The organism is Bacillus sp. 7705b, assembly GCF_002289525.1.
In the GTDB taxonomy this organism is placed as follows: domain Bacteria; phylum Bacillota; class Bacilli; order Bacillales; family Bacillaceae; genus Bacillus; species Bacillus halotolerans.
Genome location: NZ_NSDH01000045.1, coordinates 115,343 through 170,815 on the forward strand (window position 1 = coordinate 115,343; position 55,473 = coordinate 170,815).

Annotated in this window: 54 protein-coding genes, 3 pseudogenes and 1 other annotated feature (1 of these 58 running past the window's edge); of the genes and pseudogenes, 16 read left to right on the plus strand and 41 right to left on the minus strand. The window is 45.7% G+C overall.

The features are described 5' to 3' along the window. Positions 1 to 638 carry the 5' portion of a sodium ABC transporter ATP-binding protein NatA gene (gene natA / locus CJU60_RS17675; protein WP_059292022.1) on the minus strand. It extends 103 nt beyond the left edge of the window, so 638 of the gene's 741 nt are visible here — the first part of the coding sequence; the start codon lies at positions 636 to 638; its stop codon lies off the left edge, out of view. Positions 639 to 781: 143 nt separating this feature from the next. Between natA and natR the strand changes: the two genes are divergently transcribed. Both natR and natK read left to right on the plus strand, forming a co-directional pair. After that, positions 782 to 1,483, plus strand: a complete 702-nt coding sequence (gene natR, locus CJU60_RS17680; RefSeq protein ID WP_024120110.1) for a two-component system response regulator NatR — start codon at positions 782 to 784, stop codon at positions 1,481 to 1,483. Positions 1,484 to 1,495: 12 nt separating this feature from the next. Next, positions 1,496 to 2,452, plus strand: a complete 957-nt coding sequence (gene natK, locus CJU60_RS17685) for a two-component system sensor histidine kinase NatK (RefSeq protein ID WP_095714481.1) — start codon at positions 1,496 to 1,498, stop codon at positions 2,450 to 2,452. Between the two features lie 43 nt (positions 2,453 to 2,495). On the opposite strand, the gene CJU60_RS17690 is transcribed toward natK, so the two are convergent. Continuing rightward, the gene (locus CJU60_RS17690; protein WP_095714482.1) at positions 2,496 to 3,575 is read right to left on the minus strand and encodes a helix-turn-helix domain-containing protein; all 1,080 of its coding nucleotides are present in this window, start codon (positions 3,573 to 3,575) and stop codon (positions 2,496 to 2,498) included. A 236-nt stretch (positions 3,576 to 3,811) separates the two neighbouring features. On the opposite strand from CJU60_RS17690, the gene CJU60_RS17695 reads away from it, so the two are divergent. Continuing rightward, positions 3,812 to 4,195, plus strand: a complete 384-nt coding sequence (locus CJU60_RS17695) for an RDD family protein (RefSeq protein WP_095714510.1) — start codon at positions 3,812 to 3,814, stop codon at positions 4,193 to 4,195. 37 nt (positions 4,196 to 4,232) lie between these two features. Here CJU60_RS17695 and estA read toward each other — a convergent pair whose 3' ends face one another. Next, entirely contained in the window at positions 4,233 to 4,871 is a 639-nt protein-coding gene (estA, locus tag CJU60_RS17700; protein WP_095714483.1) for a lipase EstA, read from the minus strand. Positions 4,872 to 5,040: 169 nt separating this feature from the next. Next, positions 5,041 to 6,174: a type II asparaginase gene (locus CJU60_RS17705; protein WP_095714484.1), complete on the minus strand. Its 1,134-nt coding sequence runs from the start codon at positions 6,172 to 6,174 to the stop codon at positions 5,041 to 5,043. Between the two features lie 216 nt (positions 6,175 to 6,390). On the opposite strand from CJU60_RS17705, the gene lmrA reads away from it, so the two are divergent. Both lmrA and lmr(B) read left to right on the plus strand, forming a co-directional pair. Continuing rightward, the gene (gene lmrA, locus CJU60_RS17710; RefSeq protein ID WP_024120104.1) at positions 6,391 to 6,957 is read left to right on the plus strand and encodes a transcriptional regulator LmrA; all 567 of its coding nucleotides are present in this window, start codon (positions 6,391 to 6,393) and stop codon (positions 6,955 to 6,957) included. Between the two features lie 57 nt (positions 6,958 to 7,014). Beyond that, positions 7,015 to 8,457: a lincomycin efflux MFS transporter Lmr(B) gene (gene lmr(B), locus CJU60_RS17715; RefSeq protein ID WP_063623076.1), complete on the plus strand. Its 1,443-nt coding sequence runs from the start codon at positions 7,015 to 7,017 to the stop codon at positions 8,455 to 8,457. 115 nt (positions 8,458 to 8,572) lie between these two features. Here lmr(B) and CJU60_RS17720 read toward each other — a convergent pair whose 3' ends face one another. After that, the gene (locus CJU60_RS17720; protein ID WP_095714485.1) at positions 8,573 to 9,688 is read right to left on the minus strand and encodes an aminotransferase class V-fold PLP-dependent enzyme; all 1,116 of its coding nucleotides are present in this window, start codon (positions 9,686 to 9,688) and stop codon (positions 8,573 to 8,575) included. Between the two features lie 80 nt (positions 9,689 to 9,768). Between CJU60_RS17720 and pcp the strand changes: the two genes are divergently transcribed. Continuing rightward, a complete protein-coding gene (gene pcp / locus CJU60_RS17725) occupies positions 9,769 to 10,416 on the plus strand; it encodes a pyroglutamyl-peptidase I (RefSeq protein ID WP_044162069.1) in 648 nt (215 codons plus the stop codon). Here pcp and tatC read toward each other — a convergent pair. The 6 genes from tatC to CJU60_RS17755 form a co-directional block, all read right to left on the minus strand. Beyond that, entirely contained in the window at positions 10,413 to 11,138 is a 726-nt protein-coding gene (tatC, locus tag CJU60_RS17730; protein ID WP_024120100.1) for a twin-arginine translocase subunit TatC, read from the minus strand. The two genes, pcp and tatC, sit on opposite strands and share 4 nt — an antisense overlap. A gap of 61 nt (positions 11,139 to 11,199) precedes the next feature. After that, a complete protein-coding gene (tatAD, locus tag CJU60_RS17735; RefSeq protein WP_010332899.1) occupies positions 11,200 to 11,412 on the minus strand; it encodes a sec-independent protein translocase protein TatAD in 213 nt (70 codons plus the stop codon). Between the two features lie 13 nt (positions 11,413 to 11,425). Further along, entirely contained in the window at positions 11,426 to 13,177 is a 1,752-nt protein-coding gene (phoD, locus tag CJU60_RS17740) for an alkaline phosphatase PhoD (protein WP_024120099.1), read from the minus strand. A 54-nt stretch (positions 13,178 to 13,231) separates the two neighbouring features. Beyond that, on the minus strand, positions 13,232 to 13,381 hold the full coding sequence (locus CJU60_RS17745) for a hypothetical protein (RefSeq protein ID WP_049809871.1): 150 nt from the start codon (positions 13,379 to 13,381) through the stop codon (positions 13,232 to 13,234). A gap of 78 nt (positions 13,382 to 13,459) precedes the next feature. Further along, the gene (locus tag CJU60_RS17750) at positions 13,460 to 14,191 is read right to left on the minus strand and encodes a vWA domain-containing protein (RefSeq protein WP_095714486.1); all 732 of its coding nucleotides are present in this window, start codon (positions 14,189 to 14,191) and stop codon (positions 13,460 to 13,462) included. Positions 14,192 to 14,298: 107 nt separating this feature from the next. Then, positions 14,299 to 14,727, minus strand: coding sequence for a cell wall hydrolase (locus CJU60_RS17755; RefSeq protein ID WP_024120097.1), 429 nt, complete (start codon positions 14,725 to 14,727; stop codon positions 14,299 to 14,301). 347 nt (positions 14,728 to 15,074) lie between these two features. On the opposite strand from CJU60_RS17755, the gene CJU60_RS17760 reads away from it, so the two are divergent. Then, complete coding sequence (locus tag CJU60_RS17760; RefSeq protein WP_010332895.1) at positions 15,075 to 15,461, plus strand: YndM family protein; 387 nt, start codon at positions 15,075 to 15,077, stop codon at positions 15,459 to 15,461. Beyond that, positions 15,433 to 15,495 (plus strand): annotated as a pseudogene (locus CJU60_RS21960) (hypothetical protein); the annotation flags it as partial. The gene CJU60_RS17760 and the pseudogene CJU60_RS21960, both read left to right, overlap by 29 nt. Here the strand turns inward: CJU60_RS21960 and CJU60_RS17765 are convergent. The 15 genes from CJU60_RS17765 to glnK all read right to left on the minus strand — a co-directional run bounded on the left by CJU60_RS17765 (position 15,496) and on the right by glnK (position 31,547). Further along, on the minus strand, positions 15,496 to 16,191 hold the full coding sequence (locus CJU60_RS17765) for an ABC transporter permease (protein ID WP_095714487.1): 696 nt from the start codon (positions 16,189 to 16,191) through the stop codon (positions 15,496 to 15,498). It lies immediately after the preceding pseudogene. 18 nt (positions 16,192 to 16,209) lie between these two features. Further along, positions 16,210 to 16,896: an ABC transporter permease gene (locus CJU60_RS17770; RefSeq protein ID WP_095714511.1), complete on the minus strand. Its 687-nt coding sequence runs from the start codon at positions 16,894 to 16,896 to the stop codon at positions 16,210 to 16,212. A 17-nt stretch (positions 16,897 to 16,913) separates the two neighbouring features. After that, positions 16,914 to 17,837 carry an ABC transporter ATP-binding protein gene (locus CJU60_RS17775; protein WP_095714488.1) on the minus strand — a complete coding sequence of 308 codons (924 nt, stop codon included), beginning with the start codon at positions 17,835 to 17,837 and terminating at the stop codon, positions 16,914 to 16,916. A gap of 93 nt (positions 17,838 to 17,930) precedes the next feature. After that, entirely contained in the window at positions 17,931 to 18,866 is a 936-nt protein-coding gene (locus CJU60_RS17780) for a HAMP domain-containing histidine kinase (RefSeq protein WP_024120095.1), read from the minus strand. A 1-nt stretch (position 18,867) separates the two neighbouring features. After that, on the minus strand, positions 18,868 to 19,548 hold the full coding sequence (locus CJU60_RS17785) for a response regulator transcription factor (protein ID WP_081638226.1): 681 nt from the start codon (positions 19,546 to 19,548) through the stop codon (positions 18,868 to 18,870). A 158-nt stretch (positions 19,549 to 19,706) separates the two neighbouring features. After that, positions 19,707 to 19,868, minus strand: coding sequence for a tryptophan RNA-binding attenuator protein inhibitory protein (locus tag CJU60_RS17790; protein ID WP_024120093.1), 162 nt, complete (start codon positions 19,866 to 19,868; stop codon positions 19,707 to 19,709). 94 nt (positions 19,869 to 19,962) lie between these two features. Continuing rightward, positions 19,963 to 20,210, minus strand: a binding site (T-box leader). A gap of 56 nt (positions 20,211 to 20,266) precedes the next feature. After that, on the minus strand, positions 20,267 to 21,190 hold the full coding sequence (mphK, locus tag CJU60_RS17795; RefSeq protein WP_024120092.1) for a macrolide 2'-phosphotransferase MphK: 924 nt from the start codon (positions 21,188 to 21,190) through the stop codon (positions 20,267 to 20,269). 278 nt (positions 21,191 to 21,468) lie between these two features. Further along, entirely contained in the window at positions 21,469 to 23,001 is a 1,533-nt protein-coding gene (gene garD / locus CJU60_RS17800) for a galactarate dehydratase (protein WP_095714489.1), read from the minus strand. 92 nt (positions 23,002 to 23,093) lie between these two features. After that, positions 23,094 to 23,795 carry a FadR/GntR family transcriptional regulator gene (locus tag CJU60_RS17805; protein ID WP_095714490.1) on the minus strand — a complete coding sequence of 234 codons (702 nt, stop codon included), beginning with the start codon at positions 23,793 to 23,795 and terminating at the stop codon, positions 23,094 to 23,096. Between the two features lie 69 nt (positions 23,796 to 23,864). After that, positions 23,865 to 25,232, minus strand: a complete 1,368-nt coding sequence (gene gudD / locus CJU60_RS17810) for a glucarate dehydratase (protein WP_095714491.1) — start codon at positions 25,230 to 25,232, stop codon at positions 23,865 to 23,867. Positions 25,233 to 25,268: 36 nt separating this feature from the next. Next, positions 25,269 to 26,636, minus strand: coding sequence for a glucarate transporter GudP (gudP, locus tag CJU60_RS17815; RefSeq protein WP_024120087.1), 1,368 nt, complete (start codon positions 26,634 to 26,636; stop codon positions 25,269 to 25,271). An 85-nt stretch (positions 26,637 to 26,721) separates the two neighbouring features. Beyond that, positions 26,722 to 28,188 carry an alpha-ketoglutaric semialdehyde dehydrogenase GucD gene (gucD, locus tag CJU60_RS17820; protein WP_095714512.1) on the minus strand — a complete coding sequence of 489 codons (1,467 nt, stop codon included), beginning with the start codon at positions 28,186 to 28,188 and terminating at the stop codon, positions 26,722 to 26,724. Between the two features lie 32 nt (positions 28,189 to 28,220). Further along, positions 28,221 to 29,147: a 5-dehydro-4-deoxyglucarate dehydratase gene (kdgD, locus tag CJU60_RS17825; RefSeq protein WP_095714492.1), complete on the minus strand. Its 927-nt coding sequence runs from the start codon at positions 29,145 to 29,147 to the stop codon at positions 28,221 to 28,223. 213 nt (positions 29,148 to 29,360) lie between these two features. Then, a complete protein-coding gene (glnL, locus tag CJU60_RS17835; RefSeq protein WP_024120083.1) occupies positions 29,361 to 30,305 on the minus strand; it encodes a glutamine utilization two-component system response regulator GlnL in 945 nt (314 codons plus the stop codon). A gap of 9 nt (positions 30,306 to 30,314) precedes the next feature. After that, positions 30,315 to 31,547 carry a two-component system sensor histidine kinase GlnK gene (glnK, locus tag CJU60_RS17840; protein WP_095714513.1) on the minus strand — a complete coding sequence of 411 codons (1,233 nt, stop codon included), beginning with the start codon at positions 31,545 to 31,547 and terminating at the stop codon, positions 30,315 to 30,317. Between the two features lie 302 nt (positions 31,548 to 31,849). Between glnK and CJU60_RS17845 the strand changes: the two genes are divergently transcribed. From CJU60_RS17845 to mmuP, 4 genes are all read left to right on the plus strand, one after another. Next, complete coding sequence (locus CJU60_RS17845) at positions 31,850 to 32,833, plus strand: glutaminase (RefSeq protein WP_024120081.1); 984 nt, start codon at positions 31,850 to 31,852, stop codon at positions 32,831 to 32,833. A gap of 21 nt (positions 32,834 to 32,854) precedes the next feature. After that, on the plus strand, positions 32,855 to 34,291 hold the full coding sequence (locus CJU60_RS17850) for an alanine/glycine:cation symporter family protein (RefSeq protein ID WP_044162103.1): 1,437 nt from the start codon (positions 32,855 to 32,857) through the stop codon (positions 34,289 to 34,291). Between the two features lie 127 nt (positions 34,292 to 34,418). After that, on the plus strand, positions 34,419 to 35,366 hold the full coding sequence (gene mmuM, locus CJU60_RS17855; RefSeq protein ID WP_095714514.1) for a homocysteine S-methyltransferase: 948 nt from the start codon (positions 34,419 to 34,421) through the stop codon (positions 35,364 to 35,366). A 122-nt stretch (positions 35,367 to 35,488) separates the two neighbouring features. Next, entirely contained in the window at positions 35,489 to 36,901 is a 1,413-nt protein-coding gene (gene mmuP / locus CJU60_RS17860; protein ID WP_095714493.1) for an S-methylmethionine permease, read from the plus strand. A gap of 35 nt (positions 36,902 to 36,936) precedes the next feature. On the opposite strand, the gene CJU60_RS17865 is transcribed toward mmuP, so the two are convergent. The 3 genes from CJU60_RS17865 to gamR all read right to left on the minus strand — a co-directional run bounded on the left by CJU60_RS17865 (position 36,937) and on the right by gamR (position 39,283). Continuing rightward, on the minus strand, positions 36,937 to 38,004 hold the full coding sequence (locus CJU60_RS17865; RefSeq protein WP_024120077.1) for a branched-chain amino acid aminotransferase: 1,068 nt from the start codon (positions 38,002 to 38,004) through the stop codon (positions 36,937 to 36,939). A 234-nt stretch (positions 38,005 to 38,238) separates the two neighbouring features. Beyond that, positions 38,239 to 38,514 carry a DUF1648 domain-containing protein gene (locus CJU60_RS17870; protein WP_024120076.1) on the minus strand — a complete coding sequence of 92 codons (276 nt, stop codon included), beginning with the start codon at positions 38,512 to 38,514 and terminating at the stop codon, positions 38,239 to 38,241. 61 nt (positions 38,515 to 38,575) lie between these two features. Beyond that, a complete protein-coding gene (gene gamR / locus CJU60_RS17875; protein ID WP_024120075.1) occupies positions 38,576 to 39,283 on the minus strand; it encodes a transcriptional regulator GamR in 708 nt (235 codons plus the stop codon). Positions 39,284 to 39,500: 217 nt separating this feature from the next. On the opposite strand from gamR, the gene nagB reads away from it, so the two are divergent. From nagB to gltP, 3 genes are all read left to right on the plus strand, one after another. Continuing rightward, positions 39,501 to 40,241, plus strand: coding sequence for a glucosamine-6-phosphate deaminase (gene nagB, locus CJU60_RS17880; protein ID WP_095714494.1), 741 nt, complete (start codon positions 39,501 to 39,503; stop codon positions 40,239 to 40,241). 21 nt (positions 40,242 to 40,262) lie between these two features. Then, positions 40,263 to 42,158, plus strand: coding sequence for a glucose-specific PTS transporter subunit IIBC (ptsG, locus tag CJU60_RS17885; protein WP_095714495.1), 1,896 nt, complete (start codon positions 40,263 to 40,265; stop codon positions 42,156 to 42,158). 138 nt (positions 42,159 to 42,296) lie between these two features. Beyond that, positions 42,297 to 43,541, plus strand: coding sequence for a glutamate-aspartate/proton symporter GltP (gltP, locus tag CJU60_RS17890; RefSeq protein WP_024120072.1), 1,245 nt, complete (start codon positions 42,297 to 42,299; stop codon positions 43,539 to 43,541). A gap of 40 nt (positions 43,542 to 43,581) precedes the next feature. Here the strand turns inward: gltP and trhO are convergent, their stop codons facing one another. From trhO to CJU60_RS17950, 12 genes and pseudogenes are all read right to left on the minus strand, one after another. Then, positions 43,582 to 44,550, minus strand: coding sequence for an oxygen-dependent tRNA uridine(34) hydroxylase TrhO (trhO, locus tag CJU60_RS17895; protein ID WP_095714496.1), 969 nt, complete (start codon positions 44,548 to 44,550; stop codon positions 43,582 to 43,584). Positions 44,551 to 44,763: 213 nt separating this feature from the next. Continuing rightward, positions 44,764 to 45,645, minus strand: coding sequence for a helix-turn-helix domain-containing protein (locus CJU60_RS17900; RefSeq protein ID WP_095714497.1), 882 nt, complete (start codon positions 45,643 to 45,645; stop codon positions 44,764 to 44,766). A 114-nt stretch (positions 45,646 to 45,759) separates the two neighbouring features. Beyond that, positions 45,760 to 47,079, minus strand: coding sequence for an erythromycin esterase family protein (locus CJU60_RS17905; RefSeq protein ID WP_483294937.1), 1,320 nt, complete (start codon positions 47,077 to 47,079; stop codon positions 45,760 to 45,762). Positions 47,080 to 47,211: 132 nt separating this feature from the next. Continuing rightward, positions 47,212 to 47,486: pseudogene (locus CJU60_RS17910) on the minus strand (hypothetical protein). Between the two features lie 57 nt (positions 47,487 to 47,543). Continuing rightward, complete coding sequence (locus CJU60_RS17915; RefSeq protein ID WP_095714499.1) at positions 47,544 to 48,335, minus strand: phosphatidylserine decarboxylase; 792 nt, start codon at positions 48,333 to 48,335, stop codon at positions 47,544 to 47,546. After that, on the minus strand, positions 48,328 to 48,816 hold the full coding sequence (locus CJU60_RS17920; protein WP_024120066.1) for a DedA family protein: 489 nt from the start codon (positions 48,814 to 48,816) through the stop codon (positions 48,328 to 48,330). The genes CJU60_RS17915 and CJU60_RS17920 overlap by 8 nt, the downstream gene beginning before the upstream one ends. After that, positions 48,807 to 49,340 (minus strand): CDP-diacylglycerol--serine O-phosphatidyltransferase, encoded by a 534-nt coding sequence (pssA, locus tag CJU60_RS17925; RefSeq protein WP_095714500.1) that lies wholly within the window; start codon positions 49,338 to 49,340, stop codon positions 48,807 to 48,809. The genes CJU60_RS17920 and pssA overlap by 10 nt, the downstream gene beginning before the upstream one ends. A gap of 187 nt (positions 49,341 to 49,527) precedes the next feature. Further along, positions 49,528 to 50,424 carry an enantioselective carboxylesterase CesB gene (gene cesB / locus CJU60_RS17930; RefSeq protein ID WP_095714501.1) on the minus strand — a complete coding sequence of 299 codons (897 nt, stop codon included), beginning with the start codon at positions 50,422 to 50,424 and terminating at the stop codon, positions 49,528 to 49,530. Between the two features lie 174 nt (positions 50,425 to 50,598). Then, the gene (locus CJU60_RS17935) at positions 50,599 to 51,003 is read right to left on the minus strand and encodes a DUF2606 family protein (RefSeq protein WP_095714502.1); all 405 of its coding nucleotides are present in this window, start codon (positions 51,001 to 51,003) and stop codon (positions 50,599 to 50,601) included. Next, the gene (locus CJU60_RS17940) at positions 50,966 to 51,904 is read right to left on the minus strand and encodes a trypsin-like serine peptidase (RefSeq protein ID WP_095714503.1); all 939 of its coding nucleotides are present in this window, start codon (positions 51,902 to 51,904) and stop codon (positions 50,966 to 50,968) included. Before CJU60_RS17940 ends, CJU60_RS17935 begins: the two co-directional genes overlap by 38 nt. Before the next feature lie 151 nt (positions 51,905 to 52,055). After that, positions 52,056 to 53,210, minus strand: coding sequence for a phosphoribosylglycinamide formyltransferase 2 (gene purT / locus CJU60_RS17945; RefSeq protein ID WP_095714504.1), 1,155 nt, complete (start codon positions 53,208 to 53,210; stop codon positions 52,056 to 52,058). Between the two features lie 99 nt (positions 53,211 to 53,309). Then, positions 53,310 to 54,368 carry an iron-containing alcohol dehydrogenase family protein gene (locus tag CJU60_RS17950; RefSeq protein ID WP_095714505.1) on the minus strand — a complete coding sequence of 353 codons (1,059 nt, stop codon included), beginning with the start codon at positions 54,366 to 54,368 and terminating at the stop codon, positions 53,310 to 53,312. Positions 54,369 to 55,164: 796 nt separating this feature from the next. On the opposite strand from CJU60_RS17950, the pseudogene CJU60_RS17955 reads away from it, so the two are divergent. After that, positions 55,165 to 55,473 (plus strand): annotated as a pseudogene (locus CJU60_RS17955) (hypothetical protein); the annotation flags it as partial.

The window sequence follows — 55,473 nt, forward strand, 5'->3', positions numbered from 1 at the left end:
CCGCTGTGCATCATAATGACACTGTCACAGAGCGCCTGCACCTCCTCCATAATGTGGCTGGAGAACAGGATGGTTTTGTGTTCTCTTTTCAGCTGCTGAATAAATTCACGGAAGATATTGCTTGACGTAATATCTAGTCCTGTCGTCGGCTCATCAAATAAAATGATATCCGGATCGTGAATCAGCGCCCTGGCAATGGCGACTTTCTGCCTCATTCCTTTTGAAAACCCGCCCACTCTCCGGTCCATATAATCACGCATGCCGAACCGTTTTGATAAATCTTCTATTCTCGCTTTGATTTCGTGGCGGTTCAGCCCGTACAGCCGGCCAAAGTACTGTAAATTTTCTTTTGCAGTCATCCGGTCATAGAGTCCTGTTTCTCCCCCGAATAAGACGCCGATTCGTTTCTTGACCTCCGCCGGCTGCTTGGCCGTGTCAAAGCCGTCTACTGCGATCGTGCCCTGTGTCGGTTCAAGCAGGGTCGCGATCATTCTCAGCATCGTTGTTTTGCCGGCTCCGTTTTCTCCGAGAATGCCGACGACTTCTCCTTTTTGAATCGTTAAGCTTACATCACGCACAGCTTTGACTACTTTTTTCTTATCTGTAAACCTGCGGCTGCAATCCGTCAGTGTAATCATGTCACAATCTCCCTTTTTGTTATTTCTAGTAATGACTATATACGAAAAGCTGGATTTGTTGGATAAAGTTGTCGCGAAGAGTTCTTTTTATGTCGCGAAATGGGATAAAATAAAGGTGATTCTATTTAACTAGGGGAATGATAATGGTAAAAGTCGGACTAGTCGATGATTATCGAGTAGATTTAGAGAAGCTGGAAGCAATCGTGTCCAGAATGCAGGATGTCGAAATTGTCTTTGCCACCGATTCGGCGGAGGAAGCTTACAGCCGGGTGAAGAACGGGGACATTGATCTTCTGCTTGCCGATATTGAGATGCCTCACATGTCAGGCTACGAGCTGGCGGATTTAATCAGATCTCATTCGCTGGATGTGGATGTGATTTTCGTCACCGGCAACAGCGGCTATGCGGTTCACGCATTTGATCTGAACGTCCACGACTATATTATGAAGCCGTACCACGCCGATCGTCTCAGCTCTTCCTTCGAACGTTATTTCAAAAAGAAAACGGAAACGAGCTTAAACGGGCGGATTTTGATTAAACAAAAATCTAAAATGCATGTGCTGCAAAAGAAGGATATCATTTTCGCCGAACGCACAGGACGGTCGACGACGATTGTGACAACAGCTGAAGAAGTGCAAACGTATCAAACATTAAACGATATTAAAGGCGATCTGCCGGAGAAGGATTTTCTTCGTTCGCACCGCTCCTTTATTATCAACATTCATTACATTAAGCATTTTTCCGCTTATACGAAGCATTCGTTTACGGTTTCGTTTGAGGGAACATCTAAAAAAGCGATGATTACCAAGCAGCAGCTTGATTATTTTCAAAACTATTATTTTTGAGGAGCGCAGGTTGTGATAACTCTGTTTCAATGTCTTTATTTGTTTTTATTCAGTTTCCTATTTTATCAGTCGGCTGCCATTATATCGCACAGCACAGCCGTTTCTTGGCTCGCCGCTGCTTTAGGCGCGGCGGCAGCGGTTTTATACATATGGAAAACGAAGCCTATGCGGGATCGCTGTCCGCTTCAGCTCTATTCATGTATCGCCGTGATTCACATTCTGTCGGCGGCGTTTTTGCTGATCGCCTCCTCTGGATTGGCACTGCTGCTTGTGATTGTGATATTCGCAACGTGTGAATGGCTCCGCATCGGGCTGTGCCGCTCGCTGACAAAGCTTTTTGAACAAATCGATCGGCTGACTCAGGCTGAACAGCACGCCAATCGAATGCTGATGGATGTCAGGAGCCGGAATCACGATACAATGAAGCATATCACAGCGCTCAGCTCGGCGCAGTCAGAGCCGGACACACAAACATACATAAAACATTGGGCGGGCCAGTACAGTCAATATGACCGGTTTTTGAAAGGAGAGAGTGCGTACATCGCAGGGGTGCTGTATGACTTTCTGGAAAAAGCAAACGCTTCGAATGTGAACGTTTCACTGCATTTGCATACACCGCTTTCTTCCCTCCCTTTCTCTCCCGCTGATCAGGTCAGCCTGGCCGGCAACATATTAGAAAATGCGCTCGACAGCGCTGCAGAGGCCCCTGAGAAAGCGGAGATCAAGCTGGAGACAACACTGCGAAGCGGGCTTTATGTGCTGATTTGTGAAAATACAACACCCGGCATGGAACCGAAAGTGCTCGATACACTGTATCAGTCATTCGGCCATACGACGAAAAGCGGCACTCATGAAGGAATCGGCACTTATGTGATCCAAAAGCTGGTGAACCAAGCTTTTGGCAAGCTTGATTTCACATATCGCCACCCTGTCTTCCGTTTAGAAATCAAAATTCCGTTCCAAAAATAAAAAACCTTGAAAAGCTTGGCTTTTCAAGGTTTTTTGTTCGTCATTAAGATGTTAATGATTGTGCAAAGCGATCCGCTTCATCTTGAAGCGTGCTTTCAATTTCTTTGTAGCGGCTTGAAATCGTTGATGCGCTTACGCCGTATTTTTTCGCCAGTTTGGCTTGGGAAACGGTTGCGCCGTTAAGTGAGATTGCATTCACATAATATTCAACTGCCGCCGCAAAAGCTTCCGGCTTTCTGATGACAGGTGATTTTTTCTCGCAGAACGATTTCCAAATGTCAATGACTGCCGGAATCAGCTCATTCGGATATTCATCTCCGCTCATGCCTTTTTCGATCGCCGCCGCTGTTTCTTTCTCCATGTCGTTTGCCCACTCAACGTTGCTTTCTTGAACAGGCTCCGCTTGCTGCGGCTGTTCATCTTTTTCAGCTAACAGCGCGAAAAGTACGTTGTTGAACTCCTGCTTCATGAAGTCCTCCGGCGTTTTGCCGTTTTTCACTGCAGCATCCGCATATGTCTTCACCTTGCTGATCAGCTCTTCCGTTCTCTTCACTGGGAAGATTGTGAACTGCATGAAGAATTCCGCTTTTTCCGCTTCATGAATCGGATAGCCGAGAATCAAGCTTCCCACTGGAGGGAGGTCTTGACTTGTGACGTCCATTTCCACGTCGAATTGTTTTTTCGTAATGACATCTTCAAAATGAATAACTGCTTCTTTCATATCCTTCAGCAGCAATAAAGCAGGCGTCATGCTCTTCCAAGATTCAACGATCTCACGTGTTTTCGGGCGGGTGATCGAATCGCCTTTTTTCTGAAGGTACTCTTCAAAGATCGTTTTGTCACCAGCGAGCGGGTGAAAGAAGATTCCCCAGATTCCTAAATTAAATACACTGATGTCCTTTGTCTGCCTGTCCATAGTAGAAAGAAAATCATGCTGGTTGATAAAACCTGAAATGCTTTCTCTATGTACTGTGAAGGCATACTCCACTAAGTCTTCCTGAATTTGTTTTGCTTCTTTTGCCGCTAATTCTGTCGGGAAGTCGACAACTTTATTTCCGCAGCATTTTTTATATTTCTTACCGCTGCCGCATGGGCAAGGGGCATTTCTTTTCACTTTTCCCACAATAAACCCTCCGAATTCTGTTGTAACTTTTCTATTTTAACAAAAATAACTTCTGAGGGCTTGGTTTCGGGCTAAAAAAGAATTTGGTAATGTGACAGCCTGGTTCATTATGTAAATTTACCCATGACTTTTTCATCAACTTTTGTGATTTAAGACTTATAACCTATTCCCACTTTAGGCCCTTCTTTTTTACAATCGTTAGGTGTTTATCTAAAATTTTTAAGGAAGTGTTTATGTTGGAACTAGCTGGTTTTATGCTGCGTGCCTGCGCTCTTGTGCTTGACGTGATCATTGCGGCCGCAGTGATTTTAGCATCCGGATTTATGTTTGGCGACGGGTCCGCTGGCGTCATCGCTGTCGCCATATTGATGCTGCTTGTGTATCCTTTGCTGATGCCGCTGACAAATTGGAAGGGTACGCTGGGCAAAAAAATCATCGGGCTGCAAATCGTGAGAGATGAAACACACGAGAAAATCTCCCTCCCTCAGGCCATTGTCCGTTACCTGATAGCGTGGGTGCATGTGTTTTCCCGCCTGATCTATTTAACAGCCGCATTTACGAAGAAAAAACAAACCGTTCATGATATGGCTGCGAAAACAATTGTGCTGAAAGCAGAATAACCTTGAAGAATAGGATTCTTCAAGGTTATGTTTCTCATTAGTTCGTATTTTGTCCGCCGCCGTTCAGCCCTTCTTTAATCAGGCTGTTGACTTGGCTGCTGTACAGAAGGCCGATATGTCCGACACCGTTGATACGAACATTTTTTGCCCCTTCTAAATTAGACAGATAGTTCATAACAATCATGTCCGCCGAGCTGTAAATGGACGTATATAAAATCTTTTGATTTGGGTCCGTTCCCGGAAGCGCCTTGTTTGAAACGAGACGGTTCGCGCCGCCAAGCGTTACGACGTTTTCAATTTTATTACCGCCGTCCAGTTTTTTTATGTAATAAAGCGTGTTGGCGCCCCCCATGCTGTGAGCGACAATGTCCACTTTTTTCGCACCGGTTTCATCTAATACCTTTTGCACAAAACGTGATAATACTGGGCCGTTGTTTAGGTTATTGCCTGTCTTGTCCCAAAAATCTACAGCATACAGCTTGTCCCGTGACCAGCCTTGTGATGCCAAATACGTTTTAATACCGGCAAAGTTAAAAGAAGCTCCGCCAATTCCGTGAACCATCACCACCGGATTATGTTCAGCGGCTTTCGCTGACGGCTGCATCGCAAACATGGATGTAACTGACAGCGCAACAATTGTTACAAGTGCAATGATCTTACCTCTTAAAAGTTTCATATTTTCCTCCTTTTTTTGTAACAAATTCTTAAATTATAATACTTTGCCAAATTAATTAAGTAAAGGGTAAATTTGACTTATTTTTAAAGAAATTTTAAGGTTGAGAGAACATTTCAGTGTTTATGATCCCGAAAACGCACAAAAAGAAGGCTTTTCCGCCTTCTTTTCTTTAATATTCATTAAAATAGTCTTGGATTTTTTTAGGATCATCTGTTTTGGTGAGCGCGAGCATTAACAATATCCGGGCTTTTTGCGGATTTAAGGAGTTTGAAGCCAAAAGGCCGTTTTTCACATAGTCGCCGTTCGGTGTGACGACACCATTTCCCGTACGGGTTGAGCGAACCACTGTGACGCCTTTTTTGACCGCACTGACTGCACCTTTTTCGGCTGCGTCAGATAACGATCCGTTGCCTGATCCTGCGAAGACTATGCCTTTTGCTCCGGCTTTCACAGCCGCATCAAACAGATAGCTTCCGTCATTTTGGTAGCCGTACAGAATGTCTACTTGCGGCAGTTTATCAAGACCGGAAATCGAGAACTCCGTATCCTTTGTATGCTTGCGTGTCATTTCATTATGAAAATAAATGTCATCGGCAATCGTTCCGATGTATCCCATTTCTTCTGATTTAAAGGTGTCTGTTGCGGTTGTATTGGTTTTTGTAACGTACCGTGCTGAAGCAATGCGGTCATTGAGAACGACGAGCGTCCCTTTCCCTTTTGCATCAGGTGCGCCTGCCACTTTAACTGCGTTATACAAGTTGGACGGGCCGTCAGCACTGATGGCTGTGGACGGCCTCATCGAACCGGCAACAACAACCGGTTTATCGCTTTTTACAATGAGGTTCAGAAAATAAGCCGTTTCTTCTAATGTATCTGTTCCGTGGGTCACGACAATACCGTCAACATCTTCTGAAGAAAGCAGTTTGTTGACTCGTTTTCCGAGCTTCAGCAATGTTTTGTTATCAATGTTTGTGCTTCCGACGTTAACCACTTGCTCGCCGCTGACATTCGCAATGTCCTTCATCTCTGGCACCGCTTTGATCAGAGACTCAACGCCGACGACACCTGCTTTGTATTCAGTTGTAGAGGTTTTTGATTTATCGGCTCCGGCAATCGTACCTCCTGTCGCCAGTATTTTGATATTTGGAAGGTCATTTTTTTTGGAAGCAGAAGCTGAAGAAACTTTTTGTGTCTGCGTTTTTTCTTTTGGGGATTCTTTTGCTTCAGGAGATTGTGAGCATCCGGTAAAAGCAAGCAATAGTGCGGTAAAAAGGGTCAGTAAGAGGAATCGTTGTGTTTTCATGTTTTCTCTCCTTTTGTTTGGTAACGTCTTTACACCTTTTAATAATTGAATATTTCATTTATTCAGTCAAAATGTGCGTCAGGTTATCTCTCAGCTTTTTTATATGCTCAATTTATTTTCTTATTCGAGTTCCTTTATCTTGACATTCGATGGGTGAATCATGATAATAGACCAGTCACTATATTTTATGATCGCAATCAGTAAGGTGGGAATGTTATGAGCTATGGAGATTCTCGTGAGAAAATCCTTTCTGCAGCTACCCGGCTTTTTCAGCTGCAAGGGTATTACGGCACGGGACTGAACCAGATTATTAAAGAAAGCGGTGCACCTAAAGGCTCTCTTTACTACCACTTTCCCGGGGGTAAAGAACAGCTGGCAATTGAAGCCGTGAATGAAATGAAGGAATACATCCGCCAGAAAATCACAGACTGCATGGACGTGAGTACTGATCCCGCAGAAGGCATTCAAGCCTTTTTGAAGGAGCTCTCCTGTCAATTCTCATGCACAGAGGACATTGAAGGCCTGCCCGTCGGCTTGCTCGCGGCAGAGACATCATTAAAAAGCGAGCCTTTGCGAAAAGCCTGTGATGAAGCCTACAAAGCGTGGTCCCTTGTGTTTGAGGAAAAATTGCAGCTGTCGGGTTACAGCGAGAGCCATGCCAAGGAATCAAGCATCATCATTAACGCGATGATTGAAGGCGGCATTCTTTTATCATTAACGGCAAAAGACAGCACACCGCTTCTTCATATCTCCAGCCGCATTCCCGCTCTGTTGAAGAAATAAAAAAAGAGACATACTACTACAAGCTGAGTGAATACATTCAGATGAACGAGAGGAGAAATAGATTTGGAAACAGCAGCTAAAGCATCTCAGCAATATAAAGTGATGCCAATTATGATATCTTTGCTGACGGCCGGTTTTATCGGTATGTTCAGTGAAACAGCGCTGAATATCGCGTTAACCGATCTTATGAAGGAATTGAACATTACAGCGGCAACCGTTCAATGGTTAACAACAGGCTATTTGCTTGTGCTCGGTATTCTTGTTCCTGTTTCAGGTCTGCTATTGCAGTGGTTTACAACTAGACAGCTTTTTACTGTGTCACTGATTTTTTCAATCATAGGCACCTTGATTGCGGCGCTTGCGCCTAGCTTCTCATTTTTATTAGCGGCGAGAATCGTTCAGGCACTTGGAACAGGACTCTTATTACCGCTCATGTTTAATACGATTTTGGTGATTTTCCCGCCCCATAAACGGGGAGCGGCCATGGGAACAATCGGACTTGTCATTATGTTTGCGCCGGCAATCGGCCCTACATTTTCCGGGTTGGTTCTTGAGCACCTTAACTGGCACTGGATTTTCTGGATCTCTCTTCCGTTCCTTGTGCTTGCGCTCATTTTCGGTATCCTGTACATGCAAAATGTGTCTGACATCACAAAACCGAAAATTGATGTCCTGTCTATTATTCTGTCGACGATCGGCTTCGGCGGCATTGTGTTTGGATTCAGCAACGCGGGTGAAGGCTCTGGCGGATGGTCCAGCCCGACTGTGATCGTTTCACTTATTGTCGGTGTTATCGCCCTTATTCTATTTTCAATCCGTCAGCTGACGATGAAGCAGCCGATGATGAACCTGCGTGCATTCAGATACCCGATGTTTATTTTGGGCGTCATTATGGTCTTTATTTGCATGATGGTCATCCTGTCATCCATGCTGCTTCTGCCGATGTATCTGCAAGGCGGCTTAGTCTTAACAGCATTTGCCTCAGGACTTATTCTCTTGCCGGGCGGTATTTTAAACGGATTTATGTCACCTGTCACAGGCCGTCTGTTTGATAAATACGGGCCGAAGTGGCTTGTTATTCCGGGATTTTTGATTGTGACTATTGTTCTGTGGCTCTTCTCAAATCTCACGACAGCTTCAACAGCAGTGCTGATTATCGTGCTGCATACGTGCTTGATGATTGGGATCTCCATGATTATGATGCCTGCTCAGACAAACGGTTTAAACCAGCTTCCGCGTGAGTTTTATCCGGACGGCACTGCCATTATGAACACACTTCAGCAAATGGCGGGCGCGATCGGGACAGCGGTTGCGGTCAGCATCATGGCTGCCGGTCAGCATGACTACATGAGCAGCGTAAAAAATCCAGCCGATCCGGCAGTCATTCCGCAAGCATTGACAGCTGGCGTTCAGCATGCATTTGTCTTTGCGATGATTGTTGCGATTATCGGTTTAATTGCCGCTTTCTTTTTGAAGCGAGTAAAGGTTGATCATCAATAAGAAAACCCCCTGATCTTGAGGTCAGGGGGTTTTTTATACCTATATCGGACAACACACTCAAGCAAGACGCGAGCGGCGCCTAAGGAGGTGAACATCTATTTTTAAGTGATCGCTTTTAACGCGCGGATAAAATCGCAGCCATTTCATCAATCGCATAACGCAGTTCGCTCTTCGTATTATAAAAGTGAGGAGCGAGACGGATGACATTGTCCCGCGGAGCGCAAATCACGTTTTTCTTCTTTAGTAACGCCGCCGTTTCAGATGCCCGTTCATCCCGAATGGAAATCATGCCCGGCTGCTGTACCGATGGCGCCCCCGCAAGCTCCAGCCCTTTTTCAGCTGCATATTGAAACGCATCGGCACTCACTGCTTTTATATGATCGCGGATACGGGACATTCCGATATGATTCAGCAGCGATAAAGCCGCAGCCGCTGCATACACGCTTATAAAAGCAGGGGTTCCTGTTTGAAAACGCCTCGCGCCTTCTGCATAAGACGACGCCCCAAACCCGTTTTCCCGCCCGAACCAAGCAGATGCTTTGGGCTTCAGCTCGTTCGCCAGCTCTTTTCTCACATAAAGAAACGCCATGCCCGGTATGCCGAGCATATACTTTCTGGTGCCTGCCGCCAGCATATCTATGCCCCATTCTTTCACATCAATAGGAATATGCCCGGCAGATTGATATGCATCTACAAATACCATCGATCCCTTTCTCTTGGCGATGGCAGCGATGGCATTTATATCCTGAATGCAGCCGTCACGATAATGAACGTGCGGAATACAGGTCAGCACCGTCTCTTCCGTGATATACCTTTCATATTGTTCGAGCGGCAGCTCATTGTCTATTGAAGGGATCACAGATACATTATAATCAGATTGCGCCTGCCAAATATGAGACACCGCCGGAAAATCCATCTCCGTGTATACAACATGTTTCTTTTTAACAGCAGACAAGGATGATGCCACGGAAATCATCGCATCAGAAACTGACGGCACAATCGCAATCTCATCCGGCTCAGCCCCTACCAGTCTCGCAAACTCGTTTCTGGCACTCTCTGTCTTTTCAATCGCTTCATTCCAGTTCGTCCCCCTATGCAGCAAGCTGTCATGATAATCTTGTATCGCCTTTGACACCGGCTCTGCCAACGCGCTCTGTGAGCAGCTGGCAAGCATGATGCGGCTCTGCACGGTTGGGAACAGATGTCGGTACTGCTGCGGCAATTGTTCCATTCTGATTCACTCCTTTTTATTATTTTGATGAAAAATCCAGAAATAAACAATAGAATAATAGAAAAAAGGAGATGGTAGCCATGAGAAAAAAAGTGCTCTTCACAGGTTTTGACCCTTTTGATCAGGAAACTGTCAATCCATCGTGGGAAGCGGTGAAACGGCTGAATGGCTTTGAAACGGATCAGGTGATCATCGCTTCGGCACAAATTCCGACTGTGTTCAGAACCGCTCTCGACACTTTGCGGCAAGCGATTCATAAACATCAGCCGGACATCGTGATCTGCGTCGGGCAAGCCGGCGGCCGGATGCAGGTGACACCGGAACGGGTCGCGATCAATCTTGCAGACGCGCGTATCCCGGATAATGAAGGAAACCAGCCGATTGATGAAGAGATTTCTCCCGGCGGGCCTGCCGCTTACTGGACAGGGCTTCCGATTAAACGCATCACATCTCAAATGAAGGAAAACGGCATTCCGGCGGCTGTTTCCTTTACGGCCGGCACATTTGTATGCAACTATCTGTTCTACGGGTTAATGGATCACATCCACCGTACGTCTCCGCACATTCACGGCGGGTTTATCCACATTCCGTACATTCCGGAACAAACAATCGACAAAACAGCGCCGAGCCTCAGCCTCGACATGATCGTCAAAGCATTGAGGATCGCCGCTGTTACGGCCGCACAATATGATCAGGATACGAAGTCACCCGGCGGCGCGCTTCACTAAGCGGCGGCCGCTTCACTGGTCAGTCTCTTTTTGTATACAAACGCTGATAGTGTGACACTCACTTCGAACAGGACAAGCAGCGGAATCATCACGAGAAAATCAGAAATAAAGTCTGGCGGGGTAATCAATATGGACACCACGATCAGCAGAAAATAGGACAGCTTTCTCGCTTTGGCCAGCCGGTATGGATTTAAGATGCCTAACCTTGTCAAAAACATCACCACAAGGGGCATTTCAAACAGAAAACCGAACGGCAGGCTCAAATTCACCATAAACCTGAAATAGCGGTCAGCGGTAAACATCGTTTCAAAATGGCCGGCAGACAAATGTGTCAAAAAGCCGAGAACGATCGGAAACAACACAAAATATCCGAACGAGATGCCGGCCAGAAACAGGGCGAATAATCCCGGTATGTACATCAGTGTCACGTTGCGCTCCGTTTTTGTCAGCGCCGGCGCTACAAAACGCCAAAGCTGATAGGCGGCAACGGGGATGGAAGCGGCAATCGCACAAATGCCGGCAAGCATCATATATACCCAGAGAATTTCACTCGGTCCGAGAACAGCTAATTTTCCGTCAAAATCTCTGATCAGCCAATCATAAATGTCCTCCACAAACAAAAAAGCCGTAATTAAAAACAGAAGAAAAGCCGCAAGTGTGAAGATGATCCGACGGCGAAGCTCTTCTAAATGTCCGATCAGATGAGTTTCTTTTTTATCCATTCAAAAAAGCCCTCCCTTTCATGAGAAAAAGAGGCAGACCATGCGTCTGCCTCATCAGCACTCAGCCTGCGTTTTTGTCCTGCTTGACCGCTGAGAGCTCAGCTGATTTTTCTTCTTTTTCATCACCAGACACAAGTGATTTTGTGGCGCTTTTGAATTCCAGCAGAGTCCGACCGGCGGCTCGCCCGATTTCCGGAAGCTTTGAAGGGCCAAAAATAATGAGGGCGATGACAAAGATCAGAATCAAGCCTGGTATTCCAATGTTTGAAAACATTATGTTTCACTCCTTAATGCGTGATTTTTGCCCGTTTTTTGATCATTTGTTTTTCATGGGCTTTGTTGTGCTCAAAGAAACGATCCTCTTCGACTTCATTGGATTGTTTCACTCCGCCTTGAACCATTGTCGAGGATACCTTTCTCAATCCGGTTTGGTCTTTTTGATAAACGAATGAAGCCCGTGTGGAAATGGCTGCTCCCGGCTCTGTCACAAATGGCATTACCCGATAATCAGCTTTCCACTGGTGAGGCGTTACTGTACAGCGGACATATCCGCGGTAATCGTTAAAGAACTTGATATGTGGATTTTCCTTTAAAATTTGATCGGTATCCGCCCGCTTATCCGCTCCGTTTCCTCCGGATGTGATGGAGGTGCCGACAAATTCAGCCCCGAAAATTTTTGAGCTTGTTTTATTAAAATCGACATGCAGATTCGATGCCCAGCTTGCGTGTACATCTCCTGTCAGCACAACAACATTATTTAAATTTTTGCTGTTAATGTAATTGACGACCCGTTCGCGCTGAGCCGGATAACCGTCCCATGAATCCATGCTGTAGATCGGGCTTGAGCTTGTCCCGAAATTCCACTTCGCAAAGAAGATTTGCTGTGCCAGCACATTCCAATATGCAGTCGAGCTGCTCAAATTGTTAAAAAGCCACTGCTCCTGTTCTTTTCCTAACAAGGTCCGATTCGGATTGAGCGATTCATCAGAAGGCGGCTTATTGCCGTCGTTATTGGCTTGGTCATCTCTGTACTGGCGTGTATCCAGCACATTAAATGATGCCAGATTTCCATACGTAAAGTGGCGGTACAGCTGCATATCCGGGCCATTCGGCAGAGAGGAGATGCGGAGCGGCATATGCTCATAATAAGCCTGATACGCCGCCGCACGGCGCAATACAAACGCGTCAACCGACTGCCCTTTTTCCGGGATTTTATTGGCATAGTTATTTTCAACTTCATGGTCATCCCACGTGACAACCCAAGGAAACGCCGCATGCGCCGCTTTTAAATTAGCGTCTGAACGGTATTGGGCATGGCGGTTTCGATAGTCCTGCAGCGTAATGATTTCTGCGCTGTTGTGCGTGCGGACATTGCCCGTTTTCGATACATATTCATTCGGCCCGTACTCATATATGTAATCACCGAGATGAAAGACAAGATCAAGCTTTTCCTTCGCCATATGCTTGTAGGCTGTATAATAGCCATGCTCATATTGCTGGCAGGAAGCGAAGGCAAAGGTCATTTTCGGCACATTGGCACCTGGGGCGGGCAGTGTTTTTGTTTTTCCGACAGGACTTAGCTCATGTCCGGTTTTGAATCGGTAATAGTACACTTTGTTCGGCTCAAGCCCGTCCGCTTCCACGTGGACAGAATGGGCGAGGCTCGGTTTGGCCATTTCTGTGCCCTTTCTTACGATCTTGCGGAAGTTCTCATCCTTTGCCACTTCCCATTTGACAGGCACAGCCTGGTTCGGCATCCCCCCGCCGTTCAGCGGATCTGGCGCCAAACGCGTCCAGAGCACGACGCTGTCAGAAAGCGGATCTCCTGAAGCGACGCCGAGCGTAAACGGATAACTAGAGAACTTAGGCGCAGCATTTACTTCAAATGCTCCTACTGACTGAGCAATGGTTAATCCAAGAGAAAGCCCCGCAATTTTTCCAGCCCCCTGAATAAATTTGCGGCGGTCAAACGTATTATTCTGAAAGCTTTCGTCTTTCAATTTCTGTACCCATTCGTCAAAACGACTGTCATTTGCCATTCCAGATCCCCTCTCTTCTCATTGATCGCTTTCATTATAGGAAACCATTGTTAATTAGCTGTGAAGAAGTGTGAAGGGATTGTAAGCACTGAACATGGGAAACAGGACTTCATTCACAGCCCTTTCGCCGAAACATGCCGACAGCTGGCAAAACGGCGTGTTTTCTGCATATCCTGTCGTTTGCAAGCCGCCCTTTTTACCCATTTTTCTTCACATGATCTTAAAAAAACAAAAACACCGAGCGATTTTGCAAAATCACTCAGTGTTCGGAAAAGCTGTCTGTTATTTAGAAAACAATCTGCTGAAAAAGCCCTTCTTTTCCGGTTTTGCAGCTTCAGGCTCTTGTTCTATTAAAATTCCTTTTTCCTTCACTTCTTGCAGCCAAAATGGAAATTCAGTAAGCAACGCATCATAAAGCTCATCATCAGAGATGCGTTCAATGTCTTCGATATGCAGGAAGTTTGCGTTATCAACAACACGCCCTTCTAGCGTATCCAGTTTATTAAGAAAATCGAAGTTGCCGTTTCCGATGCCGACAAACTGCCAAAACACCGGTTTATCAGAGGCAGCTTCAATAATAGGTTTGATGGATTTTTTACACCCTCCATCATTAATAAAAACGATAAAAGCGGGATATGAACTCGGTTCTTCCACAACATATTTATGTAACACATCTTTTATGACCGGCGGCTCATCATTTCTCCCGAATTTATGCAAGAGTTCATTATTCAAAATTTCGCGATCAACATAGCCTGAAAAATCGATTTCATTGACTGGCTTTAACCGGGAGAATTCATTATCATAAACCCATACATCAAGCAGGCCGTTATCATCAAACTGATCAGCCACAGCCAAAATCCGCTCCACCACTTTTTGAACCTTTCCGTTTTTATACAGCGTTCTCATTGAACCGGTAATATCCAGCACCAGCCCGACACGAGCCGTCACCTTGGTTAACTGCTTTTTCTCCAGTACGATTTTTACGCTCTTCTTTTGCAGGTCAATTGTCGCCATTTTGTCATCTCCTGTAGTTCTTTTATCCGATTATCTCACAGAAATATTTACCATTGGTATAACTTTTTAAAGAAAAAACACCGTTCAGATGTGAACGGCGTCTCTCCTTAAAATGTGTTATATACATTTTCACATGTTTCGCCCGTCGGCTGATAAAAACAATGTGATTTGAATCTGGCCACAAACGGCTGGTTATACCAGGTCGGCGGGCAGTTTCCTCCCGGCTTGAAATACCACAAGCTGAATTTTGCCGGCCAGAACCTCTCCCCGTTTATCGTCCGGCGTGCCAAGGCCCGCTCGCTTTCCCGCGGTCTTTGATAAAAGTATCCATGGGTCACCGCTTCAAACGCATGCGGCTGAAAAATCATCTGCCTGATGGTGCGGAGGCCTTTAAAATCAGAGCAATTGGCCCTCAGCCGATTAATCCCAACATTTCCGACAAGCAGCATCCCCTGCTTTCCTTCACCTTCCGCTTCCGCTCTGAGCAGCCGTGCCATCAAGTTGACATCAGCGCTTGTTGCTCTCACAACCGCCATCACGTCACCTCCCCTTTTTCTCCTTTCATCATATTGCAATACCCAAAGAGTGATGACGGAGGGACAGGAGAAGTTTTAAAATTTATTCTCCCGGTGCTGTCACAAACCATAAAGATCGGTAATTGTAGAAGAAAAATGGACATCTGGCCGTCAAGGAAATCTCCGGTAAAATCCCGGATTCCACGGGCATGGCAGATGCAGATTCACCCCCCTGTTTCATAACAGTTCTTCAGCCTTTTTCCAACCGTAGCCGAAAACGCTTTGTAAAGAACACAAAGTAATGTTTAACTTTCCGTATTTGAGGAATCATACATAACAAATCAGATAAAAGAAGGAGGAACCTTATCATGACACATGTGAAAGCGCTCGCGATTAAAGGTATTATGACGATTATTGTTTTGTATTTGGTGCTGGGTCTTGGTTTTGGTTTCACGTTTGGTGATACGCTGCTGATGACGGTTGTGTTAGGGGTCATTTCTTATTTGCTTGGAGACCTTTATGTATTGCCCCGATGGAACAATATGATCGCCACTTTGGCTGATTTCGGTTTGGCATTTCTCGTGATTTGGCTGATGGGCATGCCGCTTTCTATGGGGATGACTGGCGGAGAAATTGCGCTGGCGGCTCTATTTGGAGCAATCGCCATGGCCATCGGTGAATATTGCTTCCATTTCTATATGATGAGCAAAGAAATTGGCAAAAAGCATTATCTTGAAACAAGAACAGATTCATAATCAAAAGGCCGGTGCTGACAGCATCGGCCTTCTATCATAAAGCATCTTCCCGGTCTATGTTTCGGACAGACCAAATCGCTATCAAGATGCCGATCGCACCTAAAGAAAGCGGAATGTAGATAATCGTTGCCAGCGATAACTCGGGGCTTTGCTGGCTGATCAGTATCGTCAATATAACCGATGAAATGATAGCAGCCGGAACAGAGCGTTTCCTCATCCCAAAATATAAAGGAATAAAACTCAAGCACGCAGCCGAAGCGGCATATATCGCCATACTGCCGACCTCTTGCCCGATAGTCTGGACTGATAACATCGCAGGTGTAAGTTGATAATATTGATTGATTTGCGCAAAGATGAATGAAAGCGCAATTTCAGACACCATAATGGTGATAAACGTCAGTCCGCCTGTAATCAGCAGCTTGGCAGCAATCAGTTTTTTCCGGCTGATGGGATATGTAAACATGACGGTAATCGTTTTATTTTTGTACTCGCTAATAATCAATTTGGCAATCAGCACACTGGCGAAAACAACAAATACAGATCTTACAAACGTTCCAAGCAAAAATAGCGTGGATGCCGCATCAGTCATCACCTCCGGCTGCGGGAGTTTTTTTTCTTCTGATGCGATCAAGCATATAAATCCGAGAATACATAGATTTGCAATAACGGCGCCTCTGTAATACCAGCCTAATTTCATTTTTTTTAATTCAAGTTTCATTAAATTCAACATGTTGTTTCAACTCCGTATTTAAGCATCTTGCCGGTCTGCTTTCCTGACTGCCATGTATGAAAAAAACAAACCGACAGCAGCTAGAGATAATGGAATATATACAATGGAAGAAATGGACAGGCCCGGGCTTGTTGAACTCATCAGCATGACGATCACGACAGATGAAATGATGGTTGCCGAGACAGAGTGCTTACGCATCCCAAAAAAGATGGGAACTAAACTGGTGCCAGCGGCGCCAAAAGCGAAAACCGCCATTTTTACCGAATGCTGAGAAATGACATCGGCGCTCAATTCTCCCGGAATGACATGGCAGATCGAATTGAGCATATAGAAAGCGGCTGCTACGAACGCATTTGAGACTAAAATAGTGATAAACGTCAGCCCGCCTGAGATGCTAAGCTTAGCAGCAAGCAGTTTTTTCCGGCTGATCGGGTACGTAAACATCACTTGAATCGTTTTGTTTTTATATTCCGATATGACTAATTTGGCGATCAGTACAGCGCCAAAAACGATAAACACCGCTCTGACAAAAGTGCCAATGACGAGAAATGCATCATCCATGCTTTGGAACGATTCAGTGCCCTCCGCTTTTTCTATGTAACTGACCAACCACATAAAGCCAAGGATAATCAGGTTAGCAATGATAACTCCTCTCACATACCATCCCATCTTCATTTTCCTTAATTCGATTCTGATCAAATTCAGCAACGGTCTCGCCTCCTCTACGCACTGATGTGATTGCCGTTGATCAAGCTGATGAAGTAGTCCTCCAGTGAAGTATACTTTTTATTCATTGATTCAATGTCTACATCATTTAAAATCAGCGCTTTTGATATGGCACCCTGTGATCGTTGAGCATCATAAATCCGAATGGTTTTATCATTTAAGATTTTAAAGTTGGCAATGTGAAGTTCTTTCTCAAGCACAAAGCAGGCTTTTGTCTGATTCGATGTAACGAGTTCGATGTATTCTGTGTTTTGTCCCCTTACATCTTCCATCGACACCTCTTCCAGCAGCCTGCCGTCACGAATGACGCCGATTGTGTCCGCAATTTGTTCGATTTCACTCAGCATATGGCTGGAGATCAGCAGTGTCATTCCATACTCTTTGCTTAATACTTGAAATAAGTTTCTGATCTTTTTAATGCCGACAGGATCAAGGCCGTTTACCGGCTCATCCAATATAAGCAGATCAGGTTTGGTGAGGATGGCGCGCGCTATGCCGAGGCGCTGCTTCATTCCAAGCGAAAATGTTTTGACGGGTTTCTTGTCGATCTGTTTTAAATTCACCATATCGAGCACTTCTTGAATGGCTTTTTTATTGTGGTATCCCATGTATGCACAATGCAGCTCTAAATTTTCGATAGCCGTCAGATTTTCATAGAAAATTGGATATTCAATCATGCTGCCGATCTTGCCAAGCACCTCATATGACGTATGAGTGAGATTGTTTCCGAGGATATTGATTTCACCGCTTGTCGGTTTTACAAGACTTGTCAGCATTTTCATGATGGTTGTTTTCCCTGCTCCGTTCGGGCCGAGAAAGCCGTAAATTTCACCTTTTTTGATATGCATGCTGACATCTGATACGACTTCTTTGCCTTGAAACGTTTTGGTCAGTCCGTTTGTTTGTACGATGTAAGTCAACGTTGTTGCTCCTTTCCTCTTTTTCCTGTTTTCTATTGTAGCGGCGGGCACTGTCATTTTTATTTCTTCATTCTTAAGAAATTCTTACGATTGTTAATAGGTCATTCGTTTTAATGTAATCGTAAACGCTGTCCGTTCATACGGCTTGCTTTGAAGAGAGATGGAGCCCCCCATTTTTTCCACAAGCCTTTTCGTGATCGTCAAACCGAGACCGCTCCCTTGGAATGCTTTGTTTCTTGATTCTTCAAGTGTGTACAGCCTCTCAAATACCCGCTGCTGGTCTGTTTCACTGATTCCTTTTCCGCGGTCCCATACGGAGATGGCAATGCTTGTCTCATCATAAGAAAGTGATAATCCGATAAACTTGCCAACCGCGCCATATTGAATCGCATTGGATAATAAATTTTGCAGGATACGGTCCAGCGCCTCTTCATTTGCATGCGCGTATACCGGTGTATCCGGAATATCAATCTCCGCGTTAAAACCTTTTGCCTGAACGGCATCATAGTAATGCAGGATATTTCGTTTGCATACTTCGTTGATATGTATTTTTGTGATCGGGATTTGTTTGTCTTCAGATTCCAATTTGGCTAAATCAAAAAAAGAGTGGATCATTTGGATGAGTTCATTTGTTTTTTGGTGCAGCTTCTCAAGCAGTCTTTCCCGCTCGCTGTCCGGCATATCCCGGTCACTTTGGATGGCTTCGATATAACCGAGAATGACCGTCAGAGGTGTTTTGAGATCGTGTGACATATTGGTCAGCATCCGTCTCATGGATTGCTCTGTTTTTGCAAACCGGGCGTTGATATGCTGATGGTCCTCAGCGAGCAGATTGATGTTGACGAGCAGATTCCTAAGCGCACGGTCATCTGTATGAAGTAAAACCTGATCGGCCGATTCGTTGTCAAGCATGGCGCTAAGCTTTTCTGCCGTATACGTCAAATTCCTGTCCCGGTTCTTTTTCATCATATATTGAATGACATTCAGACACGCTAAAGCGATGATAGCGGCAATCGTTAATACTGCCATTCTAAAACTCTCCCCATTTATAGCCGATGCCCCATAATGTTTTGATATATTGAGGAGACGATGGATCATCTTCAATCTTTTCTCTCAGCCGTCTCATATGTACATTAATGATGTTTTGGTCGCCGAAGTACTCCTCATTCCATACGGAACGATAGATTTGTTCTTTCGTAAACACCTTTTTAGGATTTGCTGCAAATAGTGTCAGCAGCTGCCATTCGGTTGACGTCAGCTGAAGCGGTTCGCCGTTTTTCAGAACGGATACATTGTCTATATCGATCGTAAGCTGGTGAACACGAATCACCTGATGTTCAGCCGGTTCACTCGACGAATATTGCGTCGCCCTCCGTATCGCTGCTTTGACTCTGGCTGTCAGTTCAATCATCGAAAACGGTTTGGCGATATAATCATCCGCCCCGAATCCCAGCCCCAGTGCTTTATCAACATCTCCGTCTTTTGCTGAAATCATTAAAACAGGAATCTTGCTTTTTTCCCGAATGATTTTTAAAACATCCATTCCATTCAGCTCCGGAAGCATAATATCAAGCAGAATGAGGTCGTACGCCTGCTCTTGAAACCTCCGAATGCCCTCTTCACCGTCGAAAGCATGCACGATTTCAAAGCCTTCTTTTGTTAAATAATGGTCCACCATTTCACTGATGGAATGGTCATCCTCCACAAGCAATATGCGCTGCATCCTCTCACCTAACCTTTTTCATAGTCAAAAAAACACACATGTCATTACGCTTATTGTAATTGAAAAACATGTGTGTTTTACAAAATTTATTCTTTTTTTCCTGTTTTCAGCTTTTACCTGCAGCCGCTCTGCTCAGTTTTTCTCCTTTACTTGTTCATATGTTTTTGGATAAAATCCAAAAGCGTATTTCCTTGTGCGGTAAGAATGACGCCCTTCCCGCTGCATGCCGGGCAAGGTTTGCCTTCTATTTCTCCGGCTCTTTCACAATGCGGACAAGCAACCTCCAGATCATCAGTTGCGATCACCATTTGAATTCCTCCTTTCCCATTGATTAAACATGGACCACCAGCCTTCTTCCATTGGCCGTCACCTCCTTTAAGAAACACAAAAACCCCCGTCCTATCAAAGGACGAGGGTCTCGCGGTACCACCTTTATTAACAGCTAAAAAGCCATTCGCTCATCAGTACAGAAAACGTCAGTTTCGATACTCCTCTCTTGGTAACGGGGAGAGCATCCCGGCATTGCCTACTATCTAATCAGCAAAGCAATTCAGAAGCCCATTCGGCATCAGGGGAGGATCGGTTCACACCTGCCACCGACTCTCTGAACCCCGCACTGATGCTTACTTGCTCTTCCTCACAATTGTTAATCCGTTCTTTCGTTTGTAAAATTTATAATACTCCGTCAATTTATAGAAGTCAATTCTTAATCCAATTTAGATTCGCCAAGTGCTTCCAGAGCCATATTTACGTGCTCCTCCTGCTGTGTCTGAAGAGCGAACTTGGCAATTTCCAGCGGATACGCCGCCTTCATCTCTGAGATGTGATCCTGCATTTTTGACCATACACGGCCGCCTGCTTGATCATAGCATTCAAGCAAACGGGCTGTTTCTTTTTCTCCGAAAATCATGTGGTAAAAGACAAAATCCTTGGCTGGATCGGCGACTTTCGCTTCTGTCCAATCCAGAAGGCCTGTGACGTGTTCATTTTGATCAATAAGGATATGCGGCGGATGGAGATCGCCGTGTATCAGCGCGGAGAAACCGGGCCAGTATGCATCATCATTGATCCACGTTTGCCATCTTTCCCAAAGCTGCTTAGATACGCCAAACTTATTCTTCACATCAGCCATAAATTCAGCTGTCATTTTCCTGAAATCTTCTGGCATCACCACTTCTATTCCGGATTGGCCGGCAGATGTTTGATTCATGCCATGCAATTCTGCCAGTATTTCGGCAAGTGTATGAACAAAATCGTCTGACGGCGGCTGATGATTCATATTCCATACATATTGTTTCTGTTCCAAATCAATCCCAGCAGCAGGCGTTCCGCTAAGCTTCGGGTAAGCGATCAATTCCGGCGTATGAATTTTCCAATCCGGCACATCAGCTGTGAGATTCGCGCGGAGAAAGGCAAGCGTTCTGCCTTCTGAAGCTGCTCTTTCAACAACATCGCTTCGCCGCGGTTTCCGCAGTACCCATGGCATACCTGTATCATCCTCGGCAAATACAACTTGAAAATCCATTCCCATTTCATTCAATTGAGCGTTATCAGAGTGAACCGTCAAACCTTGATTGCGTCCAAGCGCGACAATCTCAGTGATTAGCTGCCTTTCGTTCGGGTTTGTCATCTCTTTTCCCCTTTCTCATATTCCGCCTGTCGTTAGAGAGAAGGGATGTTTTTAAGGAACAAAAAAAGAGGGCAGCATCGCCACCCTCTTTTCATTACAATATTAGGGTACATACATAGGCAGATTCATCCCGATTCCCCGCATCCAGGCGAGTGTCGTTCACTATTGAATTCGTGTTAATCGGAATCTATTGAATGCCATGTCGGAACCCCTCCGTTCATTGTAGTTGATCTCCATGTTACATCATATTCCAGTTTTGATCTACTATAAAAAATGAATCAAGTCACAGGCGCAGGGTTAAACAAACACAAATCATTATGAAGGCCCCAATGGTCCGCCCATGTTTGTTTCCTGCCGCTCGCTACATCTAAGACCATCCGAAAAATCTCCCAGCCGACTTCTTCGATACTGGCCTCTCCGGTAGCAATTCGCCCGGCATTGATATCGATTAAATCCTCCCAATGTCTTGTTAATGAATGGTGTGTAGATACTTTCAGCACCGGCGCAGCAGCCAATCCATACGGTGTTCCTCTGCCTGTCGTAAAGACCTGCAGATTCATGCCTGCCGCCAGCTGAAGGGTTCCGCACACAAAGTCGCTTGCCGGCGTCGCTGCAAACAGCAAACCCTTTTTCTCCGCCTTCTCCCCAGGCCCGAGCACACCGGAAATGGGGCTTGTGCCTGACTTTGCTACCGATCCTAACGCTTTTTCCACCACATTGGATAAACCGCCTTTTTTATTGCCAGGTGACGGATTGGCGCTTCTGTCTGCTTCCCCCCGCCTCAGATAGCTGTCATACCACTTCATCTCATCGATCAGCGAACGTCCGACCTCTTCGCTGACAGCCCGGGGCGTTAATAAGTGAATCGCATCCCGCACCTCAGTCACTTCAGAAAACAAGACCGTTGCGCCTGCCCGAACCAATAAATCAGCCGCATATCCCACTGCCGGATTCGCCGTCACGCCGGAAAAGGCATCACTGCCGCCGCATTGAAGGCCAATTACCAGATCAGAAACAGGGCAGGTTACACGGACTCTGCTGTTGAGTCTGATTAACCGCTCCTTCGCCATTTCCATGATCGATTGAATCATATTCGCAAAGCCTTGATGATCTTGAAGTGAAATGATGTGATCTTTTTTCTCAGGTGCAATCCGTGCCGGGAGGAGCTTTTCACATCCTAATCCGACCACCATCACTTCCCCGCCGAAGTTCGGATGCTTTGCCAGATTTTGAATCGTGCGGATGGGAATCACGGCGTCTGGGGCATTGATGGCCACGCCGCATCCATATTGATGATGAAGCGGCACGACATCATCGACATTTGGATATTTCGGAAGAAGTTCTTCTTTTATCCGTTTTACCGCATAATCCAGCACGCCGACGACACATTGAACACTTGTGGTGATACCGAGAATATTTTTTGTTCCCGCACTGCCGTCAGCATTTCGATATCCTTCAAACGTATAGCCTTCAAGAGGCGGCAGCGGTTCAGGCACTTTGTTTGCGATAGGAAGGTCATGGAGTTCCGGAGGGGCGGGCATTCTCACCAAAGCTTCCCGCACCCAGCTTCCGCGTTTGATCGGCTGATCTGCAAATCCGATCACTTCTCCATAACGCACGATGGCATCCCCCTGATTCAAATCGGTTAGGGCCACTTTATGGCCTTGAGGAACATCTTCTTCAAGCATCAGCCCGCATGGAAAAACAGTGCCCTTTTTCAGTCCGCCGTCATTTACAATAATCGCCGTGTTATCTTTTACATTCACTTTAATGTAAAGAGGCGCTTGATTCTGTCTGAGGTTCATCACCATAGGAATATCACTCCTCAACATTGTAAACGCTTTCCGATTTTGATTTAAAAAAAGCCGCAAATCCCGATTTCAAACTGCGGCTGTCATAACAATTATGTTTCGTCTATCCCATTCAAAATTTTGTCACGGACAAATTTCAAATGCTCATACATGTGGTAATGAGCCTGGTAAGGATCTCTTTTGGCAAGGGCGTCGTAGATTTTTTTGTGGTATTCAACCGTAACATCCCTTTCCCTGTACGGAATCTGGCTGTCGATTTTCGCATGCGTGATCAGCAGAGATTGAATCATTCCTTCAACAACGGGATTATTAGCGCTTAATGCAATAATTCGGTGAAATTCTTTATCTGCTTCTCCATAATTGTTGTCAGTGCTGCTGGCGATGTCGTCGATTGTTTTCTGTAAACGCTTAAGCTCATCTTGATTTATCTTTTCCGCGGCAATCGTCACCAGCCCGAGTTCTAACGCCATCCGTGCTTCAATAATGGCCGGAAGATTATCAGTCGCCAAAGCAAGCATGACGGAAAAAGGCTGCATCCCGATTTTGTCGTTGAAATACGTGCCCCCGCGGGTTTTTCTCGTGATAACGCCCAGCGTCTCTAGTGAGCTAAGCGCTTCGCGAAGCACCGGTCTGCTGACATGTAAGATATCCATTAGCTCCATTTCTGTCGGCAATTTATCTCCGGCCTTTAATTGTCCGCTTGACAGTAAATGGACAATCCGTTCAATGACTTGCTTGGCTAATGTTTTCCGATTGACTGTATCCACCTTCAGATCTTCTAAACCTTCGTACACGAACAACTCTCCCTTCAGTTGTTCAATTGTAAGACAAAATATTCGTTATGACAATATTTAGAATAAAACTTATCGCACGAGACACGGGCGCTTGCGGTCAAACTCCCAATTGCTGATCAGAAACTGCATAGGAATTGCATCGTTCCTTGCGCCTAAATTCATTTTTCGATAGAGATCATGCGCTTTTTCCACTTGTTCCATATCAATTTCGATGCCAAGCCCAGGCTTATCAGGCACCTTCACACAGCCATCAGCAATTTCTAAAGGCTGTTTGGTTAAACGCTGTCCGTCCTGCCAGATCCAATGGGTATCAATCGCCGTGATGCGTCCCGGAGCTGCGGCCGCGACATGGGTAAACATGGCAAGAGAGATGTCAAAATGATTATTGGAGTGCGAGCCCCACGTCAGCCCCCAATCATGGCACATCTGTGCAACCCGCACCGAACCCTGCATCGTCCAGAAATGGGGATCAGCCAACGGAATATCGACCGCGTGCAGCTGAATCGCGTGCCCCATTTCCCGCCAGTCAGTCGCAATCATATTTGTCGCTGTCGGCAGGCCTGTCGTGCGGCGGAACTCAGCCATCACTTCACGTGCGGAATAACCGTTTTCCGCCCCGCACGGATCTTCGGCATAAGCAAGTACATCATGCTTTCCTCTGCATAATGTAACAGCTTCTTCTAGCGGCCAAGCCCCGTTCGGATCAAGGGTAATTCTCGCCTCAGGAAAACGTTTTGATAACGCGGTGACGGCTTCCATTTCTTCCTCGCCCCGCAATACGCCGCCTTTCAGCTTGAAATCTTGGAAGCCGTAGCGCTCTTGCGCCGCTTCTGCAAGACGTACAACGGCCTCAGGAGTCAGCGCTTCCTCATGGCGGAGGCGGAACCAGTCGCAATCTGACTGCTGATTGCTTTGATACGGCAATGTCGTCTGCTTTCGGTCACCAATGTAAAATAGATAACCGAGCATCTTGACCTCATCCCGCTGCTGTCCTTCCCCAAGCAAAGCCGCAACCGGTTCATTGAGAAATTTGCCGAGCACATCTAACAAAGCGGCTTCCAAGGCTGTGACCACATGCACCGCAGTGCGCAAATCAAATGTCTGGATACCGCGGCCTCCCCTGTCCTGGTCCCCAAACTGCTTTCTGACTGTTTGCAAAATCGACTGGTACGCGCCGATCGATTTTCCGACAACAAGCGGCTCTGCAAGCTCCAGTGTGCGGCGGATCGCTTCCCCGCCCGGCACCTCGCCGACACCCTGATTCCCGCTGCTGTCCGTTAAGACGACAAGATTTCGGGTAAAAAACGGGCTGTGGGCGCCGCTTAAATTCAGCAGCATACTGTCATGACCCGCGACTGGAATGACTCTCATTTCAGTAATTGATGGAATATTCGATCTTTTTTCTTTTTGAACCTGTTCCTGTATTGGTGAACTCATCTGTCATCCTCCTTTGATAAAGCGCTTTCATAAGTATTAGACAGGTAGTGATTGATCGGGGTCTTGCTCTTGTTTCTTTAGTACGACTCGTTTGATCGGCCCGACCAGCAGCAAATAGCTGAGGACTGCTGCAATCGCATTAGCGCCGACAAAAACGAGGGCGCCATTAAAAGATCCTGTGGCATTCACGATGTAGCCGATAATAATCGGAGTCGTAATCGAGGCGATGTTTCCGAATGTGTTGAACAAACCGCCGCTTAATCCCGCACACTCTTTTGGCGACGTGTCCGACACGACAGCCCAGCCCAAGGCGCCAAAGCCTTTTCCGAAGAACGCGAGTGACATGATTACAACGACGAGCCACGCTGATTCTGTATAGTTGCAGATAATCATGCTGCAAGACAGCAGCATGCCGACAATGATCGGTCCTTTTCTCGCGAAGGTGAGAGAACGGCCTTTTTTCAGTAAAAAATCAGACACGATGCCTCCAAGCACGCCGCCCGCAAATCCGCACAGCGCCGGGAGGGAAGCCACAAACCCCGCTTCTAGAATGGACATTCCGCGGGCCTGAACCAAATATACCGGAAACCATGTGAGAAAGAAATAGGTGAGAGTCGTAATGCAATATTGCGCGATGTACACGCCAATCAGCATGCGGTTGGTTAATAACTGTTTGATATACGGCCATTTTGATTCTTTTTCCTGCTTGCTTTGACTGTCATCCATTGAAATCAGCCCGCCGCCTTCTTCAATGTACGCAAGCTCGGCTTTGTTGACCTTCGGATGTTTTTTCGGTTCATATACCGTTTTTAACCAGATAAAAGCCAGTAGGATTCCCGCGGCCCCCATCACTACGAAGACGGAATGCCAGCCAAAAGAGTGGGTGAGCCAGCCCATTAAAGGAGAAAAAATGACGATTGCGAAGTATTGAGCTGAGTTAAAAAAGGCTGAAGCTGTACCGCGTTCGGAGCTCGGGAACCAGGAAGCAACCACTCTGCCGTTTCCGGGAAATGAAGGCGCCTCAGAAAGCCCGACTAAAAAGCGCAGCGCAAACAGCAGGATAATCGCTGTGCCAGCGGTAAAAAATCCAATCGCCCCTTGCAGCAGCGTAAAAAATGACCAGAAAAAGATGCTTAACGCAATAACCGTTTTTGATCCAAATCGATCCAGCAGCCAGCCTCCGGGAAGCTGTCCGATGACATAGGCCCAGCCGAATGCAGAAAAAACATACCCCATGGCAACCGAATCCAGTCCAAGGTCATGCTGGACGGAATCACCCGTAATCGAAAGCGTCGCACGATCTGCGTAGTTAATAGACGTCACAAGAAACAGCATAAATACGATGAACCAGCGTACAGATGTTTTTTTGCCCGCCGGCGAAACATTCGCATGGTCTTTTTTCATAATATCTTCTCCTTTGTCAAAGTAGAGAATCTATGCTGGCTGGTGATAAGGCTTGGAAAGAGACAAGCGCCTCTTTCCAGCACCTTTACTGCTTCACAAATACGGTTTTGATCGCCGTGAAGAAGTCCTTCGCGGCCTCACCCTGTTCGCGGGAGTGGGAGCTTGATTGCTTCATGCCGCCAAATGGCGCCTGAAGCTCAACCCCTGCGCTTTCCGCGTTGACCCTGACAAGCCCGGCTTCAATCTCATCAACGAATGAAAGCATACGGCCGATGTTTTGCGTAAAAATAGATGCACTTAATCCGAACTTCACATCATTGGCGATGTCTAAAGCCTCCCTCATCGTGTCCACCTTTAACAGAGCGATGACCGGTCCGAAAATTTCCTCCTGGGCAATCGTCATGTCAGATGTCACGTTGTCAAAAATGGCAGGCTGCACATAATATCCGTTTTGATACTTTCCATCCTCCAGCTTTTCTCCTCCGATCAAAAGAGAAGCGCCTTCCTGCTTGCCTTTTTCAATATACGATAGACAGTTATCAAGCTGATTTTTGCTTGCGATCGGTCCCATCCAAACGTTTTCTTTCAAGCTGTCTCCGATCGTGATCTCCTTTGTGCGCTGCAGCAGTTTTTCTTTAAAGCGGTCGTAAATTCCGCTTTGGACAATGACACGGCTTGTTGCGGTGCACTTCTGGCCCGTTGAACGGAAAGCGCCTGTCACCACGGCTTCCGCTGCCGCTTCAAGATCAGCATCGTCCGCTACGATCACCGGGTTTTTCCCGCCCATTTCAAGCTGATATTTGGCGCCTCTCGCTAAAGCTGCTTGCCCGATGATTTTCCCAACCTGATTCGAACCCGTGAACGTAATGGCATTGACCCCGTCATGTTCGGCAATACCTTGGCCGACAACTGACCCTTGGCCAGTCACCAAATTGATGACTCCCGCCGGAAATCCCGCTTCTTCAAAACAAGCGATGATCTTCGCACATGTAACGGCAGTTTCTGTTGCGGGTTTGATGACAACAGTATTGCCGTACACCAGTGCCGGCGCCATTTTCCAAATCGGGATCGCTACCGGGAAGTTCCACGGCGAAATCACGCCGACGACACCAAGCGGGACACGAGTTGTAAACATCAGTGCGTCTTTGTCAGTAGACGGAATAACATCGCCTGTTTTGCGCATGCCCTCGCCGGCGTAATAGCGAAGAATCGCAATGCCGCGAGCGGTTTCTCCTTTTGCTTCCGGCAGGGTTTTTCCCATTTCACGCGTCGCACATGCGGCGATGTCCTCTAAGCGCTGCTCCATGATATCAGCTGTTTTGTACAGCAGTTGGCCCCGTTCTGCACCCGTCAGCTTTCTCCATCCCGTTTTTGCCTCATGAGCGGCGGCGACGGCCCGGTCCACATCATCAGCCGTTGATCTCTGCACATAGCCGACGATGTCGTTCACATCGGCAGGATTTTCCGATTTGATCATATCGCCTGATTGAGCTTTGACCCACTCTCCATTAATAAAATTGAGATATGTGTTTTTTTCCGTGATTACAGACATGCCCATTGCCCCTTTCATGCTTTTTATGTTTGTCAAACCGTCGCGGCCTTCTTCGGGAAACGATCCGCCGCTTGCTTCAAAATGGCTTCTAATTCCTGATAGTGTTCTTTTTCAACCGGCCCGACAGGCGGTCTGGCTGTATTTCTCACATTCATCCCCATAATCTCCATTCCGGCTTTGATCAAGGACACCGCGTACCCTTTCCGTTGCTTCCGGATGTCGTTGATCGGCAGAATGACATGCTGATAGAGTTCCTTCACTGCATCGTTGTTTCCGTTTTTCAAAGCTTCATAGAACATCCGGGAAATATGCGGAATATAATTCGAAATGGCTGAAGAATAAGAGTGGAAACCGATTGGCAGGTAGGACGGCATCGTCACTTCAGCCATCGGCATTCCGTTAAGCCATCCCAAGCGGTCACCAATTGTATAGGCGAGGTTGATATTCAAATCCATGTTCCCCACCCCGTCTTTCACACCAACAAGCTGTTCCAGCTCCGTCAGCCGCTTGATCTGTTCAAGAGAAAATACGGCATTGTCGCGCTGATACAGAATGGCATTCAAGTCTGTGCTTTCAATAATCGTTTTGGCGTACTGATACAGCCCCTCCTGTTCGCCATGCACCAAATACGGAGGAAGGATCAAATAGCCGTCAGCGCCTTTTTTCTCCGATATACGCGCCCAATCAAGCGCGGTGCTGAGATTGCCGCCCACTCCCGTATAGACCGGGACCTTTCCTCCCGCAGCCGAAACTGCGACTTCGACCATGTTTTCGTATTCTTTCTGGCTAAGGGACTGAAATTCCCCTGACCCGCAGGCGATAAAAATCGCTTCCAAGCCTTCTTCGAGCAAAAACTCGATATTTTGAAACAGAGCTTCTTCCTCCAGCTTTCCTTGTGTATTAAAAGGCGCAACCGGAAAACCTAAAATCCCTTCAGGTGCTTTTCTTATACGGCTCATGTACAAAACCTCCTGTCATTTGTGTAAACAGCTCATTTGAAAGCGCTTTAAAATCATGTGGTTGCATATCCTCTCCTTTCAACATATCCTTTTGTTTAATTGTAAGACAAATAAACAATAAGTCAATAACTTTATTTTCAGACTTTTCACAAAAACGCTGAAAGCCCCCGTTTTTCCGCATAAAAAAACAGCCGCTGCTAGCCGGCTGTTTTTTCACATACTTCTTTCTTTCATCGTTTCGTTCAAAAGCTTCGCTTCCAAAAAAAATACGTGTATAAATTTTTTCATATTCACTCTGGCAGGTGCGAGGGGTTTTGCCTCTTTGGATTGAATTTCTTTCATTTTTTGGCTGACGACCGGAAAATCAAAGAATTTTGATGCGTAGGTTTCGAATTTAGGATTCGAAAAATCAGTTGTGCCCAATGAGGCAAAATGGTCCAGCGAATGAATAATGGCTCTGCGGATTCGCTGTTCCGAGGCTTTCACTTCGCGGTTGATTTCCGTTTGTGATGCCGCAGCTCCAAGCTTTCGTTCCGCTACTTGTGTGAAGATTTGTTTTAAAGAAGGGATATTTTTTTCGTAAGGCTCAGATTGTTCATGCTCAGTTAAATACTGAAGGACCGCCATCATATCATGAGCGCCGCCTTCCCCCATCATACCGAGCTCGGATAGCAAAAATGTTCCCGCTTCTTTTAAGCTGTTGTCATTTTTATACTGAGACCGTGCTTTCCGTTCGGTTCGGTTGACCAGCCGGCTTAAAGAGTTTTGGATATCTCCGATCGAGTTTTCAAGCTCGATTCGTTCCTTCACCTTTTGCAGAACAGTCACAATTTCAATACGGTTAATTGGTTTATGAATAAAATATTCAATGCCGAGAGAATACGCTTCTCCGACCATTTCTTTAGCTTCCACTTGTGAGATCATTACGATTTTCCCGGAATAAGAGTCCTTGATCCGGCGTATGGTCTCAATTCCGTCCCGCCCGGGCATTAATAAATCGATTAACAAAATATCAATCTGCTTAAATTGCAATATATGCCCTTCCACTTGGCTTCCGTCTTCCGCTTCACCCGCAGCCTCTCCAAGGTCCTCATCCTCTATGATCTGCCTTAAAATCGACCGCACCGCGCGGTCATCATCAGCGATAAAAAAACGCATATTATCCGTTCATCCTTTCTGAATCAAATGTCTGGCAGGCAGCCTGATGGTAAAGACCATTCCTTGCTGCTGGTTGTGAAACTTGATGTCTCCCTCAAGCTCTGTCACGATTTCCTTGACGTAGGAAAGCCCAATTCCGGTTGAGGGCGTGCCAAACTTGTCATACGTTGAGGTAAAGCCCGGATCAAACACAATATCTCCTATTTTCTCCGAAATGCCGGGACCATTGTCTTCCACCTGAAATTCTATCATACTCTCATCTGGCTTACGGAGCCTCAGGCTGACCGTTCCCTCATCCCCCATCGCCTCCACCGCGTTTGCCGTCAAATTATTAATGATAGAAAGAACAATAAATACATGATAATCGTCATGCTCACCCTCTATTGAACAATGAAAATTGATCTGTTTGCCCAATGATTCAGCATACTTTTCATTCATTCGAATGACAAGCCGGAAAAGGTCCGAGGCATTCATATAATCTTTAAAACTTTCATTAGAAATCAGTTTCGAAAGCCCGGCATATATCCTCTGGTTGTCCTTTTTCACTTCATGAATTTCCCCTGCCAGCCTTAAAATCCTGCCGCCGAGCTGATCGTCCTTGCCCTTCACTTCCCGGTAGAGCTGATAGGATTCATTTGTCACGTGCTCTGTCGTTTTCAGCGTCTTTTTTAAATGCACTGTTTCTTCATATAAATTCGACACAATCATCAGCATGTGCTCATTTTGCCGCCTTGTCTGCTTTTCTCTGGACTGCGTTTCATACAGCTTCAGCACGTTAAAAAAGCTGATGACAATAAATGTATGAGAAATCGCAACGACCGCGATATCCGTTATTTTCTCAGGCGTCACCACCGTATGAAAAATAAGAAACTGAACGGCCAGCTCGACGCTATCGGAAGCAATTTCAATCATAAATCCATAAAAACCGAGCATTACCGGCCGATCACGATAGCGGTTCGCCTGCAACACATAAAACAGACATGCAAACGTCATGTAAAAGAAAAAGCCGGACGCTTGATCATACAGGATTGGAATCAGCCCTGCGTGTCTTCCGTCCCATAATTCCAATAAAACACGAAATACGAAAACCGATGTTCCAGTCAAAAATCCCGGCAATACAGCGGACACATGCCGCAGCAGCACTAAGAAAAAGAAAAAAGCCGGCGCGCCGAAGCTGATTCGGAACTCTTCATTGAGGGGATAAAATTTCAGTTCGCCTGCAAGCGGCACAGTAACGAGCATAAGCGCCATTATATATGCGTCTTTCTCAAAAAAACGTTCCAGTTTGATTATGATCACATCCTCATTTTTTATTTTGAGGAAAGGACAAAAAACCTGCAAATTTCTTTCGACCCAGTATGTAAGCTTTTTATAAAACCAACGGCTTATTTTCAAAAAATTTTTGTCGTATTTTGTATGATTCTGTAGTCTCCATTATACAGTTATGATACCTTTCCGCATTCTTGAAAGCGTTTAACGCCTCGCCTGTCTTCGATTTTACTCCGCCTCAGTCCCCAATAGCAAAAACAGATAGGAGGAATTTGATGAAAGAACTGATAAAAGAACGCCCGGAAGAAAAGAATCTGGCGTCACAGCTGTATGAATGGGTAGAACATTACCGCCCCTTTGCCGCCAATGGACAAAGCGCAAATTATATCCCCGCGTTAGGAAAAGTTAATGACTCACAGCTCGGCATTTGTATATTGGAGCCTAATGGAGCAATGATACATGCCGGCGATTGGAACGTCCCTTTTACCCTGCAAAGCATTTCAAAAGTCATCAGCTTTATCGCTGCGTGCATGAGCCGCGGCATTCCCTATGTGCTTGACCGCGTCGATGTCGAGCCGACAGGTGACGCCTTTAATTCAATTATCCGTCTTGAAATGCACAAGCCCGGAAAACCGTTTAACCCTATGATTAACGCTGGCGCCATTACAATCGCCTCGCTTCTTCCGGGAGAGACAGCCCGCGATAGGCTGGAGTATCTGTACTCTGTCATTGAAACATTAATAGGGAAACGGCCCAGAATACATGAGGAAGTTTTCCGGTCTGAATGGGAAACCGCCCACCGTAACAGAGCACTGGCTTACTACTTAAAAGAGACAAACTTTTTAGAAGCCGATGTGGAAGAAACGCTGGAGGTTTACCTGAAGCAATGCGCTATGGAAGGCACGACAGAAGACATTGCATTGATCGGCCTGATCCTTGCTCATGACGGTTATCACCCGATTCACCGCCAGCAGGTGATTCCAAAGGATGTGGCAAAGCTCGCCAAGGCTTTAATGCTGACATGCGGCATGTATAACGCCTCCGGAAAATATGCGGCGTTTGTCGGGGTACCGGCCAAAAGCGGTGTCTCCGGCGGCATCATGGCGCTGGTTCCTCCAAGCGCCAGAAGAGAGCAGCCTTTCCAAAACGGATGCGGCATCGGCATTTACGGGCCTGCCATTGATGAATACGGCAACAGCCTGACTGGCGGCATGCTGCTGAAGCACATCGCGCAGGAGTGGGAACTCAGCATTTTTTAAAATAAAAAACGAGGTGATTGTATGCAGCAATTCCTGGAACATATCGTCGGTTTCGCTAATGATTTTTTGTGGTCAAAGCTATTAATTGTATTGCTTCTTTCTTTGGGAATCTATTTTACGTTCAGGCTTAAATTTTTGCAGGTTCGCATGCTGAAGGAAATGGTCAGGGTATTAAAGGAAGGCGCTGCATCCCGGTCGAAAAACAGCATCTCTCCGTTTCAAGCATTTTGTATCAGCATGGCAGCCCGTGTCGGCACCGGAAACATTACGGGTATTGCCATTGCGATTGCGCTGGGCGGGCCCGGTGCGATTTTCTGGATGTGGATTATTGCCATTATCGGGTCAGCGTCAAGCTTTGTCGAAAGTACACTGGCTCAAATTTATAAGGTGAAAGATGCAAACGGCTTCCGCGGCGGTCCTGCTTATTATATGGAAAAAGGACTGAACAAAAGATGGATGGGCGCCTTGTTCGCCGTTTTAATCACGCTGTCGTTCGGTATCGTCTTTAACTCGGTTCAATCAAATACGGTCAGTCTCGCGTTTGAAAACGCGTTCGGCACAAACCGCCTGACACTTGGACTCATTTTAATTGCTGTGTTTGGAACGATTATCTTTGGCGGAGTCAAACGCATCGCAAAACTGGCTGAATATATTGTTGTTGTTTTGGCTGTCCTGTATATCGGAGTCGCTTTTTTCGTGATTCTCACAAACATCACCCAGCTGCCTGCCGTTTTTGCGCTTATTGTCAAAAACGCGTTTGGATTTGACCAGGCGGCCGGCGGTGCTTTGGGAGCGGCTTTAATGCAGGGTGTCAGACGGGGGATTTTTTCAAACGAAGCGGGAATGGGAAGCGCACCGAATGCCGCTGCCACCGCGACGACAAGCCATCCTGTAAAACAAGGGCTGATCCAGGCATTTGGTGTGCTTACTGATACGCTGGTCATTTGTACAAGCACGGCCTTTATCATCCTGTTTTCAGACGCCTATCATACACCGGGACTGAGCGGAATCGCATTAACTCAAGCCTCTCTCAGCTCCCATATCGGACCATGGGCGTCAGGCTTTCTCGCCATCCTGATCCTCTTATTTGGATTCTGTGCCTTGATCGGCAACTATTATTATGGCGAAACCAATATCGGCTTTTTGAACAAAAGCAAAAAACTGATCTTCGTTTACCGCATCGGCGTGCTTGCAATGATCGTGTTTGGCTGTGTAGCCAAGGTGCAGCTTGTATGGGATTTGGCCGATTTGTTTATGGGCTTGATGGTCGTCGTCAACTTAATCGCCATTTTCTTATTGTCTAAGGTGGTTTTTGCGGCTCTCAAGGATTATACCCGGCAGAAAAAAGCGGGCAAAGATCCCGTTTTTTATAAAAATGTCATAAAAGATCATGAGCGGATTGAATGCTGGGAGCTTTCAGAAACGCCTGCTGATCCTCATAACAAACAAATATCATAACGCAGAAGGTGTTCAGATCAATGGAATCTGAACACCTTTTATCTTTCGGTTGATTGACAAACATCAAGACGTCCTTTACCATTTTCATATCTTTTCAAAAAATCAGAAAGAAGGAACGGAACAGCCTATGAATCCAATTCAGCATCTATTAGATACATACCCGCTTATCGTGTTAGACGGCGCGATGGCAACCGAGCTTGAACGCAAAGGCTGCGACTTGAATGACAGTCTCTGGTCGGCAAAAATTCTGATGGAGCAGCCAGACCTGATTAAACAAGTTCATACTGATTATTTTGCGGCAGGCGCCGACTGTGCGATCACCGCCAGCTATCAGTCTACGTTTGAAGGCTTTGCCGCACGCGGGCTCAGCGAAGCGGAAGCCCGCCGGCTTATCCAGATGTCCGTCAGTATCGCGGCCGAAGCCCGTGATGAATTTTGGGCACAGAAAGGTAACCGCTTGAATCGGCCAAAACCGATCGTTGCGGCCTCTGTCGGCCCGTATGGCGCCTATCTTGCGGATGGCTCTGAGTATCGCGGAAACTACGGAATCTCTGAGGATGAGCTGGCTGAATTTCACCGCCCCCGTATGAAAGCCCTGATTGACGCCGGTGCGGATGTTTTGGCATGTGAAACGATTCCATGTCTTACTGAGGCAAAAGCAATTGTCCGTCTGCTGAAGGAATTTCCTGAAACATATGCGTGGTTCAGCTTCAGCGCGAAAGACGGTCTGCATATCAGTGACGGAACCCCTGCCGCTGAATGCGCGTCATGGCTTGATCAGCACAGTCAAGCGGCGGCGGTCGGGATCAACTGCACTCCGCTTCAGCATATCCCTTCATTGATTGCTGAGCTAAAGAAGAACACTTCTAAACCGATTATCGTCTATCCGAATTCAGGCGAACAGTATGATCCGGACACCAAAACATGGAACGGCGCAGCATGCGGCGAGCCTTACGGACAAAACGCGCGCATCTGGTATGAAAAAGGAGCAAAGCTGATTGGCGGCTGCTGCCGGACAAAACCGGAGGATATTAAAGAAATCGCCGGCTGGGCCCGGACTTTAAAAACCACTTGACTTATCGGAATAGTTTGTATATTCTAACCTAAAAGCCGGCTTGCCGGAATCTCGTGTCACCCGCTGACATGAGATTTTTTATTAGGAAGCCATCAAATCGCCGTATAGAAAGTTGGAAAAAGATGAAATCCGCTCACAACAAGAATGAGACAAACTTTCAGAGAAGTATGAAAAGCAGACACCTCTTTATGCTTTCATTAGGAGGCGTCATCGGAACCGGTCTGTTCTTAAGTTCAGGCTATACCATACAGCAAGCAGGCCCTGCCGGAACCATCCTTGCGTACTTAGTCGGCGCGGGAATTGTCTATTTGGTCATGCTGTGCCTTGGCGAATTGTCTGTAGCCATGCCAGTGACAGGCGCGTTTCATACCTATGCAGCAACATACATAGGGCCGGGCACAGGTTTTACGGTCGCCTGGCTGTACTGGCTCACATGGGTCGTTGCATTGGGATCTGAATTTACAGCGGCAGGCCTGCTAATGCAGCGCTGGTTCCCCGATACGTCTGTTTGGATGTGGAGCGCCGTTTTTGCTTTGTTGATTTTCTTGCTCAACGCGTTTTCAGTCAAGTTTTTCGCTGAATCAGAGTTTTGGTTTTCCAGCATTAAAGTATTAGCCATTGTATTATTTATTCTTTTAGGCGGCGCCGCTATGTTCGGCATCATCCCGATCAAAGACGGGGGCGCTGCTCCGATGCTGTCAAACTTCACAGCGGAAGGCGGGCTCTTTCCGAATGGATTTGTCCCCATTTTCATGACCATGCTGTCTGTCAACTTTGCCTTCTCGGGAACTGAGCTGATCGGAATTGCCGCGGGTGAAAGCGTCGATCCCGACAAGACCATACCAAAAGCGATTAAAACAACGGTCTGGCGCCTCTCACTCTTTTTTATCGGAACCATTTTTGTACTCTCAGGGCTGATTCCGATTCAAGAAGCGGGCGTTATCAAAAGCCCATTCGTTGCAGTCTTTGACAGAGTCGGTGTACCGTACGCAGCTGACATCATGAACTTTGTCATTCTGACAGCCATCCTGTCAGCCGCTAATTCCGGACTTTACGCTTCGTCCCGTATGCTTTGGTCACTGTCAAAAGAACAGACGCTTCACCCAACATTTGCAAAGCTGACATCAAAGGGAATCCCGCTAAACGCGCTGGTGTTCAGCATGATCGGCGGCATCCTGTCATTACTGTCCAGCGTATTTGCGCCAGACACTGTTTACGTTATACTCGTGTCGATTTCCGGCTTTGCCGTCGTTGTCGTTTGGATGGGCATCGCCGCTTCTCAATTCATGTTCAGAAAACGTTATCTGGAAGCGGGAAACAAGGTCACAGATTTGAAATACCGAACGCCTTGGTACCCATTTGTGCCGATTGCCGCATTTCTTTTATGTCTGGCATCCGTGATTGGCATTGCCTTTGATCCGAATCAAAGAATCGCGTTATATTGCGGTGTGCCGTTTATGGCCATCTGCTATGCGGTGTATTACACGAAAAACCGCAAAAGCCGTCCGGCCGCTGATATGACCCATTCAAAATAAAAGAACCTGCCCCAAGGCAGGTTCTTTTTCTATCCTCATACTTCCACTGTCCAATGAAACGGGTCTTTCACTTTTCCAAGCTGAATGTCAGTTATCGTTTGATACAGCTTTTTTGAGATTTCTCCTATTTGCCTGTCGTTCACAATCACCGTTCTTCCATGAATATTGAGTTCGCCGACAGGCGTAACAACCGCAGCCGTACCTGTGCCGAATACCTCTGTCAATTCCCCTCGTGCGGAGGCTGCATAAATATCATCGATCGATATCTTTTCTTCCCGGACCGGGATGCCCCAGCTTCTGATCAGCTCAATAGCAGAAGCTCGTGTAATCCCGCTCAAAATGCTTCCGCTTAATGCAGGAGTCACAACTTCTCCATTTATGACGAAAAAGATATTCATGCTCCCTACTTCTTCCGCGTATTTCTTTTCAATGGCATCCAGCCATAGCACCTGATCATAGCCTAATTCATTCGCCTTCTGCTGCGCCTGAAGACTCGCCGCGTAATTTCCTGACGTCTTGGCATTTCCGACTCCGCCATTAACTGCCCGCACAAACTCATCTTCCACATAGATGTTAATCGGCTGCAGCTGATCGCCATAGTAAGAGCCGACAGGCGAAAGCACGATCATAAATGTATAGTTTTTTGACGCCTTTACACCGAGACTCGGTTCAGTGGCAATAACAAACGGACGAATATACAGCGACGTTCCCTTTTCCCTCGGAACCCACTCTTTTTCCAGCTCGACCAATTGCGTCAGTGCCTCCAGCACCAGCTCTTCGTCTACAGGAGGCATACTCATTCGCTGACATGATCTGTTCAGCCTTTTAATATTTTGCTCCGGCCTGAACAGCAGCACCCTGCCATCTTCAGTTCTGTATGCTTTCAAACCTTCAAAAACAGCCTGGCCGTAATGGAAAACAGAAGAGGATGGATCGAGCATAATCGGTGCATAAGGAGTAAGTCTTGGACGATGCCAGCCCTTTTCCTCCTCATAATCCATCACAAACATATAATCTGTAAAGTATTTGCCGAACCCTAAGGATGAAGGGTCTGGTTTTTCCTTCTTTGATGTGATTTTCTCTCGTTCAATAAGCTTGTTCACTGATAAGCACACCTTTCTAGATGAATTTGTTTAAATTTTCTGTCAATTTTGAGCTGCAAATCGGTAATGCCTTTCTTTTTTACAGGCGGTTTTCCGTTCTCATTTGATATAAGAGGGCTCAAATATAAATGTCAGAATATTCTTTATCGTCTTCGGCTATTATACACTACATTTAGTGTAAGATGAAGGTGAAGTTAAAGAAAAAACAGCCAGAGATTTTTCCGGCTGTTTTCGTTAAACTGCTAAAAACAAAATGACAGCATGACCAATCAGCAGAATATAAACCGCGATCCCTAACTGCCAGTTGACCTTCCGCGCCAATGCAAAAACAATCATCAATGCCGGCAAAATAGCTGTTCCAGCCAGCTTGTTGACCGTCAAATCCGGGCTGTTCGTTACATCATAATGAATCGGCATATCTGCCGGAAGAAAAGGATAAAACACCATAGAGAGTATGACAGCCGCAATGACAGACCCCCACACTACTTTCTCATTCATCAATAGAAACATAGAACCAGTCCTCCTCATCACTTCCTAAAACAATAAAGCGTTTTCTTTATCTCCCATTGCTTTACGATTGATATGACTGTTCTACGGTGAATTTCGTTCGGTCTCCTCGTGTAATAATTTGTGCATATTCTACTACTTCTTCATTTTTGTCATAGGTGAGGGATTCCGATAAAAATGCAGGCGCTCCAACATTGGTTAACAGGTGCCCGCTGATCGTTTCATCCGTTAAAATCGGTTCGATCGATTCCGTCCCCCTGCTGATTTCGATATTGTATTTTGTTCTTAATAATTCAAACAGAGATCCGGTGCACTCTTCCTGCGCTAATCCCGGTGCCGCTTTCCAAGGTATATATGAGGTATGGTATTGCAAAGGTTCACCCTCGGCGTATCTGACTCTGATAAGCTTGTTAACAGGCTCATTCTCTTTCATTTTCAGCAGCTCGGCTATGGAATGATCGGCAGGGATCACCACAAGTTCAAGCACTTTTGACTCAGAACGCAGCCCCCTCATTTGTTCTGCAAAACTCGTAATCTTATGCGGAATCGGCGTTTGGATTTTAGCTGCCGATACAAATGTTCCTTTTCCTTGGATTCTCTGAATATATCCTTCAAGCTCAAGCTGCTGCAAAGCCAGCCTTACAGTTGTTCTGCTGACATCATATTGCTCGCAAAACTCGCTCTCTGTCGGCAGCTGATCATTCGCCTGATATTTGCCCGACTTGATTAATTCAATGATTTTAAATTTGATAACAGAATATAAAGCTGCCATTTCATCCTCCCCATTCTGTATGTAAACCGATCTTTTTGAATGAAACCATAATACCATCTGCATTCCTATTTTGAAAGATTTGTACTTCCTTTTGTAACAAATTTTCAGAAAATAACGTTGACAATTTTATGGCGATGGTGCTAAATTCGTAATGACAAATATCATAAATTGATCATAACAAATATGATGCTTGTCTATTTCATTGAGGGGGTGTCAGATGAAGATCATCGTTGCTGATCATTATGAAGATCTCTGTAAGTTAAGCGCTAACATGATTAAGGAATATGTACAGGCAAAGAAAGATGCCGTTCTTGGTCTGGCTACCGGCAGCACGCCGATCGGCTTATACAAACAGCTCATTTCAGACTATCAGGCAGGCGAAATTGATTTTTCAAAGGTTATAACATTTAATTTGGATGAATACGCAGGCCTGTCTCCATCTCATCCACAAAGTTATAACAAATTTATGCACGAGCATCTTTTTCAGCATATCAATGTTCAGCCTGACCATATTCATATCCCGCAAGGAGACAATCCCCAGCTTGAGGCTGAGTGCAAAGTGTATGAGGAACTTATCCGCCAGGCGGGAGGCATTGATGTGCAAATCCTTGGCATCGGCTCGAATGGCCATATTGGCTTTAATGAACCCGGCTCTGATTTTGAGGACCGGACACGAATCGTCAGGCTGTCTGAAAGCACGATACAGGCAAATGCCAGATTTTTCGGCGGCGATCCTGTACTTGTGCCGAGGCTTGCCGTTTCAATGGGCATAAAAACGATCATGGAATTCAGTAAACACATTGTGTTATTAGCAAATGGCGAGGAAAAAGCGGACGCGATCCGAAAAATGGCTGAAGGGCCTGTGACGCCGGACGTACCGGCCTCGATTCTTCAAAAACACAATCATGTAACCGTTATCGCCGATCAAAAAGCAGCTCAAAAACTGAAGAACTTATAAAACAAATAGAAGGAGACTGTTATGTTTAAAAAGGCATTTCAAATTCTGCAACAGCTCGGCCGCGCTTTGATGACTCCGGTTGCCGTCCTGCCGGCAGCCGGTCTGCTGCTCCGTTTCGGTGACAAGGATTTACTTAACATTCCTATTATAAAGGATGCGGGCGGCGTTGTATTCGATAACCTGCCGCTGATTTTTGCCGTAGGTGTCGCGATTGGTTTAGCTGGCGGCGAAGGAGTAGCCGGGCTTGCCGCTGTCATCGGATACTTGATTTTAACCGTCACCCTGGATAACATGGGAAAACTACTCGGCCTTCAGCCTCCTTATGAAGGGGCCGAGCATCTGATTGATATGGGGGTATTCGGCGGCATTATCATCGGGCTGCTTGCCGCATATTTGTACAAGCGTTTTTCATCAATAGAGCTGCACCCCGTCCTTGGATTTTTCTCAGGAAAACGATTTGTCCCGATTATTACTTCGGTAAGTTCATTGGTCATCGGCGTTATTTTCTCATTTGTTTGGCCGCTAATTCAAAACGGAATTAACGCCGCCAGCAGCTTAATTGCCGATTCAACGGTCGGCCTGTTCTTTTATGCAACAATCTATCGCTTACTGATTCCTTTTGGACTGCATCATATTTTTTATACACCTTTCTATTTTATGATGGGCGAATACACAGATCCATCGACAGGCAATACCGTAACCGGCGATCTGACAAGGTTTTTCGCCGGAGACCCGACTGCGGGACGTTTTATGATGGGCGATTTCCCTTACATGATTTTCTGTCTGCCGGCAATCGCGCTTGCCATCATCCATACCGCGCGGCCCGAAAAAAAGAAAATGATTTCCGGCGTCATGATTTCAGCAGCGCTTACGTCTATGCTCACTGGAATTACAGAGCCAGTTGAATTTGCTTTCTTGTTCGTCGCGCCTGTGCTTTATTTAATAAACTCTATTCTTGCCGGCATCATCTTTGTCGTGTGTGATCTGTTCCATGTCCGTCACGGCTACACCTTCTCCGGCGGCGGCATTGACTATGTGCTGAATTACGGGCTTTCGACAAACGGCTGGGTCGTCATTCCTGTCGGGATCGTCTTCGCCTTCATTTATTACTATTTGTTCCGTTATGCGATTTTGAAATGGAATCTGAAAACACCCGGCCGTGAAGCAGATGAAGATGATCAAAGTGAAGCCAAATCTCCTGTTTCAAAAGACCAGCTCGCCTTCCACGTATTGCAGGCGCTGGGCGGCCAGCAAAATATCGCCAACCTCGACGCATGTATTACAAGGCTGCGTGTCACCGTTCATCAGCCAAGCCAAGTAAACAAAGACGAACTAAAGCAGCTTGGGGCGGTAGGTGTGTTAGAAGTGAACAACAACTTCCAAGCGATTTTCGGCACAAAGTCAGATGCTTTAAAAGATGATATCAAAACGATTATAGCTGGAGGTGTCCCGGCTGCCGCCGCGGCGCTTGATGCTGAAGCCGAGACCCAGCAGGAGCCTCCTGCCGAAGAGTCTTTTATATATCCGATACAAGGAGAAAAACTCTCCCTATCCGACGTGCCTGACCAGGTATTTTCAGAAAAAATGATGGGTGAGGGTTTCGCGATTGATCCAACAGAAGGAAAAGTCGTTGCCCCCGCTGACGGCGAGATTGTATCGATATTTCCGACAAAGCACGCCATTGGCTTTACAAGCGCTGGCGGCACGGAAATGTTGATTCATGTCGGCATTGATACGGTGAAGCTGAACGGAGAAGGCTTTGAAGCTCATGTCACGAGCGGCCAAACCGTCAAACAAGGCGAACTGCTTCTAACCTTTGAACTGAATTACATTAAGCAGCATGCTGCTTCCGCCATAACGCCTATTATTTTCACAAATGTATCTGAGGAACAAATGAACCGTATGAACATGAAGTAAAAAAGTCCCCTGACGCGGGGGACTTTTTATCCAACATAATGAAAGCGCTATCAAAATAAATTTTTAAAAAAGGGGTTTGCATTTGATTCACGAATGGTATGAATAAGCCTCATCATATCATTCTAAAGGGGGATTCATTTGAAAAAATTTATCGCGTTTCAAATTTTAATCGCATTGGCTATCGGCGCAGTAATCGGCCACTTTTTTCCTGATTTCGGAATGGCGCTCAGGCCTGTCGGTGACGGATTTATCCGCTTGATTAAAATGATTGTCGTGCCGATTGTATTTTCTACCATTGTCATCGGAGCTGCTGGAAGCGGAAGTATGAAAAAGATGGGCAGCCTCGGCGTAAAGACCATTATCTGGTTTGAAGTGATCACCACTTTGGTGCTGGGCCTGGGACTTTTATTGGCAAATGTCTTAAAACCGGGCGTCGGGCTGGATCTTTCTCACTTAGCGAAAAAAGATATTCATGAACTTTCCGGCTATACAGAGAAAGTCGTGGATATCAAACAAATGATCCTCGATATTATCCCGACAAACATTATTGATGTCATGGCCAGAAACGATTTACTCGCTGTCATTTTCTTTGCGATTTTATTCGGTGTTGCCGCCGCTGGCATCGGCAAAGCCTCTGAACCAGTGATGAATTTTTTTGAATCGGTCGCTCAGATTATGTTTAAACTGACGCAAATCGTCATGGTGACCGCTCCTATCGGCGTGCTTGCCCTGATGGCCGCCTCTGTAGGCCAATATGGCATTGAACTCCTCCTCCCCATGTTTAAATTGGTCGGTACTGTTTTTCTTGGTCTGTTTCTGATCCTCTTTGTCCTCTTTCCGCTTGTTGGTCTCATCTTTCACATTAAGTATTTTGAAGTGCTGAAAATGATATGGGATCTGTTTCTGATTGCGTTTTCTACAACCAGCACCGAAACCGTTCTTCCTCAGCTTATGGATCGAATGGAGAAATACGGCTGTCCGAAGCGGGTGGTATCATTTGTCGTTCCCTCCGGCTTATCGCTGAATTGTGACGGATCAAGCCTATACTTATCGGTTTCCTGTATATTTTTGGCACAGGCCTTCAATGTAGACATGACGCTGTCACAGCAGCTTCTCATGATGCTTGTGCTTGTTATGACCAGCAAAGGCATCGCCGCTGTTCCGTCGGGCTCCCTTGTCGTTCTTTTGGCGACTGCAAACGCTGTGGGGCTGCCTGCCGAAGGCGTCGCCATTATTGCAGGCGTGGACCGCATCATGGATATGGCCCGAACAGGTGTTAATGTACCGGGACACGCGGTCGCCTGCATCGTGGTTTCTAAATGGGAAAAGGCCTTCCGCCAAAAAGAATGGGCCGCCGCAAACGGACAAACGGAAAGCATGTAAAAAAAGAACACCTCTCTGCATGAGAGGTGTTCTTTCCATATTATTCAGCAGCAGCGTGCTCTTCTTTTTCAATCGCTGCAAGTCTGGCGCTAACTTCTTCCGCAGTCATATTGTGTTCTTGTACATATAAGTTTCTTGGGTTCGTGCGGCATTCGTGGCTGCAGCTGCGCATATATTTGTATTCATTTTCCGGTGTGCATATGATTTTCTTATTGCATGATGGATTTGCACAGTTGACATACCGTTCACACGGTTCACCTGTAAAGTAGTCTTTTCCGACAATGACATGCTCGACACGGTTGACCGGCACGCTGATTCTTTCATCGAATACGTAGCATTGGCCGTCCCAAAGCTTTCCTTGCACCTCAGGATCTTTTCCGTATGTGACGATTCCGCCGTCAAGCTGTGATACATCTTCAAAGCCTTGCTTCATCAGCCAGCCTGAGAATTTTTCACAGCGCACGCCGCCCGTGCAGTATGTCAAAATCTTTTTGCCTTCAAGCATCTCTTTATTTTCTTCGATCCACTCTGGCAATTCACGGAACGCCTCGATGTCAGGACGGACAGCTCCTCTAAAATGGCCGAGATCATATTCATAATCATTACGCGCATCAAGGACGACTGTATCAGGATCCTGCATCTTTTCAAAGAATTCTTTAGGCTTCAAATGCTTTCCTGTTGTTTCATTTGGATCCACATCATCCTCAAGGCGAAGCGTCACAAGCTCTTTTTTATGACGGACGAACATTTTCTTGAACGCATGATTTTCTTCTACATCAATCTTGAACACCATATCCGCAAAACGAGGATCAGCTTTCATCGCTTGCATATATTGTTCAGTCTGCTCAAACGTACCTGATACCGTACCGTTAATCCCTTCAGCTGATACAAGAATACGGCCTAACAAACCAAGCTCCTTACAAAAAGCCAGATGCTGCTCTCTAAACACCTCCGGCTCTTCAATCGGAACATATTTATAGTAAAGTAATACTCTGTATTGTTTTTCCATGATATAAACACCCTGTTCAATGATATAGTTAGTTGTTATGCACACTCTTACTATATCATACAGGAAAACATCTCAAAGATGAACACATCCGCCCAGACTGATAAAAATATCCAAACTCTTACAAACCCAGGAGGCGAGCGGGTTCGGGGAAAAACAATAGTATTTTCCATTCATTTACTAATAAAATCACATGTATTTTTCAGATAACTATACTTATAATTCTTCCTCAAACGATAAATTAACAGGCTCATCTAAAAGCTCTCCCGGCATTTCAAGATTTGTTGAAGGAACGCTCTCATCTACCTCTTCAAAAACAACATGATCCATCCACACTTGGCCTGGTCCCGATAACTGAACGCCGAATGAAATGACAGCACTATTTTCAGGAACATCCAAAACAACAGCGTAATGATTCCAATTGGTTGTTCCTGTAATTGGCCTGTTGCTCATATTATCAAATTGAAGAACATCTTCAGCCGCACTGTCAACCCGCATCCAAAGCGATGCGAAATGCTTTACGCCTTTTGTTTTGATAAAACATGATAGACGCAATCTTTTCCCGAGATAACGGTCCGCCTTAAATTGCTGCATCATCGTCGCAAATTCCCCGATGTCCTGCACCATTGTTGATTTTAAATACCCCGACGCCTTGCCCTGATGCACATTTTCCCGATCAACCCCTATTTCAAATTGAAATGGATGACTACCGCTTAATACCCAGCCCTTCATTTTTTTCTCCATCCAAGATTCCTCCTTTTTTGCAGTAAAACGTTTCATAAATGTTCGATATGCTCCCGGCGGCATGTGATACGTTTTTTTAAATGCCCGAGTAAACGCCTCTTGAGATTCAAACTGATAATGCAAGGCAATGTCGATAATGCGAACATCTGTATAAAGCAAAGCAGCTGCCGCATTCGCAAGGCGTCTTAAACGTATATAAGAAGCAACCGACATGCCTACTTCTTTTTGAAAAATCCAATGAAAATGAAATTTAGAAAAGCCTGAAACGCTTACAATATCCTTGCCAGATATCGGCTCATGCAAATGTGATTCAAGCCAATCAATGGTTTGCTGAACAGCTTTTTCATAATACATGGAACACTTTAATCTCCTTTCTGTTTCAGAATAAAAGATCCCGCCTTAAATGTTTTGATTATTTTTGCGATATGTAAAAATCCCCTGTGTGTTTACACAGGGGATCTTCTTTCCTCACTTTATAATAACAGAAGGCGTTATATGCTCCAGCCAAATTACACCGTCATATTGTTCCTTCAATATCATTTGCTCCTCCTTGAAACCCCAATACAGCGCTGTACGTGGCGTATACATCCATGAAGTTCCTTTGCTTTTTTTGGTATGGAGAAAATCAACAAAGACCGATGGATGGTTCGCAGCTTTCAGCAAGTCTTCAAGACTTCCAGCCGGCGGCGGGCTTGTTACCGGATTAACGGTCTTATTATCGGAGCTATCCAGACTGGCTCCAGAGTACGCATAGATTCCAATGGTATAGGTCTGTTTTTTCAGCCGCTCAGGCAAATAATCACCCATGTTAGGTCCGTTTAGCTGTACCCAGTCCTTTATCATTTTGGTATTCTGTTTGCGAAGATGGTAATTGTGCCCCCAGACGATAATCTTCTTTTTTGGATAAAGCGTTTCTGCAACCCACTGAAATTGTTCAGCCATCATGCGGTCTCTCATAAAGAATGAAAAATCCTCCATATTCTCCGGATAATCCATTAGCTTTTCTTTCATTTCTTCCAGCATGTATGTTTCCATTACGTCAATTCTCAGCTGAAGGGAATGCACAAAGATCTCATAAGCTTTCGGCTCTTTCGGAAGGTGCGCTTTTAGCGTTGAAGCATGTGTGTCAGCGAACTTGATAAGCTCCCTGTAGTTTGTCACAAGCGCTTCCTTCTTTTGCGTAAATTCTTCCATCGTTTTGCTGTTTGACACTAAGCTGAAAAAATCATTTTCTGATTGGGAAAGCAGCTCGGCTTTTTCAGGGTCCACCGCCTTTATCCATTGATTCGCAGCACCGTCGAATGAATTCTTCAGGCTTTGAATATCAAATCCAGTGAGAATAAGCGGATCACCTTTCTCTTTTTGCTCTTTCATATAATCAAACAGTTCAACCACATCTTCTGTGTGCCATACGGGGTAAATGGATTGTTTCATCATGCTCTTCGGGGTTAATTGATCCATGTGAAGGTAGGATGCATTTACTTCGGGAAAGCCAGACTCAAAGGCAAGTACATCATATCCCAGTTCTTCGTGGAGGTATTTGATCATGCGGACCTTTGTTGCATTCATCTCACCTGAGCCATGTGTGGTTTCTCCTAACTGGACGATTCGTTTTCCTTTCAGCACTTTCTTCAGAAATCGAAGATCTTTGTTTGAAGCATCGGAAGAATCCAGCGGATGGGCATTCCGTTCAATCCAGCGATCCCAATGTTTTTCTTCAGAAGCAGCACGGGCGGGCGCCGCAAAAGAAGAAAACGCCAGACAGACGATCAGCAGCGGCAAAGTCATTATTACTAACTTATGTTTCAATTCTATCTCTCCTTTTCTGCTAGGTTCTCTAGTAGTTACGAGATAGTTATAGAAAAAGTTTCCTTTTCAGTTATATAAAAAAAAAAGCTTCTGCTGATAGAAGCCGTTTTTTTAAGAGCCTTTCATTGCCTGATGAAAATAAAACCGATACGTATTTCTCAAAAACGTTTCAACCGGAAGCTGCACATCCGATTGGTATTTGCTGATGATGAATGGAAACCGCTCCAATCCTTTTTGGCGCAAATCGTTCACTTGCTCTGCATCAGTTGCCGCCTCTTGCAGAACTGTTTCCACAATCGGCCAGCACGCTTCCTGCACCTTGTGAAGAGCCGCTCCATCTCCGGTTTGCTGATAATGTGTATCCAGCTGACGATTTGTTTTTCCATCACTCTCACCTTTCTTCAAAAAAAGAGGCGCCGCTTCCATTTGCGAGCTCCTCTTCTTTACTCTCCATAACCTAACAGTTGCCCGACTTGGACTTCTTGGCCTTCTGTTACATCAGCAGACGGCCGGAACGCGTCTTTTTCAAAGATCAAAATGACGGTTGAACCAAATGAAAAGTACCCCAGCTCCTCGCCGATCTTCAATTGATCACCTGTGCTGGTCTGCACGATGGAGTTAATATTCATCGCGCCGACAGGAATCATCAGCACGTTTCGATTGCCGCTATTCAACTCATAAACAACTCGGTAATTTTTCGACAGTACATCTTTTCCGTATTTTAATCCTAACTGATTCACCGGGTATGAACGGTTCCCGAGTTCTGCCAGCTTTTGATATGTGCAGCTGATCGGGGAATGAAAACGGTGGTAATGCCGCGGGCTTAAGTACAGCACGACGAAATATCCACCGTTGTATTGATGATCAGCGCTTTTACAGCCGGTCAATTCAGCAAATGAGTAGTCTTTTCCCTTTACCGTAAAGGTTTGATTATGATTGATCGTCCCTATCGTCTGAACGACACCGTCAACGGGGCTGACCACAGCATGCGCCTCTTTTGAAACAGGGCGCCGCTCCAAATTAATATTCCGAATAAACAATTCGGAAAGCGAACCGTAGTCAGCGGCCGTTCCGTCTACATCATTCCAGTTAATCTGAAAGTGTTTAGAGAAGAGCGGAATGACCGGCTTACTGATTTTCGATTCGCAAAATCCTTTGATCAGGCAGGATGATAATCGATGGTTTGTCAGTTCTATCAATGATCGGTACAGAATCTTTACAGCCGTATTAAACATGAATAATCCCTATAACCCTTCCGATTGTAATAAAAATAAAGCACCACAAAAAGGCGCCGATCGCCGCGTACGCGATATACGTTTTCAGCTCCATTTTGCCGATTCCCGAAAAGTAACACGTCACATGCCGGACGCCTGGAATAAAATAACCTAATATAAGAGAATACGGTCCGTATTTCTTCATCCATTTTTCTACTTTCAGCATTCTCTTTTCTTTCAAACCGACCCATTTACCATACTTATCGATAAACGGACGCCCGGCCTTTCTGCCGATCATGTAGCTGATCATCATCCCTAACAGGGCTCCGACAAAGCTGATAAAAATGGCAAGCTCATAATTCAGCACATCAATATGCGTAAAATAACCGACGATTGTCATCATGACTTCGTCGGGTATCGGCAATCCAATAATTCCAAGAACAAGCATCAAAAAAATAGCGAGATAACCATAATCCGCTATCAGCTGCTGCACTAATTCCATCTTTCGGACTCCAGATTTTCTGCTGCGTGTTTTTTAAAATGAGGAAATTTCACTTTGCTCACCATTAAATAAGACAGCCCGCATGTGCCGAGCGCCAGCAGAATCGGGTTATTCACAAAGCATAAAATGACGAGACACATTGCCGCAAATGGAATCGGCATTCCGATAAACGTCGGAAGCTTGCTTTGTTCAACATTAAATTTAGAGAGCCGAAGCATTCCGCAAATACTGTAAGCCAGCGCGCATAGTATCCCGATAAACGGCAATGCATATAAAGCGACACTGTAGGCGAGCATGGATGGCGCCACGCCAAATGTAACCAGATCCGCAAATGAATCCAGTTCTTTCCCCATATCCGATACAGCATTCAGCTTACGAGCAGCCATTCCATCGAAGAAATCGAGAAACATGCCGGTAAAAATGAAAATCACTGCTGAATGGATGTTGTGAAATATTAAGGAATGAACCGCCAAAAGCCCGCAAATAAAGTTTCCTATCGTAATCATACTGGGTATATAATTCACAGTGTAACCAAACCTCCAATTGAAAAAAACCTTATATCAACACGACGTTGTATATCGAATCAGCGTTACAGGAAAAATCTCTCTATTAAACATGATAACATAGACTGCCAGAAAAAAAGCAGCACTCAAATTCTATTATTATACAACATTTGTTACCTTTTGAACAATGAATGCCAGTCTTTTCAATTTATGTACTCATTTCATTTTCGCCTAAAAATGACATTACACGTTTATTGACATAGTCCGGCTGCTCCAGAGGTAACAGGTGTCCCGCATTCTTGACCATTTCCGTCTGAATCCCCGCGACTAATACAGAAGCTCTTTCTAAAGCCATTTGCTGATGGTACATCACTTCATGCTCGCCGAACATCAGCAGTATCGGAACCGTGATTGACTTTAACTCCGCGTCTGTGAACACGTAGGGAAAGCCATTTTCTTTCGGTGTCAGGCTTCTTTTCTCATCCTGCCACTTGACTCCAGCCTTGATCTGCTTTTGCAGCATGGGATGAAGCTGATAGCGGCCGGCCGTCAGCCACTTGATGTAAGCATCAGCCCCGTTCGGCTCACTAAGGCCTGCGGCATATTTATAGACATCGGGATGAAATGATATAAACGCTTCAGCAGGACTCATGACAACCGCTCGTTCCACTCTTTCAGGCATATCAAGCAGAAAGTTCACTGTATGAAGCCCGCCAAGGGAAAATCCGGCCAGATGTGCTGTCTCCAGTCCAAGCGAATCAAAAACATCTTTCAGCCAGTGAGCGCAATCAGCTCTCGTATCCAGAGAGGCTGATGGTATACTTTTATTTTTGTCTCCTATTATATCGACTGCATATGTACGATATTGACCGCTCCACTCGGCGATATTCGGATACCACATGACAGAGCTGAAGAGCCCCCCGTGAAGCAGTACAAGCGAAGGTGCGTCCTTTGGCCCACTTGCCATGATATGTGTTTTTCCGAAACGAGTAGAAACATAGAAAGCTTCCGAATCAATCGGCCACAAAGAAAGGCTTTCATCATAAGCCTGGTAAAAGCATGTACCGCCTTCAGCCGCGGCAAGCTGCATCGAATCCTGTTTCATCTTTTTCTTTTTCCTCCGACTTTCATTTATATAGAGAGAAAGGAGACTGCCCTTTCTTGTAAGAAAAAATACCCATTCTTATTATCTCATATAACAATTTTCCAGTATATAGTTTGATCATATACGAAGATCAATAAAAAAAAGACGTTCTTCCTAAACTTGAAGGAAAACCGTCTATTCTTTAAAGACTAATGGAATAACCTTATCTTTTTTGTCCTTTGTTAATGACACTTGATGTGTCACAGACGTTTCATTCTTCGTCAAGGCGATGGAATAGTCACCCTTTTTCCCGGTATTCCATGTGATGTCTCCGTTTTTGTCTGTCAAACCGAGAATCTCACCGATCTCTGTATTCGGCTCCTGATCTGATGCCGGCGCTTTGACAATCGTCACTTGAACGCCTTCCATCGGTAACCCGGCATCGTCTTCCACATGAAGGGTCACAGGAATCGTTGTTTCTTTCTGAGCAGAATCTGAATGCGCCTGAGAGCTGCATCCGCATAAAAACAAAATAGAAATGAAAACGGCCAGTTTACCGTATTTATTGCTTTGCCCAATATTGAATATTGTTGAATACATCATTCGTCACCCTTGTTCCCAAGTTATATGACGATCCTCCGTTGGTATGGATTGCAATGGCCGTCTGCCCCGTATCACTATAATTGCGGTAAACAGGCGAGCCGCTTTGGCAGCCGTACGTATCAGTTGTATAGGTCAGCTTATACGTTTCCGCAGAGCGAATCGGCTTTGTATCAGACCACATGGTGCCGAAAGTCTTGTCACACGGAAATCCTGTAACTGATGTAGAGAGGCCGACGGGGCTGCTGCTGTTTGTTGTTCTATAACCATACCAGCCAACCGTGTTGCCAGGAGAACCATTTAGTTTTACTGCACCGTAATCATAATTGGTATCTTTGCTTTCCGTCCATCCTTTAACGGAGTAAAACATCGTGCCGGAATAAGTGCCGTATGGATAGGATGAACCATTGCGGCCCGGCGCAGCAGTGATCGAAGAAGCCCACCCGTGATCCTGGCTGTACACACAATGTCCGGCCGTTACCACAGTATTCGGGTTCACTAAAAAGCCTGTGCATCCATAAGTGCTTGAGGTATTGGGATATTTGACAGATAGCTGAACCGTTGCTCTGTAAGGAAATGACGTAGTGCCTGAAATTCTGACGCGTTCATCAGATCCAATTACACTTGAAGGCTTTAAGGATTTAATGTTTTTTTCTGATTCTATGAGCTCGTGTAATGTTTTGCTTGTTTTTCCGGTTCCTTCATAAGGATCAGAAACCAATTCCGCTTTCGACGTCTGGTTATTGCTGACTTCAGCTTCCTTTCCCGTATTGGAGACAGAGGTTTGCGGGTTCTCCGCCGCTTCTGCCGGCGTTCCGAAAGATACCGCCGCTGCCGTTGCCAAACACAAAATCGTAAACCCTGCAAAGCATTTTTTTCTGAATCTTGAGACTACTCTCATTTTAGTCATCCCCCTCCTTTTGTGTCAACCAGCCATTTCATTGGAAGACTTTTACATTATAATCAAGAATTTGATTCTTATGATACAATTTTTGGCGGTGATGATAAAAAAAACGGGCCATGTATCAAGACAAGGCCCGTCTGTTTCATGTCTATTGAATCGATAGTTGATCCAGCGCTTTCTTCGCGTTCTCTCGCGCTTTTCCAACAGTGTCAGCCGCAGAAAGCGCAACCGCCATACGGCGTCCGACCTTCGTTATCGGCTTTCCAAACACGCGCACTTGTGTATTTGGCACTGCCAGCGCGTTTTCCAAACCTTCAACAGTGTAATCCGCTGACTCTTCCGGTGCTTTGAGGGGCCGGCTGGCGCCTGGAGAAAGCTGTGTGATTTCTGTAATCGGAAAGCCGAGAATCGCCCGAACATGCAGCGCGAATTCCGACAAATTTTGCGTCACCAGCGTCACAAGACCTGTATCATGCGGTCGAGGAGACACCTCACTGAAATACACCTTGTCTTTCGCAAGGAAAAGCTCAACACCAAACAGACCGTACCCGCCAAGCTCATCAGTAATGGCTTTCGCAATATGCTTCGCCTCTTCAATTTGCTGCTCTGTCATATGATGAGGCTGCCATGATTCGATATAGTCTCCATCCTTTTGCTCATGGCCGATCGGCGCACAAAATACCGTACCGTTCACTGCACGCACAGTTAAGAGTGTAATCTCTGATTCAAACGGGATAAACTCCTCAACGATCACGCGTCCGTTCTTCACTCGTCCGCCTTCCATCGCCGTCTCCCAGCAGCTCTCCAAGTCCGCTTCTGAGCGGCATACGCTTTGGCCTTTTCCCGAAGAACTCATCAACGGTTTGACGACACAAGGGAAGCCGATATGAGCTGCCGCCTGTACAAATTCTTCATATGTATTCGCAAATTCATAGCCTGCCGTCGCAAGCCCGAGCGTTTCTGCCGCAAGCCGCCTGATGCCTTCCCGATCCATCGTCAGCTTTGCTGCACGCGCATTTGGGATCACGTGAAATCCTTCCTCTTCAAGCTTCAGCAATTCATCCGTCGCGATTGCCTCAACCTCAGGCACAATCAAATCAGGTTTTTCTTTCTCAATAATGTGTCTGATCTGCTCACGATCCAGCATGTCAATGACATAGCTTTTATGCGCCACCTGCATCGCCGGAGCATGCTCGTAGCTGTCTACCGCCACCGTCTCTACCCCGAGACGCTGGGCTTCAATCACAACCTCTTTCCCCAGTTCACCTGAGCCTAACAATAAAACCTTCTTTGATTGATACATCTTTGCCCCTCCTATCTGTTCAAAAACCATTATAACTGAAATATTCAAAAAATAAATTTCGCAATAAAAAAGCTAAAATAAGAAAACCCTTATTTTAGCTTATGATTCCAATACATTAATTGCCGCCACAACATCCGCTTCACAAAAAGAACCCATCAAACATAACGATTCTTCCGGCTTGCACGCATGAGCCGCAATGACTTTCTTCGCTTGCTCTTGATCCTTATGAATGCCTAAATCACTCAGTTTCACCGGGAAGCCAAGCTGCTGATAAAACGGAATCAGCTCTTCAATTTCCTGATTTCTCTTCTCAAGCGCAAGCTGAATCAGTATGCCGTACGCCACCTTTTGTCCGTGCAGTACATGATGGGTTTCCGGGATAAAACTGAGACCGTTGTGAACCGCATGGGCACCCGCCATCCTGCCGAAGCGTCCGGCATAACCGCCTACAGTTCCTGCCAAAGTAATAATGGTTTCTGCTACAGCTGTGAAAGAAGCCGAGGCTTCCCCTCTCTCAAGGCTTTCAACAGCCTTAAGGCTTTCCTGCAGCAAAAGATCACGAATATAGACAGACTGCCTAAGCCCTGCTTCGACCATTAATGAAACAGGCTCCTTCGTATTTCTGATAATGGCTTCCGCTTCATACCACTTCGCAAGCGTGTCGCCAATTCCGCTTTTGACATATTCGATAGGAGAAGAAAGCAGCAATAACGGATCAACGAGTGTCAAATAGCTGGAACGTTTATGATAATCGACTCGGATAAAGTTGCCTTCTTGATCATAGATCACGCTCAGCGGCGTGCTTGCCGCGCAAGTTCCAGGGATTGTCGGAACAGTTATGACTTCGATATCCATATGATCTGCAACAGCTTTTGCCGTGTCTAACACTGTTCCGCCGCCAATCCCGATAATGAGATCAGCAGATGCCGCTTGTTCCGCAATCTCCCTTATTGCTTCAGGCGAGCTGTACCCTTTATGCTGAATCACTCTCCACTCTGGCGGAATCGCAGCATACTTTTGAAACGCCTCATACGACTTGATGCCCGTTACAACAACAGGATGCTTCCATTCCTTCACAAATGCCGGCAGCTCTTTTACAATTCCTTGTTTGCATATGTATTGATTCGGACCGCTTCGGACAATATCTTCTGGCTGCATCTCTCATCTCTCCTCCATTTTTTCATCAATCATCTCACTCTCTTTAAAATGGTGTCAATCGAACAGTACACAAGAATGACTGATCAAAAATCGCCCGTCGATTTGAACCGGCTGTATCGAGTTCGAATAACTCGTCAAGATGATAATCTCTCTTTTCAAAAAGGCTCTAATAGGCAGCGATAGCAGCTGCCGAAGCCATCTGGGCTGCAATCTCTGATTCATTGACTCCATGCACTGCCAATTCGACTTGTGGGCAAAAGAAATTGCAGATGGACTTCATATTTTCTGCTTATACTGTGCAGCACCTGAAATCTATTTTTACAAAAATAGCCGTCGAGAGTTGGTATGTCAGCTGATTCTAGCTGCATTCCCTGCTATGATCAAAATGATTAAAAGGAATTAATAGAAAAGTACCATTTTCCCTTGATTCTTCAGTTTCTTCTCCTCTCCTAAATTCATCACGGCACCATATTCAGGAAAAATACAGACAAGGACATAGGATGTGAAGATAGTCGTAATAAATACGAACTTAGAAACTGCTGAAATACGTCTTAAAACCTATCAAGCACAGATAGGTAACGGCTCAATTCGGATGACTAGCCAGAGGCAATTGAAGCCAATTAACTCGACGATTTACCCTTACTTTTTGGATATTCGTTGAAAGCTCGAGCTGAAGCCTTAGTATTAAGAATCATCCTTAGACTGAACTCTCTAAGAGTACATTCTATTAGGTTATAGATGCTTGACATGTTTTTCCTTTATGGTATGTTGTTGATTGAAGGAGAGGAATGAGATAATGAAGAAACTTAAAAAGATTTTTTATTGTAATGTTGCCCTGCTGCTGCTCGTATTATTGCTCGTTGGATGTGCGGGCAGTAAGAACGAAGAATCAAAAAATTCTTCAGATAATGATTCTGCTTCACAATCTGAAGAAAATAATGATGAGACTCAAGATAACAACCAAATAGGCAAGGATGAATCAGAGTCAACAGGATCAGAAGAAGCCATAACAAAAGATTCAAATGAAAATTCTTCAAAAGAATCTGTAACAAAGGATTCAAATGAAAACTCTTCAAAAGAATCTGTAACAAAGGATTCAAGTGAA

What these genes read in the sequence shown, in the direction of transcription:
- phoD (WP_024120099.1), bottom strand. Translation starts at nt 13,177, where the DNA reads ATGGCAAATGACAGTCGTTTTGACGAATGGGTACAGAAATTGAAAGAC.
- mphK (WP_024120092.1), bottom strand. Translation starts at nt 21,190, where the DNA reads ATGACAAACCCGAACGAAAGGCAGCTAATCACTGAGATTGTCGCGCTT.
- lmrA (WP_024120104.1), top strand. Translation starts at nt 6,391, where the DNA reads ATGAGCTATGGAGATTCTCGTGAGAAAATCCTTTCTGCAGCTACCCGG.
- CJU60_RS17720 (WP_095714485.1), bottom strand. Translation starts at nt 9,688, where the DNA reads ATGGAACAATTGCCGCAGCAGTACCGACATCTGTTCCCAACCGTGCAG.
- pcp (WP_044162069.1), top strand. Translation starts at nt 9,769, where the DNA reads ATGAGAAAAAAAGTGCTCTTCACAGGTTTTGACCCTTTTGATCAGGAA.
- estA (WP_095714483.1), bottom strand. Translation starts at nt 4,871, where the DNA reads ATGAAACTTTTAAGAGGTAAGATCATTGCACTTGTAACAATTGTTGCG.
- trhO (WP_095714496.1), bottom strand. Translation starts at nt 44,550, where the DNA reads ATGGAAAAACAATACAGAGTATTACTTTACTATAAATATGTTCCGATT.
- CJU60_RS17950 (WP_095714505.1), bottom strand. Translation starts at nt 54,368, where the DNA reads ATGCAGCCAGAAGATATTGTCCGAAGCGGTCCGAATCAATACATATGC.
- gucD (WP_095714512.1), bottom strand. Translation starts at nt 28,188, where the DNA reads ATGTCTGTAATCACGGAAAAAAACACATATCTCAATTTTATTAATGGA.
- tatAD (WP_010332899.1), bottom strand. Translation starts at nt 11,412, where the DNA reads ATGTTTTCAAACATTGGAATACCAGGCTTGATTCTGATCTTTGTCATC.
- cesB (WP_095714501.1), bottom strand. Translation starts at nt 50,424, where the DNA reads ATGAAACAGGATTCGATGCAGCTTGCCGCGGCTGAAGGCGGTACATGC.
- CJU60_RS17765 (WP_095714487.1), bottom strand. Translation starts at nt 16,191, where the DNA reads ATGTTGAATTTAATGAAACTTGAATTAAAAAAAATGAAATTAGGCTGG.
- CJU60_RS17780 (WP_024120095.1), bottom strand. Translation starts at nt 18,866, where the DNA reads ATGGCAGTATTAACGATTGCCGCTATCATCGCTTTAGCGTGTCTGAAT.
- CJU60_RS17870 (WP_024120076.1), bottom strand. Translation starts at nt 38,514, where the DNA reads ATGTTTCTATTGATGAATGAGAAAGTAGTGTGGGGGTCTGTCATTGCG.
- CJU60_RS17915 (WP_095714499.1), bottom strand. Translation starts at nt 48,335, where the DNA reads ATGTTTAATACGGCTGTAAAGATTCTGTACCGATCATTGATAGAACTG.
- gudD (WP_095714491.1), bottom strand. Translation starts at nt 25,232, where the DNA reads ATGAGTTCACCAATACAGGAACAGGTTCAAAAAGAAAAAAGATCGAAT.
- CJU60_RS17940 (WP_095714503.1), bottom strand. Translation starts at nt 51,904, where the DNA reads ATGAGAGTAGTCTCAAGATTCAGAAAAAAATGCTTTGCAGGGTTTACG.
- gudP (WP_024120087.1), bottom strand. Translation starts at nt 26,636, where the DNA reads ATGAAAAAAGACCATGCGAATGTTTCGCCGGCGGGCAAAAAAACATCT.
- CJU60_RS17755 (WP_024120097.1), bottom strand. Translation starts at nt 14,727, where the DNA reads ATGGCGGTTGTGAGAGCAACAAGCGCTGATGTCAACTTGATGGCACGG.
- CJU60_RS17790 (WP_024120093.1), bottom strand. Translation starts at nt 19,868, where the DNA reads ATGGTGATCGCAACTGATGATCTGGAGGTTGCTTGTCCGCATTGTGAA.
- purT (WP_095714504.1), bottom strand. Translation starts at nt 53,210, where the DNA reads ATGTATCAATCAAAGAAGGTTTTATTGTTAGGCTCAGGTGAACTGGGG.
- CJU60_RS17935 (WP_095714502.1), bottom strand. Translation starts at nt 51,003, where the DNA reads ATGTATTCAACAATATTCAATATTGGGCAAAGCAATAAATACGGTAAA.
- ptsG (WP_095714495.1), top strand. Translation starts at nt 40,263, where the DNA reads ATGTTTAAAAAGGCATTTCAAATTCTGCAACAGCTCGGCCGCGCTTTG.
- CJU60_RS17760 (WP_010332895.1), top strand. Translation starts at nt 15,075, where the DNA reads ATGACACATGTGAAAGCGCTCGCGATTAAAGGTATTATGACGATTATT.
- garD (WP_095714489.1), bottom strand. Translation starts at nt 23,001, where the DNA reads ATGGTGATGAACCTCAGACAGAATCAAGCGCCTCTTTACATTAAAGTG.
- CJU60_RS17845 (WP_024120081.1), top strand. Translation starts at nt 31,850, where the DNA reads ATGAAAGAACTGATAAAAGAACGCCCGGAAGAAAAGAATCTGGCGTCA.
- glnL (WP_024120083.1), bottom strand. Translation starts at nt 30,305, where the DNA reads ATGCGTTTTTTTATCGCTGATGATGACCGCGCGGTGCGGTCGATTTTA.
- CJU60_RS17900 (WP_095714497.1), bottom strand. Translation starts at nt 45,645, where the DNA reads ATGTATTATGAAAAAGCTGTTCAGCAAACCATTGATTGGCTTGAATCA.
- kdgD (WP_095714492.1), bottom strand. Translation starts at nt 29,147, where the DNA reads ATGAGCCGTATAAGAAAAGCACCTGAAGGGATTTTAGGTTTTCCGGTT.
- CJU60_RS17750 (WP_095714486.1), bottom strand. Translation starts at nt 14,191, where the DNA reads ATGGCGACAATTGACCTGCAAAAGAAGAGCGTAAAAATCGTACTGGAG.
- CJU60_RS17705 (WP_095714484.1), bottom strand. Translation starts at nt 6,174, where the DNA reads ATGAAAACACAACGATTCCTCTTACTGACCCTTTTTACCGCACTATTG.
- mmuP (WP_095714493.1), top strand. Translation starts at nt 35,489, where the DNA reads ATGAAATCCGCTCACAACAAGAATGAGACAAACTTTCAGAGAAGTATG.
- natR (WP_024120110.1), top strand. Translation starts at nt 782, where the DNA reads ATGGTAAAAGTCGGACTAGTCGATGATTATCGAGTAGATTTAGAGAAG.
- tatC (WP_024120100.1), bottom strand. Translation starts at nt 11,138, where the DNA reads ATGGATAAAAAAGAAACTCATCTGATCGGACATTTAGAAGAGCTTCGC.
- CJU60_RS17745 (WP_049809871.1), bottom strand. Translation starts at nt 13,381, where the DNA reads ATGGGTAAAAAGGGCGGCTTGCAAACGACAGGATATGCAGAAAACACG.
- CJU60_RS17850 (WP_044162103.1), top strand. Translation starts at nt 32,855, where the DNA reads ATGCAGCAATTCCTGGAACATATCGTCGGTTTCGCTAATGATTTTTTG.
- nagB (WP_095714494.1), top strand. Translation starts at nt 39,501, where the DNA reads ATGAAGATCATCGTTGCTGATCATTATGAAGATCTCTGTAAGTTAAGC.
- CJU60_RS17920 (WP_024120066.1), bottom strand. Translation starts at nt 48,816, where the DNA reads ATGGAATTAGTGCAGCAGCTGATAGCGGATTATGGTTATCTCGCTATT.
- mmuM (WP_095714514.1), top strand. Translation starts at nt 34,419, where the DNA reads ATGAATCCAATTCAGCATCTATTAGATACATACCCGCTTATCGTGTTA.
- glnK (WP_095714513.1), bottom strand. Translation starts at nt 31,547, where the DNA reads ATGCTCGTTACTGTGCCGCTTGCAGGCGAACTGAAATTTTATCCCCTC.
- CJU60_RS17905 (WP_483294937.1), bottom strand. Translation starts at nt 47,079, where the DNA reads ATGACTTTGCCGCTGCTGATCGTCTGTCTGGCGTTTTCTTCTTTTGCG.
- gamR (WP_024120075.1), bottom strand. Translation starts at nt 39,283, where the DNA reads ATGGCAGCTTTATATTCTGTTATCAAATTTAAAATCATTGAATTAATC.